At 74.6% G+C, this 55,426-nt stretch carries 55 protein-coding genes, 2 tRNA genes and 1 pseudogene (2 of these 58 running past the window's edge); 24 read left to right on the top strand and 34 right to left on the bottom strand.

Features of this window, described 5'->3' with window-relative positions; all coding sequences use genetic code 11:
- The 3 genes in view from ACI792_RS03270 to ACI792_RS03260 are tightly spaced (at most 38 nt apart) and all read left to right on the top strand, a layout consistent with a single transcriptional unit that may run on beyond the window.
- Nucleotides 1–1,935, top strand: partial view of a 3-hydroxyacyl-CoA dehydrogenase NAD-binding domain-containing protein gene (locus tag ACI792_RS03270; RefSeq protein ID WP_456601307.1) — the 3' portion only. Its footprint begins 231 nt before the window's first position; the window shows 1,935 of its 2,166 coding nt (coding positions 232–2,166); the start codon falls outside the window, past its left edge; its stop codon occupies nt 1,933–1,935.
- A 12-nt stretch (nt 1,936–1,947) separates the two neighbouring features.
- Nucleotides 1,948–2,580, top strand: coding sequence for a TetR/AcrR family transcriptional regulator (locus ACI792_RS03265; protein ID WP_456601306.1), 633 nt, complete (start codon nt 1,948–1,950; stop codon nt 2,578–2,580).
- A gap of 38 nt (nt 2,581–2,618) precedes the next feature.
- Nucleotides 2,619–3,311, top strand: a complete 693-nt coding sequence (locus tag ACI792_RS03260) for a trimeric intracellular cation channel family protein (RefSeq protein ID WP_456601305.1) — start codon at nt 2,619–2,621, stop codon at nt 3,309–3,311.
- A 37-nt stretch (nt 3,312–3,348) separates the two neighbouring features.
- Here ACI792_RS03260 and ACI792_RS03255 read toward each other — a convergent pair whose 3' ends face one another.
- The 3 genes from ACI792_RS03255 to ACI792_RS03245 form a co-directional block, all read right to left on the bottom strand.
- Nucleotides 3,349–4,860 (bottom strand): alanine/glycine:cation symporter family protein, encoded by a 1,512-nt coding sequence (locus ACI792_RS03255; RefSeq protein WP_456601304.1) that lies wholly within the window; start codon nt 4,858–4,860, stop codon nt 3,349–3,351.
- Nucleotides 4,860–5,297, bottom strand: a complete 438-nt coding sequence (locus ACI792_RS03250) for a universal stress protein (RefSeq protein WP_456582908.1) — start codon at nt 5,295–5,297, stop codon at nt 4,860–4,862. Before ACI792_RS03250 ends, ACI792_RS03255 begins: the two co-directional genes overlap by 1 nt.
- A gap of 91 nt (nt 5,298–5,388) precedes the next feature.
- A complete protein-coding gene (locus ACI792_RS03245; protein WP_456601303.1) occupies nt 5,389–6,618 on the bottom strand; it encodes an AI-2E family transporter in 1,230 nt (409 codons plus the stop codon).
- A 191-nt stretch (nt 6,619–6,809) separates the two neighbouring features.
- On the opposite strand from ACI792_RS03245, the gene ACI792_RS03240 reads away from it, so the two are divergent.
- Nucleotides 6,810–6,965 (top strand): hypothetical protein, encoded by a 156-nt coding sequence (locus tag ACI792_RS03240; RefSeq protein ID WP_236828110.1) that lies wholly within the window; start codon nt 6,810–6,812, stop codon nt 6,963–6,965.
- A 49-nt stretch (nt 6,966–7,014) separates the two neighbouring features.
- On the opposite strand, the gene ACI792_RS03235 is transcribed toward ACI792_RS03240, so the two are convergent.
- The gene (locus ACI792_RS03235) at nt 7,015–7,410 is read right to left on the bottom strand and encodes a MerR family transcriptional regulator (RefSeq protein WP_456601302.1); all 396 of its coding nucleotides are present in this window, start codon (nt 7,408–7,410) and stop codon (nt 7,015–7,017) included.
- Complete coding sequence (locus ACI792_RS03230; RefSeq protein ID WP_456601301.1) at nt 7,410–8,900, bottom strand: SulP family inorganic anion transporter; 1,491 nt, start codon at nt 8,898–8,900, stop codon at nt 7,410–7,412. The genes ACI792_RS03235 and ACI792_RS03230 overlap by 1 nt, the downstream gene beginning before the upstream one ends.
- Before the next feature lie 354 nt (nt 8,901–9,254).
- Between ACI792_RS03230 and ACI792_RS03225 the strand changes: the two genes are divergently transcribed.
- Nucleotides 9,255–9,971 (top strand): YcnI family copper-binding membrane protein, encoded by a 717-nt coding sequence (locus ACI792_RS03225; protein WP_456601300.1) that lies wholly within the window; start codon nt 9,255–9,257, stop codon nt 9,969–9,971.
- 11 nt (nt 9,972–9,982) lie between these two features.
- Here the strand turns inward: ACI792_RS03225 and ACI792_RS03220 are convergent, their stop codons facing one another.
- The 8 genes from ACI792_RS03220 to orn all read right to left on the bottom strand — a co-directional run bounded on the left by ACI792_RS03220 (nt 9,983) and on the right by orn (nt 15,725).
- Nucleotides 9,983–10,909 (bottom strand): MerR family transcriptional regulator, encoded by a 927-nt coding sequence (locus ACI792_RS03220; protein WP_456601299.1) that lies wholly within the window; start codon nt 10,907–10,909, stop codon nt 9,983–9,985.
- Nucleotides 10,910–11,028: 119 nt separating this feature from the next.
- Nucleotides 11,029–11,634, bottom strand: a complete 606-nt coding sequence (locus tag ACI792_RS03215) for a methyltransferase domain-containing protein (protein ID WP_456601298.1) — start codon at nt 11,632–11,634, stop codon at nt 11,029–11,031.
- A 91-nt stretch (nt 11,635–11,725) separates the two neighbouring features.
- A complete protein-coding gene (locus tag ACI792_RS03210) occupies nt 11,726–12,265 on the bottom strand; it encodes a MarR family winged helix-turn-helix transcriptional regulator (RefSeq protein ID WP_456601297.1) in 540 nt (179 codons plus the stop codon).
- 14 nt (nt 12,266–12,279) lie between these two features.
- Nucleotides 12,280–13,176: a dioxygenase family protein gene (locus tag ACI792_RS03205; RefSeq protein WP_456601296.1), complete on the bottom strand. Its 897-nt coding sequence runs from the start codon at nt 13,174–13,176 to the stop codon at nt 12,280–12,282.
- A gap of 45 nt (nt 13,177–13,221) precedes the next feature.
- Nucleotides 13,222–13,821: a nitroreductase family protein gene (locus ACI792_RS03200; protein ID WP_456601295.1), complete on the bottom strand. Its 600-nt coding sequence runs from the start codon at nt 13,819–13,821 to the stop codon at nt 13,222–13,224.
- Nucleotides 13,822–13,833: 12 nt separating this feature from the next.
- The gene (ribA, locus tag ACI792_RS03195; protein ID WP_456601294.1) at nt 13,834–14,475 is read right to left on the bottom strand and encodes a GTP cyclohydrolase II RibA; all 642 of its coding nucleotides are present in this window, start codon (nt 14,473–14,475) and stop codon (nt 13,834–13,836) included.
- A gap of 440 nt (nt 14,476–14,915) precedes the next feature.
- Nucleotides 14,916–14,991, bottom strand: a tRNA-His gene (locus tag ACI792_RS03190).
- An 86-nt stretch (nt 14,992–15,077) separates the two neighbouring features.
- Entirely contained in the window at nt 15,078–15,725 is a 648-nt protein-coding gene (gene orn, locus ACI792_RS03185; protein WP_456601293.1) for an oligoribonuclease, read from the bottom strand.
- 156 nt (nt 15,726–15,881) lie between these two features.
- On the opposite strand from orn, the gene ACI792_RS03180 reads away from it, so the two are divergent.
- Nucleotides 15,882–17,060, top strand: coding sequence for a hypothetical protein (locus ACI792_RS03180; protein ID WP_456601292.1), 1,179 nt, complete (start codon nt 15,882–15,884; stop codon nt 17,058–17,060).
- A gap of 133 nt (nt 17,061–17,193) precedes the next feature.
- Nucleotides 17,194–18,993 (top strand): hypothetical protein, encoded by a 1,800-nt coding sequence (locus ACI792_RS03175; RefSeq protein WP_456601291.1) that lies wholly within the window; start codon nt 17,194–17,196, stop codon nt 18,991–18,993.
- Nucleotides 18,994–19,071: 78 nt separating this feature from the next.
- Here ACI792_RS03175 and ACI792_RS03170 read toward each other — a convergent pair whose 3' ends face one another.
- A complete protein-coding gene (locus ACI792_RS03170) occupies nt 19,072–19,704 on the bottom strand; it encodes an SACE_7040 family transcriptional regulator (protein WP_456601290.1) in 633 nt (210 codons plus the stop codon).
- Nucleotides 19,705–19,796: 92 nt separating this feature from the next.
- On the opposite strand from ACI792_RS03170, the gene ACI792_RS03165 reads away from it, so the two are divergent.
- Genes ACI792_RS03165 through ACI792_RS03155 form a run of 3 tightly spaced genes read left to right on the top strand, consistent with a single transcriptional unit; the run spans nt 19,797 to nt 24,572 of the window.
- Nucleotides 19,797–21,410: a carboxyl transferase domain-containing protein gene (locus ACI792_RS03165; RefSeq protein ID WP_456601289.1), complete on the top strand. Its 1,614-nt coding sequence runs from the start codon at nt 19,797–19,799 to the stop codon at nt 21,408–21,410.
- Nucleotides 21,411–21,417: 7 nt separating this feature from the next.
- A complete protein-coding gene (locus tag ACI792_RS03160; RefSeq protein ID WP_456601288.1) occupies nt 21,418–23,418 on the top strand; it encodes an ATP-binding protein in 2,001 nt (666 codons plus the stop codon).
- The gene (locus tag ACI792_RS03155) at nt 23,418–24,572 is read left to right on the top strand and encodes an acyl-CoA dehydrogenase family protein (RefSeq protein WP_456601287.1); all 1,155 of its coding nucleotides are present in this window, start codon (nt 23,418–23,420) and stop codon (nt 24,570–24,572) included. The genes ACI792_RS03160 and ACI792_RS03155 overlap by 1 nt, the downstream gene beginning before the upstream one ends.
- A gap of 24 nt (nt 24,573–24,596) precedes the next feature.
- On the opposite strand, the pseudogene ACI792_RS03150 reads toward ACI792_RS03155, so the two are convergent.
- The 3 genes and pseudogenes from ACI792_RS03150 to ACI792_RS03140 form a co-directional block, all read right to left on the bottom strand.
- Nucleotides 24,597–26,200, bottom strand: a pseudogene (locus ACI792_RS03150) (DUF885 domain-containing protein).
- A gap of 118 nt (nt 26,201–26,318) precedes the next feature.
- A complete protein-coding gene (locus tag ACI792_RS03145) occupies nt 26,319–26,678 on the bottom strand; it encodes a LuxR family transcriptional regulator (RefSeq protein WP_456601286.1) in 360 nt (119 codons plus the stop codon).
- Nucleotides 26,679–26,705: 27 nt separating this feature from the next.
- A complete protein-coding gene (locus ACI792_RS03140) occupies nt 26,706–27,719 on the bottom strand; it encodes an NADPH:quinone reductase (protein ID WP_456601285.1) in 1,014 nt (337 codons plus the stop codon).
- Nucleotides 27,720–27,813: 94 nt separating this feature from the next.
- Between ACI792_RS03140 and ACI792_RS03135 the strand changes: the two genes are divergently transcribed.
- Both ACI792_RS03135 and ACI792_RS03130 read left to right on the top strand, forming a co-directional pair.
- Complete coding sequence (locus tag ACI792_RS03135; protein ID WP_456581486.1) at nt 27,814–28,059, top strand: type II toxin-antitoxin system Phd/YefM family antitoxin; 246 nt, start codon at nt 27,814–27,816, stop codon at nt 28,057–28,059.
- A complete protein-coding gene (locus tag ACI792_RS03130; protein WP_456601284.1) occupies nt 28,056–28,307 on the top strand; it encodes a Txe/YoeB family addiction module toxin in 252 nt (83 codons plus the stop codon). The genes ACI792_RS03135 and ACI792_RS03130 overlap by 4 nt, the downstream gene beginning before the upstream one ends.
- Nucleotides 28,308–28,325: 18 nt before the next feature.
- Here the strand turns inward: ACI792_RS03130 and ACI792_RS03125 are convergent, their stop codons facing one another.
- Nucleotides 28,326–28,742, bottom strand: a complete 417-nt coding sequence (locus ACI792_RS03125) for a hypothetical protein (protein WP_456601283.1) — start codon at nt 28,740–28,742, stop codon at nt 28,326–28,328.
- Between the two features lie 182 nt (nt 28,743–28,924).
- Between ACI792_RS03125 and ACI792_RS03120 the strand changes: the two genes are divergently transcribed.
- Nucleotides 28,925–29,386: a hypothetical protein gene (locus ACI792_RS03120; RefSeq protein WP_456601282.1), complete on the top strand. Its 462-nt coding sequence runs from the start codon at nt 28,925–28,927 to the stop codon at nt 29,384–29,386.
- Here the strand turns inward: ACI792_RS03120 and ACI792_RS03115 are convergent.
- Nucleotides 29,373–29,801, bottom strand: coding sequence for a cupin domain-containing protein (locus ACI792_RS03115; RefSeq protein ID WP_456581482.1), 429 nt, complete (start codon nt 29,799–29,801; stop codon nt 29,373–29,375). The two genes, ACI792_RS03120 and ACI792_RS03115, sit on opposite strands and share 14 nt — an antisense overlap.
- A gap of 52 nt (nt 29,802–29,853) precedes the next feature.
- Here ACI792_RS03115 and ACI792_RS03110 point away from each other — a divergent pair, with 52 nt between their 5' ends.
- Both ACI792_RS03110 and ACI792_RS03105 read left to right on the top strand, forming a co-directional pair.
- Nucleotides 29,854–30,678 carry an alpha/beta hydrolase gene (locus ACI792_RS03110; RefSeq protein ID WP_456601281.1) on the top strand — a complete coding sequence of 275 codons (825 nt, stop codon included), beginning with the start codon at nt 29,854–29,856 and terminating at the stop codon, nt 30,676–30,678.
- A gap of 290 nt (nt 30,679–30,968) precedes the next feature.
- Nucleotides 30,969–31,202, top strand: coding sequence for a hypothetical protein (locus ACI792_RS03105; protein ID WP_456601280.1), 234 nt, complete (start codon nt 30,969–30,971; stop codon nt 31,200–31,202).
- Between the two features lie 322 nt (nt 31,203–31,524).
- On the opposite strand, the gene ACI792_RS03100 is transcribed toward ACI792_RS03105, so the two are convergent.
- The 7 genes from ACI792_RS03100 to ACI792_RS03070 all read right to left on the bottom strand — a co-directional run bounded on the left by ACI792_RS03100 (nt 31,525) and on the right by ACI792_RS03070 (nt 39,342).
- Entirely contained in the window at nt 31,525–32,154 is a 630-nt protein-coding gene (locus ACI792_RS03100) for a LysE family translocator (protein ID WP_456601279.1), read from the bottom strand.
- A 253-nt stretch (nt 32,155–32,407) separates the two neighbouring features.
- Nucleotides 32,408–35,011 (bottom strand): bifunctional FO biosynthesis protein CofGH, encoded by a 2,604-nt coding sequence (locus tag ACI792_RS03095; protein WP_456601278.1) that lies wholly within the window; start codon nt 35,009–35,011, stop codon nt 32,408–32,410.
- Nucleotides 35,012–35,258: 247 nt separating this feature from the next.
- Entirely contained in the window at nt 35,259–36,104 is an 846-nt protein-coding gene (locus ACI792_RS03090) for an ABC transporter permease subunit (RefSeq protein ID WP_456581479.1), read from the bottom strand.
- A complete protein-coding gene (locus ACI792_RS03085; RefSeq protein WP_456601277.1) occupies nt 36,101–37,072 on the bottom strand; it encodes an ABC transporter ATP-binding protein in 972 nt (323 codons plus the stop codon). Before ACI792_RS03085 ends, ACI792_RS03090 begins: the two co-directional genes overlap by 4 nt.
- A gap of 19 nt (nt 37,073–37,091) precedes the next feature.
- Nucleotides 37,092–38,177, bottom strand: coding sequence for a hypothetical protein (locus tag ACI792_RS03080; protein ID WP_456601276.1), 1,086 nt, complete (start codon nt 38,175–38,177; stop codon nt 37,092–37,094).
- Nucleotides 38,161–38,676 carry a sigma-70 family RNA polymerase sigma factor gene (locus tag ACI792_RS03075; protein ID WP_456601275.1) on the bottom strand — a complete coding sequence of 172 codons (516 nt, stop codon included), beginning with the start codon at nt 38,674–38,676 and terminating at the stop codon, nt 38,161–38,163. The genes ACI792_RS03080 and ACI792_RS03075 overlap by 17 nt, the downstream gene beginning before the upstream one ends.
- Nucleotides 38,677–38,829: 153 nt before the next feature.
- Nucleotides 38,830–39,342 carry a flavin reductase family protein gene (locus ACI792_RS03070; RefSeq protein ID WP_456601274.1) on the bottom strand — a complete coding sequence of 171 codons (513 nt, stop codon included), beginning with the start codon at nt 39,340–39,342 and terminating at the stop codon, nt 38,830–38,832.
- A gap of 35 nt (nt 39,343–39,377) precedes the next feature.
- Between ACI792_RS03070 and ACI792_RS03065 the strand changes: the two genes are divergently transcribed.
- Together ACI792_RS03065 and ACI792_RS03060 are read left to right on the top strand one after the other, a co-directional pair.
- Entirely contained in the window at nt 39,378–40,799 is a 1,422-nt protein-coding gene (locus ACI792_RS03065; RefSeq protein WP_456601273.1) for a dihydrolipoyl dehydrogenase family protein, read from the top strand.
- Between the two features lie 132 nt (nt 40,800–40,931).
- Nucleotides 40,932–41,738 carry an SGNH/GDSL hydrolase family protein gene (locus ACI792_RS03060; RefSeq protein WP_456601272.1) on the top strand — a complete coding sequence of 269 codons (807 nt, stop codon included), beginning with the start codon at nt 40,932–40,934 and terminating at the stop codon, nt 41,736–41,738.
- Between the two features lie 86 nt (nt 41,739–41,824).
- Here the strand turns inward: ACI792_RS03060 and ACI792_RS03055 are convergent, their stop codons facing one another.
- A complete protein-coding gene (locus ACI792_RS03055) occupies nt 41,825–43,753 on the bottom strand; it encodes a putative bifunctional diguanylate cyclase/phosphodiesterase (protein ID WP_456601271.1) in 1,929 nt (642 codons plus the stop codon).
- 198 nt (nt 43,754–43,951) lie between these two features.
- On the opposite strand from ACI792_RS03055, the gene ACI792_RS03050 reads away from it, so the two are divergent.
- On the top strand, nt 43,952–44,992 hold the full coding sequence (locus tag ACI792_RS03050) for an LLM class flavin-dependent oxidoreductase (protein WP_456601270.1): 1,041 nt from the start codon (nt 43,952–43,954) through the stop codon (nt 44,990–44,992).
- 74 nt (nt 44,993–45,066) lie between these two features.
- Here the strand turns inward: ACI792_RS03050 and nadC are convergent, their stop codons facing one another.
- The 3 genes from nadC to nadA are packed head-to-tail and all read right to left on the bottom strand — an operon-like array spanning nt 45,067 to nt 48,658.
- Entirely contained in the window at nt 45,067–45,960 is an 894-nt protein-coding gene (gene nadC, locus ACI792_RS03045) for a carboxylating nicotinate-nucleotide diphosphorylase (RefSeq protein ID WP_456601269.1), read from the bottom strand.
- The gene (locus ACI792_RS03040; RefSeq protein ID WP_456601268.1) at nt 45,957–47,648 is read right to left on the bottom strand and encodes an L-aspartate oxidase; all 1,692 of its coding nucleotides are present in this window, start codon (nt 47,646–47,648) and stop codon (nt 45,957–45,959) included. Before ACI792_RS03040 ends, nadC begins: the two co-directional genes overlap by 4 nt.
- Nucleotides 47,645–48,658, bottom strand: coding sequence for a quinolinate synthase NadA (nadA, locus tag ACI792_RS03035; protein WP_456601267.1), 1,014 nt, complete (start codon nt 48,656–48,658; stop codon nt 47,645–47,647). Before nadA ends, ACI792_RS03040 begins: the two co-directional genes overlap by 4 nt.
- A 62-nt stretch (nt 48,659–48,720) precedes the next feature.
- On the opposite strand from nadA, the gene ACI792_RS03030 reads away from it, so the two are divergent.
- Nucleotides 48,721–49,434, top strand: coding sequence for an NUDIX hydrolase (locus ACI792_RS03030; RefSeq protein ID WP_456601266.1), 714 nt, complete (start codon nt 48,721–48,723; stop codon nt 49,432–49,434).
- A gap of 167 nt (nt 49,435–49,601) precedes the next feature.
- A complete protein-coding gene (locus ACI792_RS03025) occupies nt 49,602–49,757 on the top strand; it encodes a DUF6131 family protein (protein WP_456581466.1) in 156 nt (51 codons plus the stop codon).
- A 155-nt stretch (nt 49,758–49,912) separates the two neighbouring features.
- Here the strand turns inward: ACI792_RS03025 and ACI792_RS03020 are convergent, their stop codons facing one another.
- The 3 genes from ACI792_RS03020 to ACI792_RS03010 all read right to left on the bottom strand — a co-directional run bounded on the left by ACI792_RS03020 (nt 49,913) and on the right by ACI792_RS03010 (nt 51,172).
- Nucleotides 49,913–50,434, bottom strand: coding sequence for a DinB family protein (locus ACI792_RS03020; protein WP_456601265.1), 522 nt, complete (start codon nt 50,432–50,434; stop codon nt 49,913–49,915).
- Between the two features lie 163 nt (nt 50,435–50,597).
- Nucleotides 50,598–50,813, bottom strand: a complete 216-nt coding sequence (locus ACI792_RS03015) for a hypothetical protein (protein WP_456601264.1) — start codon at nt 50,811–50,813, stop codon at nt 50,598–50,600.
- A 286-nt stretch (nt 50,814–51,099) separates the two neighbouring features.
- Nucleotides 51,100–51,172: transfer RNA gene (locus ACI792_RS03010), tRNA-Arg, on the bottom strand.
- 188 nt (nt 51,173–51,360) lie between these two features.
- Here ACI792_RS03010 and ACI792_RS03005 point away from each other — a divergent pair.
- The 3 genes from ACI792_RS03005 to ACI792_RS02995 all read left to right on the top strand — a co-directional run bounded on the left by ACI792_RS03005 (nt 51,361) and on the right by ACI792_RS02995 (nt 54,515).
- Nucleotides 51,361–51,885 (top strand): single-stranded DNA-binding protein, encoded by a 525-nt coding sequence (locus ACI792_RS03005; RefSeq protein WP_456601263.1) that lies wholly within the window; start codon nt 51,361–51,363, stop codon nt 51,883–51,885.
- Nucleotides 51,886–51,985: 100 nt separating this feature from the next.
- Complete coding sequence (ettA, locus tag ACI792_RS03000; protein ID WP_456601262.1) at nt 51,986–53,656, top strand: energy-dependent translational throttle protein EttA; 1,671 nt, start codon at nt 51,986–51,988, stop codon at nt 53,654–53,656.
- Nucleotides 53,657–53,891: 235 nt separating this feature from the next.
- The gene (locus ACI792_RS02995) at nt 53,892–54,515 is read left to right on the top strand and encodes a maleylpyruvate isomerase family mycothiol-dependent enzyme (protein ID WP_456601261.1); all 624 of its coding nucleotides are present in this window, start codon (nt 53,892–53,894) and stop codon (nt 54,513–54,515) included.
- A gap of 31 nt (nt 54,516–54,546) precedes the next feature.
- Here ACI792_RS02995 and ACI792_RS02990 read toward each other — a convergent pair whose 3' ends face one another.
- Entirely contained in the window at nt 54,547–54,966 is a 420-nt protein-coding gene (locus ACI792_RS02990) for a protein-tyrosine phosphatase family protein (protein WP_456601260.1), read from the bottom strand.
- A gap of 71 nt (nt 54,967–55,037) precedes the next feature.
- Between ACI792_RS02990 and ACI792_RS02985 the strand changes: the two genes are divergently transcribed.
- A protein-coding gene (locus tag ACI792_RS02985) for an acyl-CoA thioesterase (protein WP_456601259.1) crosses the window boundary here: on the top strand, nt 55,038–55,426 show its 5' portion. It continues 25 nt past the right edge of the window; the window shows 389 of its 414 coding nt (coding positions 1–389); the start codon lies at nt 55,038–55,040; its stop codon lies off the right edge, out of view.

Here is a 55,426-nt window from a genome sequence, read left to right as displayed (position 1 = left end):
CCGGAGACCCGCGACCAGGTCCTCGCCCAGGTGACGCTGGTGAAGAGCCAGCTGCGCCGGCTGGAGACCCTCGGCGTCCCGGTCGCCGCAGCGATCAACGGCGCCGCGCTCGGTGGTGGCCTCGAGATCGCGCTGGCCTGCCACCACCGCGTCGTCCTGGACGACCCGAAGGTCACGCTCGGCTTCCCCGAGGTCACCCTCGGCCTGCTGCCCGGCGGCGGCGGGATCGTCCGCTCGGTCCGGCTGCTCGGCCTGACGACGGCGCTGCTGGAGCTGCTGCTGCAGGGTCGGCAGGTGCGGCCGGACAAGGCCGTGGCGCTGGGGCTGGTGCACGAGTCGGCGGCCGACCGCGACGAGCTGCTCGCCAAGGCGCGCGCCTGGGTGCTGGCGAACCCGGACGCCGCCCAGCCGTGGGACACCAAGGGCTACAAGGTGCCCGGCGGCACCCCGTCGTCGCCGTCGCTGGCCAGCACGCTGCCCGCGTTCCCGGCGAACCTGGCCAAGCAGCTCAAGGGGGCGCCGTACCCGGCTCCTTACGCGATCCTCTCGGCCGCGGTGGAGAGCCTGCAGGTCGACGTCGACACCGCGTTCACCGTCGAGGGGCGTTACTTCGTCGACCTGGTGGTCGGGCAGATCTCGATCAACATGATCCAGGCGCTGTGGTTCGACCTGAACCGCATCAACGGCGGCGGGTCGCGGCCGGCGGTCCAGGAGCGGTTCACCGTCGCCAAGGTCGGCGTGCTCGGCGCCGGGATGATGGGCGCCGGCATCGCGCACGCGTTCGCGAAGGTCGGCGTCGACGTCGTCCTCAAGGACGTGAGCGCCGAGGCCGCCGAGAAGGGCAGGGCCCACGTCGCCGGGCTGGTCGGCACGCAGGTGTCCCGCGGGCGCATGAGCCGGGAGAAGGCGGATGCCTTCCTCGCCCGCATCACCCCCACCGGCGACGCCGCCGACCTCGCCGGCTGCGACGTGGTCGTGGAGGCGGTGTTCGAGGACACCGCGCTGAAGCACCGGGTGCTCGCCGAGGCCGAGGCGCACGCCGCGAGCGGTGCGCTGCTGGCCTCCAACACCAGCACGCTCCCGATCACCGGCCTCGCCACCGGTGTGCAGCGGCAGTCCGACGTCGTGGGCATGCACTTCTTCTCGCCGGTGGACAAGATGCCGCTGGTCGAGCTGATCGTGGGGGAGCAGACGTCCGACGTCGCGCTCGCCCGCGCCTACGACGCCGTGCGGCAGATCGGCAAGACGCCGATCGTCGTCTCCGACAGCCGCGGCTTCTTCACCAGCCGGGTCTTCGGCACGCTGGTCATGGAGGGCGCCGCACTGCTGGCCGAGGGCGTCCCGCCGATGAGCGTGGAGCGGGCCGCGCTCCAGGCCGGCTTCCCGGCCGGGCCGCTGACCCTGCTCGACGAGGTCACCCTCACCCTGCCGCTGAAGATCCGTGACGAGGCGGCCAGGGCCGGCGCCACCGAGGACCACCCCGGCGTCGCGGTGCTGCGCACGCTGGTCGAGCACGGGCGGACCGGGAAGTCCTCGGGGCAGGGCTTCTTCGACTGGCAGCCGGAGAAGCGGGTCTGGCCCGGGCTCGCCGAGCTGTTCCCGGCCCGCGACCCGCAGGACCCGGCCGCGGTGCCCTTCACCGACGCGCAGGAGCGGCTGCTGTTCGCCATGGCGGTGGAGACGGCGCGCTGCCTCGAGGAGCAGGTGCTGCGGACCGTCGAGGACGCCAACATCGGCTCGATCATGGGGATCGGCTTCCCGCCGCTGTACGGCGGCGTGCTGCAGTACGTCGACCAGTACGCGGGCGGGGTCGCGGGCTTCGTGGCCCGGGCCGACGCGCTGGCCGACCGCTACGGCGAGCGGTTCCGCCCGACGGCGATCCTGCTGGAGCGGGCGGTGCCGGCCGGCAGCCTGCGGGCCGCCGCGGCGGTCTGAGACGACGCCGAGGTGACCGCTGCTCCGACGGCGCGCCGGACGCAGGCCGAGCGGCGGGCCAGCACCCGCGAGGCGCTCGTGCGCGCCACCGTGGGGGCGCTGGTCGAGCTGGGCTACGCACGCACCACCACCCAGGAGGTGCAGCGCCGGGCCGGCGTCTCCCGCGGCGCGCTGACCCACCAGTTCACCACCAAGGCCGAGCTCGTGCTGGCCGCGGTCGACCACCTCTACGAGGAGTTCAGCGCGAGCGTGCGCCAGGCCGCGGTCGACCTGCCGGCGGACCCGGCGGCGCGCGCCCGGCTGGGGGTGCAGCTGGTCTGGGAGAGGTTCCACGGGACCTTGTTCGTCGCGGCGATGGAGCTCTGGGGTGCCGCCCGGACCGATCCCGAGCTGCGCGCCGCGCTGCTCCCGCACGAGCGGCGGCTCGGGGCGCAGCTGCGGACGCTGGCCATGGAGGTGTTCGGTGAGCAGGTGGCGCGGCATCCGCAGGCCGAGGCGGTCTACCAGGTGCTGCTCACCTCGATGCGGGGCCAGGCGCTGACCTACGCGCTGCAGCCCGACGCCCCCCGCACCGGCCCGCACGTCGAGCACTGGCAGTCGATCGTGGAGGCCTTCACCGCCCGCGGGGACCGCCTGAGAAGCTGACACCCTCGACAGGTGCTGCTTCGGGGGGGCGCGGATCGATGGCCACGACGGCCCTGCTGGTGCTCGACCTGGTCGGCACCTTCGCCTTCGCCCTCAACGGCGCCCTCACCGCGCTGCGCACCACCCGGCTCGACATCGTCGGCGTGGTCACCCTGGGCATGATCACCGCGCTGGGGGGCGGGACCATCCGGGACGTCTTCCTGGACAGCCTGCCCCCGGCCACCTTCCTGGACTGGCGCTACCTCGCGGTCGCCGCCGGCGGTGGCCTGATCGCCTTCGTCGCGGGGCCCTACCTGGAGCGGCTCAACGGGGCGATCAACGTGCTCGACGCCGCCGGCCTGAGCCTGTTCGCGGTCACCGGCGCGCTGAAGGCCCTCGACCTCGGCTTCGGCCCCGCGCAGGCGGTGATCGTCGGCGCGATCACCGGCGTCGGCGGCGGCACGCTCCGCGACGTGCTGATCCGGCAGGTCCCCTCGGTGCTGACCAGCGGGCTCTACGCCGTGCCGGCGCTGGTCGGGGCGACGGCCGTGGTGGTGGCGGAGCTCCTCGGCACCCGCGGGCCGGTCGCCTCGGTCTGCGCCGCCGCGCTGTGCTTCACCATCCGGATGGTGGGGGTGCACTTCGACGTGCACGCGCCCTTCCCGCCGGTGCGCCGGCCGCGTCCGCGGGAGGGGCCGGCGTCCCGGGGGCGCCTGCGCCGGGCACCGGGCCGGCGACGATCCCGGTCCTGACCGGCGCCGGACCCGCCACCGGCCCGCGCGGCGCGGTTCAGGGTGTCCGCTCGGCCACCGGCAGGATCTCGCCGCTCTCCACGCGGGCGCGGTAGCCGTTGATCTCCCGCTTCACGACCCGGGCCAGGATGTAGAGCCCGATGATGTTCGGCAGCGACATCAGGAAGATCATGCTGTCGGAGAAGCCGATCACCGCGTCCAGGGTCGACGAGGCGCCGATGACCACGAAGAGGCAGAAGATCAGCTTCCACGTCCGGTCGACGATCATCGACTCGCCGAACAGGTAGGTCGCGGCCTTGAGGCCGTAGTAGCTCCAGGCCAGCATCGTCGAGTAGGCGAAGAGGATGACCGCGACGGCCAGCACGATGGGGAACCAGTCGACGACGGTCTCGAAGGCCGCCGACGTCGTCTCCACACCGGGGTCGCTCGCCTCGTCGGCGTAGGTGCCGGTGATGACGATGGCCAGCGCCGTCATCGTGCAGATGACCACGGTGTCGATGAACGGCTCGAGGACGGCGACGTGGCCCTCGGTGGCCGGGTGCTCCGTCTTGACCGCCGAGTGCGCGATCGCAGCCGAGCCCAGGCCCGCCTCGTTGCTGAACGCGGCCCGGCGGAACCCCTGGATGAGGACGCCGACGATGCCGCCGTAGCCGGCCTCGGGGCTGAACGCCTGGGAGACGATCGCCCACAGCGCCTCGGGGATCTGCCCCAGGTTGGCGAACAGCACGGTCAGGCAGGCGAGCACGTAGAAGACCGCCATGAACGGGACCAGCTTGTCGGTGACCCGGGCGATGCTGCGGATCCCGCCGATGATCACTGCGCCGACGAAGAGCGCGAGCACCAGGCCGAACACCGCGCCGGCGGCGCCGAACCCGAGCGGGCCGTCGTCGCCGCCGGTGACCGACTGCGCCTGCTGGAAGGCCTGGTTGGCCTGGAACATGTTGCCGCCGCCGACGGCCCCGCCGAGGGTGAAGATGCAGAACAGGATGGCGAGGACCTTGCCGAACGTGCCCAGCCCCGGACTCCTCTCCCGCAGCCCCTTGGTGAGGTAGTACATCGGGCCGCCGGAGACCCGCCCGTCCGGGTAGACGTTGCGGTACTTCACCCCGAGCGTGCACTCGACGCCCTTGGTGCACATGCCGAGCAGGCCCGCGACGATCATCCAGAGCGTGGCCCCCGGCCCGCCCAGGGAGATCGCCACGGCCACGCCGGCGATGTTGCCCAGGCCGACGGTGCCCGAGACCGCCGTCGCCAGGGCCTGGAAGTGGGTGACCTCACCGGCGTCGCGGGGGTCGTCGTACCGGCCGCGGATCAGCTGGATGGCGTGGCTGAAGGCGCGGAACTGGAAGCCGCGCAGGTAGATCGTGAAGAAGAGGCCGGCGATGACCAGCCAGACCACGATGAGCGGGAGCTCGACGCCCTCGTCGATGAACTCCAGCGGGACGGCGAAGAAGACGATCCCGGTGATCCACTCGGAGATCGGCGCGAAGAAGCCGTCGACCTGCTCGTCGAAGGTGGCGGCCAGGAGCGAGTCGGACGGCGAGGTCATCACGGCACCACCAGGACGGGGATGGGGGACAGCTGGATGAGGCTGCTCGGCGTCGAGCCGAACAGCAGGGTGCGCACCCGGCTCTGCCCCGTCCGGCCGACGGTGATCCAGGCGGCGTCGTGCTCGCGGGCCAGGCGCACCAGCGTCTCGGCGGGGTGCCCGTGCCGGACGACCCCCTCGATCGTCAGGTCGCCGGCCTCGGAGAGCCGGGCGACGACCGGGTTCAGGACGCGTTCGCGGGCGGCGGTGGCCTCCTGCTCCTTCTCCACGGGGCGGCGCTCGTTCTCCTCCGCGGTGGTGAAGGAGTAGGGCGACCACGGAACGACGCAGGCGACGACGAGCCGCAGGTGGTGACGGCGGGCGGCATCGGCCGCCGCGTCCGCGGCGCGACCGCTCGACTCGCTGCCGTCCAGGCCTACCAGGATGGATTCGGGCACGGGCCCACCTCCGGCGGAGAGGATGATCGGGCGACCGTAGCGGTGTTCGCACCGGTCGGCAGGTCGAGCGCGCCCCTCCGCCGGCCGGGGGTCAGGACGCCGGTGTCACGTGCCGCGCGGGCGGGCGGAGAGCCCCGTCGGTGGGGTCGCCGTCCTCGGTGACCCCGCCGCCGGCAGCCTCGCCGCCCGGAGCGTCGCCGTCGTCCGGCTGCCACTCCGACCGACGGCCGACCTGCCGCCGCCAGCCCTGCACGGCGGCCGCCAGCACCCCGGCCACCGGGACCGCGACGAAGAGGCCCAGCAGTCCGAAGGCCGAGGCGGCTCCGGTGGTCAGCAGCAGCACGACCAGCGGGTGGAAGCTGATCGCCCGGGACAGCAGCAGGGGGGCGAGCACGTTGCCCTCGATCTGCTGCACCAGGACGACGATCAGCAGCGCCCACAGCGCCGTGTCCCAGCCGTTGGTCACGCCGGCGACCGCGACCGCCACGGCGCCGGCGATGGTCGCGCCCACCAGGGGGACGTAGGCGAGCAGGAACGTCAGCGCCCCGATGGGGAGGGCGAGCGGGACGTCGAGCAGCCACAGCCCCAGCCCGATCAGCAGGCCGTCGATCAGCCCGGTGGCGGTCGAGGCGTAGAACCAGGCGCCGGCGGTGCGGAGCCCGGCGCGGAATGCTGCGTCGACCGGCGACCGGTGCTCGACGGGCAGTGCCCGGACGAACTGGCGCCACAGCGCGTCGCCGCTGGTCAGCGCGAAGATCGTGAAGAAGAGCGCGATCAGCAGGACCGTGGTCACGTTCCCCACCGCGTTCAGCCCCTGGGCGGCCGCGCTCCCGAGCCCCGACGCGGCTGTGCCCACCGAGGACTCCAGCTGCTCGAGCACCTGGTCGAGCCCGGCGTTGTTCATGTCCTCGGTCCGCGCCTGGACCCAGGCCGTCGTCTCGTTGATCGCGTCGGCGCTCGCCGCGACGAGGCCGGGCCAGGCCACGATCAGCTGCAGCACCAGGAAGGTGAGCACGCTGACGAAGAAGGCGAGGTAGCCGATGACGCAGAGGATCGCCGCGAGCACGGCAGGGACGCCGTGGCTCCGGAGCCAGCGGGCGATCGGCCAGAGCATGGCGACCTGGGCGAGGCCGAGCATCGCGGCGGCGGCGACGAACTGCACCTGGAGCAGCAGCCAGATGACGCCCAGCGCGGCCAGCCCGATGACCAGCAACCGCCCGGCGATCACCGCCTCCCGCTGGAAGAGCGCCGCCCGGCTGTCCGCGAGCTGTGGCGTCGCGGGGTGCGCCCCGGCGGCGCGGATCGGCGGCGGTTCGGTCATGCCCCACCCCCCTCCGCTGCGCGCGGGCCCGTGCCGGGGGCCTCGACGCGCCCATCCTGACGCCTCCGCCGGTCCGGCGGGGAAGCGCCTCGCATGGCGGTCCCCCCGAACGGGTAGCCGACCGGGGGTCACCAGCACGTCGGACGTGCGCGCGGTCGCGGGGCGGCTGCGCGCCGAGGGAGGAGGATCCCGTGCTCGGACTGATCGGGCTGCTGCTGGTCGTGTGGCTGGTGCTCGCCGTCGTCGGTGCGGTCGTGGAGGGGCTGTTCTGGCTCCTCGTCATCGGCGTGGTGCTGTTCCTGGCCACCGCCGCCTGGGGGTGGACCAAGCGCAACACCAGGGTCTGACCGCCGCGGCGGCCGGTTCCGCGGGGACCGGCCGCCCGGCGGGCGGGCCTCAGCCCCGGGCGTGGAGCTGGTCGGCGAGGCCGGCGGCGAAGCCCTCGGCGACGGCGAGCTGCTCGCGCAGCGCGGTGACCCGGGCGGTGGCCGCCTCGTGGAACATGCGCAGCCGGTCCAGCAGCTGCGCCCGGTCGCCGGTGCCGGCATCCAGGTCGGCGAGCAGGCCGAGCAGCTCGCGCATCTCCTCGAGCGCGAACCCCAGCGGCTTCATCCGCTTGATCACCTCGAGGCGCGCGACGTCCCCGTCGCTGTAGAGGCGGAAGCCGCCCTCGGTGCGGGCGGTGGGGACGACCAGCCCCTCCTCCTCGTACCAGCGGATGGTGCGCAGGCTCAGCCCGGTCCGCTCCGCGACCTGGCCGATCTGGAGCAGCCCGGCGCGTGCCGCCTGCATCAGTGCGCCCCGGCGAGCCGGCCGGTGTGCCGCTCGAAGCGGTCGGCCGAGTGCCCGTTGAGGCCGACGATCTCGACCGTCTTGCCGCGGGTGGCGTACTTGTGCGTGATCGCGTCGAGCACCGCCACGGTGGAGGCATCCCAGACGTGCGCGTTCGACAGGTCGACCACGACGTCCTCCGGGTCGCCGTTGTAGTCGAACTGGGAGACGAGGTCGTTGCTCGAGGCGAAGAACAGCGCGCCGTGCACCGAGTACACGCGGGTGCCGCCGTCGGGGTCCAGGACGCTGGTCACCTCGACGAGGTGCGCGACGCGGCGGGCGAACAGCACGCACGCGGTGAGGACGCCGACCCCGACGCCGATCGCGAGGTTGTGGGTGAGCAGCGTGCCGGCGACGGTCACCAGCATCACCGTGGTCTCGCTGCGGGGCATGCGGTGGAGGGTGCGCAGGCTGTGCCAGTCGAAGGTGGCGATCGACACGAAGATCATCACCGCGACGAGCGCGGCCATCGGGATGATCGCGACGACGTCGCCGAGGGCGACCACGAGGACCAGCAGGAAGGCGCCGGACAGGAAGGTCGACAGCCGGGTGCGGGCACCGGACTTCACGTTGATCATCGTCTGGCCGATCATCGCGCAGCCGCCCATGCCGCCGAAGAAGCCGGAGGCGACGTTGGCCACGCCCTGGCCCCAGGACTCGCGGGTCTTGTCCGAGTGGGTGTCGGTGAGGTCGTCGACGAGCTTGGCGGTCATCAGCGACTCCATCAGCCCGACCAGGGCCACGCCCAGCGCGAACGGCGCGATGATCGTCAGGGTCTCCCAGGTGAAGGGGACGGCCGGGATGCCGAGGAAGGGCAGGCTGTCCGGCAGCTCGCCCTGGTCGCCGACGTCGGGCAGCGCCCAGCCGGCGGCCACCGTCAGCCCGGTGAGCACGACGATCGAGATCAGCGGCGAGGGGACGGCGGCGGTGAGCCGGGGCAGCAGGAAGATCATCGCCAGCCCCGCGGCGACCAGCGGGTAGACCAGCCAGGGGACGTCGACCAGGTGCGGCAGCTGCGCGGTGAAGATGAGGATCGCCAGCGCGTTGACGAAGCCGACCATCACGCTGCGCGGGATGAAGCGCATCAACCGGGCGACGCCGGCCGCGGCGAGCAGCACCTGGAAGACGCCGCCGAGGACGACCGCGGCGAACAGGTACTCGACGCCGTGCTCGAGGGCCAGCGGCGCGACGACGAGCGCGATCGCGCCGGTGGCCGCGGTGATCATCGCCGGGCGGCCGCCGGTGAACGCGATCACCACGGCCATCACGAACGAGGAGAACAGCCCGACCCGCGGGTCGACGCCCGCCAGGATGGAGAAGCTGATCGCCTCCGGGATGAGGGCCAGGGCGACCACGAGGCCGGCGAGGACCTCGGTGCGGGCGGTGCTCGGGGAGAGCCACGCCGGCCGGCGGAACCGGGGCGTGGACGGGGCAGCGAGGGCTGAGGACATGGATCCGTCTCGGTCGTGCGCCGTCGGGGCGCGGGGTGCGGCACCGCGGCGGTGCGGGGTCGTGGGTGAGGTGCGCCGGTGCACCTGCGGGGCGGCGCGCCGGCGCGGGGCAGGGGCGCCGCCGGGGGCCAGGGCGTCGGTGCCGGCGACCGCGGCGCCGGGCTCACCGAGAGTGTGCCGGTCACCCGTCCCTCACGTCAGGGTCTGGCCGGTGAGTCGTTCGTCACCGTGGTGGGGGAGTGGTCGTCGTCACGCACGCCCGGCGCGGGAACTCCGCCGGGGGCTGGAGCGACTACTGGACCACCGCACGGCCCGGCAGCCCGCCGGGCCGGCGGCAGACGAAGGAGCCCGCCCGTGCCCGTCCGTCCTCTCCGCGCGCTCGCCGCGACCTCTCTCGCCACGGTGGTGGTCCTCGCCGCCGGTGCCGGCACGGCCTCGGCGCACGTCCGGGTGTCCTCGGGCGATGCCGCCCCCGGCGGCTTCGGGGAGTTGACCTTCCGGGTGCCGAACGAGAGCGACACGGCTTCGACGGTCTCCCTGCGGGTCCAGATCCCCGCTGCGACCCCGCTCGCCTCGGTCAGCGTGAAGCCGGTGCCCGGGTGGACGGCGACGACCACCACCGGGCCGGTCGACCCGCCGGTCGAGGTGCACGGGAGCGAGGTGACCGAGGCGGTCAGCGAGATCACCTGGACCGCCGCCCCGGGGGCCGGGATCGCGCCCGGGCAGTACCAGAGCTTCTCCATCAGCGCCGGTCCGATCCCCGAGGTGGACGAGCTCACCTTCCCGGCGATCCAGACCTACGACGACGGCACGGAGCAGGCTTGGATCGAGCCGACCGTGGAGGGGCAGGACGAGCCGGAGAGCCCGGCTCCCGTGCTGATGCTGAGCGGTGCGGCCGACCACGGCGGGGGTGCCGCCGAGGCGTCGACGGACGTGGACGAGGCATCCGCAGCGCAGACCTCCGACGGCTCGGGGCTGGCGATGACCGCCCTCGTCGTCGGCGGGCTCGGCCTGCTCGCCGGCGTCGCCGCCCTGGTGCTGGCGCTGGGCTCCCGGCGCCGCGCCGGCTGATACCTGGACGGTCAGCCGGCGGCGGCCGGTCGTCGGCCGGCCCGCCAGGCCCCCTCGAGCGCCGCCACGGCCTCGGCGAGGCCCGGCAGCGCGACGGCCGGGCGGATGTCGGTGCCGGCCCATCCCGAGCCACCGACCAGGACGCGCACCGTCCGGTGCGCGCCGGCGATCTCCGGCAGGACGCGGACCGCCTCGTCGTCCGGCCGGCTGAGCCAGATCAGCACGGCAGCCGCCCGGGTGCGGCGAGCAGCGGTCACCAGCGCGACCGGTGGCGTCCGGGGGCCGAGCAGCCGGGAGGGCACGCCGCGCTCGACCAGCGCCGCCCGGACGGCGTGCAGCGGCAGCACGTGCTCCTCCTGCGGCCCGCCGGCGAGCAGCACCGGGTGGTCGGCCGGTGGTTCCGGCAGCCCGGCGGTGTGCCGGACCAGCGCCGACGAGACGGCCTGGCTGAAGAGGTGCTCGATCTCGACGCCGGTGCCGGTGGCCTCCCAGTGCGCCCCGGCGGCGACCAGCACCGGCCGGACGACGTCGTCCCAGGCGCGCAGCGTGCCCAGGTCGCGCAGCGCGGCGACGATGGCGTCCTCGGCACGCATCTCGTCGAGCCGGGCAGCGGCCCGAGCCAGCCCCCGGGCCTCGCGGCCGGCTCCCGGTACGGCCAGCACGCTGCCGCCCGCTCCCGACCTGCGCCGGCCGGGGCCGACGTCCGCCGCGCTGCTGTCGAGGCCCCGGGCGGTGGCCGCGGCGACGGCCGGGTCGGTGCCGGACAGGACGGCCCGGTGCACGGCCTCGAGGAGGCCGACGTCACCGGGGGTGTAACGGCGGTGGCCCCCTGCCGAACGGGCCGAGGCGACGAGCCCGTACCGGGTGCCCCACATGCGGACGGCCGACGGCGAGACGCCGAGGCGCGCGGCCACCTCGCCGACCGACAGCAGCTCCATCGGCAGATCGTCACACGAGCCGGGCAGCTCCGTGTCCCGGCGCTCGGCCGGGGGAGACCCTCACCGGCCGCAGCCGCTGCCGGGCCCGGGCGTCCCGTCGGGGACGGGCCGACCAGCGCTCAGCGGGCCGCGTGGGCGACCTGCCACACGGCACCCCGGTGGGCGACGGTGGCCCGCATCCCGTGCTCGGCGAGGAGGGCGAGCATCTCCGCCGGCGGGTGCGCGAACGTGCGGAACCGGCGGCCGCCCCAGTCGAGCAGCCGGTTCTGCACCGCGACGAACGCCCGGGAGACGGCGTTGCGCGGCGGGAAGCTGAAGACGAGCTGCGCGCGGGCGTGGCCGGCGGCGGCGGCGAGGAGCGCCGGGTGGTCGGGGTAGCAGCACACGACGCGGTGCAGGACGACGATGTCCGCCGGCCGGGCTGCCGCCGGGTCGGCGGCGATGTCGGCCAGGCGGCGGTCCACGCGCCCGGTGAGCCCGGCCTCGTCGAGCAGCCGGGCTGCTTCGGCCTCGTAGCCCGGGGAGAGCTCGAGGTTCGTGGCCGAGGCGGCGCCGCGGCGGAGCAGCTCGATGTGGATCTCGCCGACGCCGCCACCGATCTCCAGCACGGTCGCGTCCCGGAGACCGCGCTGCTCGAGCAGGTCCACCATCCGGCGGGCCGTGGCGTCCAGGCCCTTCCTCCGGTAGCGGGCGGCCCGTCGCCTGGCGAACCGCTCGTCGAACACCCCGTCGCACCCTCGGGGATCGCAGCAGCCGGCCACGGCGGCAGTGTCCCACCGTCGCCTGCCGCGGTGGGCCGTTCGCGGGACGGGCCGGTCAGACGGATGACGACCCGTGGCCGCGCGGGTCGGCCGTCCCGGGGGTGAGCAGCCTGAGCGCTATTGACCCCAGCTGGGCGACCTCGGCCGAGGTGAGCCTGTCGAAGACCAGCCGGCGGACCTCGGCGACGTGGCCCGGGGCGACCTTCTCCAGCAGTGACATCCCGGGGTCGGTGAGCGTGGCGTACTGGATCCGCCGGTTCGTGGGACACGGCCAGCGGCTCACCCAGCCCTGCTCCTCCATCGCGGCGACGGCGTGGCTGAGGCGTGACGGGCTGGTCGCGGTCTGCCGGGCGAGCTCGCCCATGCTGAGCGTCCGCTCCGGCTGGGCGGAGAGGATGGCCAGGACCTGGTAGTAGGCGTGCTTCATCCCGGCGTCCTGGCGGAGCTGCCGGTCCAACGCCTGCGGCAGGAGCTGGAGGACCTGGACCAGGGCCAGCCAGGTGGCCATCTCCTCGTCCTCCAGCCAGCGCGCCGGCACCTCCCCCGCGTCGGCGGCCGGGTCCGGGTGCAGCGGGTCGTCGGTGGGGCGGGCCATCAGGACTCCCGACGTCAGAGGATGTGGAAGGACCGCTTGGACAGCCCCAGGAAGTACCCGTCGACGGCGGTGGTGACCGGTGCGGTGGGGGCGGTCGCGGCGCCCAGGGTGACGAACAGCGGGGTGAAGTGCTCGACGGTCGGGTGGGCGTAGCGCAGACCGGGAGCCCGCATGCGGAACTGCGCGAGCTCCTCGACGTCACCGCGGTCCAGGGCGTCGGCCACCCACGCATCGAAATCGGCCGACCAGCCGGGGACGGCGTCCGGCCGCGACCAGTCCATGTACTGCAGGCCGTGGGTCATGAAGCCGGAGCCGATGACCAGCACCCCCTCCGCCCGCAGGGCCCGCAGTCGTTCGCCGAGGGCGAGCAGTGCGGTCGTGTCGTGCGTCGGCAGGCTCAGCTGGAGGACCGGGATGTCGGCGGCCGGGTACATCACCTTCAGCGGCACCCACGCGCCGTGGTCCAGTCCGCGGTTGCGGTGCTCGTGGACGTGCTGGGTGTCCGGCAGGACCGACAGCACCTGGCGGGCCAGCGCGGAGGCGTCGGGAGTGTCGTACCGCATCCGGCGGTACATGGGGTGGAACCCGCCGAAGTCGTAGACCAGCTCGGTAGGGGCCGTGCTGGTGATCCCCAGGCCGTCGGACTCCCAGTGCGCGCTGACGATGAGGATCGCCCTCGGGCGCGGGAGTTCGCGGGCCCAGTCGTGCAGCTGCCGCATCCACCGGCCGTCCTCGAAGGTCGGAGGCGCGCCGTGGCTGATGTAGAGCGCCGGCAGCGGGCCGTCGTCCGGTCTCCATCCGCGGTGCGGCCCGGCAGCCGCGTCGTGCCGCAGGTGAGCCGCGAACGGGTGACGGGTGTCGATCAGCGCGTCGGCTGCGGCTGTGCTGGTCAGGGTGGTGCCGGTGCTCATGCTGGTCTCCGGGAGGGGTGCGGTCTCGAGGGTTCCGGGCTGCGGTCAGACCTGCGCGTGCGCCGGCGCCGGGGCGACGGCGAGCTGCAGAGTCTCCAGGGGCAGCCGCGTCCGGGCAGCCGTCTCGCGGCCGGCGAACGGCTCGGCCAACCGGGCCGTCGCGTCCTGGCGGCCGATGGCCAGCACGACGAGCGGTGTGACGCCGGGAGGCAGCAGGGCCCGGAGGCGGGCGGCGTCGAAGCCGCCCATCTGGTGGACGGCCAGTCCCTCGGACTGCGCCTGGATCGACAGGTGCGCCACGGCCTGACCGGTGTCGTAGCGGGCCCACGGCCGCTCGGCGCCGTCGGTGCCCTCCTCCGTCGCGGCGACCACGACGAGGGCGGAAGCGGCGTGCGCCCATACCCGGTTGCCGCCGGCGAGGGCCTCGAGGACGGCGCCGTGCTCGACGGTTCCCCGCAGAGCGACGGCGAATCGCCACGGCTGGGTGTTGGACGCGCTCGGCGCCCAGCGGGCTGCCTCGAGCAGCGCGGTCACCTGCTCCGCACCGAGCTCGTGCCGCGGGTCGAGGGCCCGGGGGCTCCAGCGCTCCGCCAGCAGCGGGTGCAGCGGGACGGAGGTGTCGGCGGTCTTCGTGGACGGGTTCACGGTGTGCTCCGGTCAGCCGACGAGCGGCAGGTCGAGGGTGTGCGCGGTGCGGTCGCGCTTGGCGGTCAGGTAGCGGGTGTTCGACTCGGTCAGGTGGAGCCCGGTGCGCACCTGCTCGGTGACGGCGATGCCGTGCAGCCGCAACTGGTCGGCCTTGTCGGGGTTGTTGGACAGCAGGCGGATCCGCTCGGCACCCAGCGGTCGCAGCATCTGGGCGGCGACCGCGTAGTCGCGCTCGTCCTCGCCGCGGCCCAGCGCGACGTTGGCGGCGTAGGTGTCCAGCCCGGCGTCCTGCAGGGCGTAGGCGTCGAGCTTGGCGTACAGGCCGATCCCTCGACCCTCCTGGCGCAGGTACAGCAGGAAGCCGCCCGCGTCGGTGATCCGCTCGATCGCCTCCCGCAGTTGCGGGCCGCAGTCGCACCGCTCGCTGCCGAAGACCTCGCCGGTCAGGCACTCGCTGTGCGGCCGGACCAGCGGCGCGGGCCGTCCGGCCGCGGCGTCTTCGAGGGCCCGCCGCCAGTCACCCAGACCGAGCAGGAGGTGCTCCCCGCCGTCGGCCAGGCCGTCGAAGGTGGACACGTCCGCCGTCGTCGCATCTCCGTCGGGGAACCGCAGCGGCACGGTCACCGTCGTCCGGACGGTCGCGTCGGTCACCGATCGGGCTCCGGCGCGCGGCGCCGGCCCGTGCGCCGCCATGGTGGGGAGGGGCATCAGAACGTCCATTCACTTGAAACTTCAAGTGACCATAGCGGCAAACAGTTGAGAGTTCAAGAGTTCGTCCGCGCCTTGCGATGTCTCTGCGGTAGGGGGGTGGTCGAACGCCCGGCTACCCGTGACTCCGCCGTCGACCGCAACGGTGAGGAGGCGGACCGGTCGGCCGCGCCGAATCCCGGCTGCACCGAGCAGCCCCAGCCGTCGCGGTGCCCGCTGTCCCGGGTCGAGGGATCTCCACCACGCCCGAGGAGCCGAGCTGGTGTGAGGTGAGCCCGGGGCGGCTCGAGAGAAGCGGTGGTGGAGCGGCACAGCCACACCACCACCGGGGCCCGGAACGGACGGAGGCCCTGGTCAGCGAGCTGACCAGGGCCTCCACCGCGTGGGGTGAGTGACGGGGCTCGAACCCGCGACACCCAGGATCACAACCTGGTGCTCTACCAGCTGAGCTACACCCACCGCGATTCCGCCGGACGCACGCGGCCGGGGGAACGCGACAACGATACCGGAGGCCGCCACGCGACCCGCCGGGGGAGTCGCGGGCGTCAGGTGGTGGCGGCGTCCCCGGCGGTCAGCAGCTCGGCGAAGGAGCCGACCACCTGGTCGGCGGCCTGCTTCGCCTGGTCGCCGCTCGGGCCGGGCGCGGGGACGAAGAGGGTCCGCCGGTAGTAGGCGAGCTCGCGCACCGATTCGATGATGTCGGCCAGTGCGCGGTGGGCGAGGCCCTTGGGCGGCTGGGCGAAGTAGACGCGGGGGAACCAGCGGCGCGCCAGCTCCTTGACCGAGGAGACGTCGACCATCCGGTAGTGCAGGTGGTCGTCGAGCTCGGGCATGTCGCGGGCGAGGAAGCCGCGGTCGGTGCCGATGGAGTTGCCGCAGAGCGGGGCGGTGCGCCGCTCGGGGACGAACCGCTTCACGTAGGCGAGGATCTGCTGCTCGGCCTCGGCCACGGTCAGCGTCGCCGCCCGGACGGCGTCGGTCAGCCCCGACTTCGCGTGCATCTCGGCCACGAACTCGGTCATGCCGTCGAGGTCGGCGTCCTCGGCGGAGATGATGAGATCCAGGCCCGGGTCCAGGACGTTGAGCTCGGAGTCGGTGACCAGCACCGCGACCTCGATCAGCTTGTCCTTGGTGAGGTCCAGCCCGGTCATCTCGCAGTCGATCCAGACCAGGTGCCCTGCGCTCTCCGCCACGTCGCCCGACAGTACGCACCGCTCGCCACGGCCGCCCCGATCACCCCTCGTGTCCAGGCGCATCCCAGCTGCTGCGGCGGCTCGCCTGGAAGGGCTCGGATTCGGTGCCGTTCACGGCTAGGGTCGCCCGAACGCCCGCCGTCAGGAAGCCCTCCCGTGTCCTCTGCACCCGCCCCCGTCGTCGCTGCCGTGCCCGAGGCGCCGGGCACGCTCCGCGCCGGCCTGGCCCACCCGACCGCCCTGGTGCGGTGGCTGTGGGCGGCCTACATGACCCCCGGCCGGCCCGGGCGGCCGACCGACCAGACCGAGCTGCGCTGGATCTACACCGCCTGGCTGGCGGCGTTCCTGCTGAAGATGCTCGGCTCCTCCTGGGACGTCTCCTGGCACTTCAAGTGGCTGCGCGACGACCTCGCGCCGCCGCACCTGCTCAACACCGTGGGCACCGCGGTCGTCGTCGCGCTGGTGCTCTTCCACAGCTACAGCGGCTACGGCGTGGACCGCTGGGCGCTGCGGCTGATGCAGGCCGGCACGGCCACGTTCCTGGTCGCGATCCCGATCGACCTCGTCAACCACCGGGTCAACGGGCTGGACATCACCAGCTGGAGCCCGAGCCACGCGCTGCTCTACCTCGGGACGGCGATCATGCTGGCCGGCGCGCTCCGCGGCTGGTGGCTGTACGCCGCGCCGGGGCGCCTCCGCGACCTGGTCTCGCTGGGGCTGTGGCTGTTCTTCGTGGAGAACGTGCTCTTCCCCAACCAGCACCAGGAGTACGGCGTCCTGTCGTTGGAGGCATACGACGCCGGGCGGACGACGGCCGAGCCGTCGCTGCTGGACTTCGCGGCCTCGCAGGGGCAGTCGCCGGCGATGTTCATGCTGCCGGTGCCGTCGTGGGTGCACCCGGCGTGGCTGATCTGCGCCGGCCTGCTGGCGCTGGTGCTGGCCCGCCGCATCGTGGGGATGCGCTGGACGGCGACGCTGGTCGCCGTCGTCTACCTCGGCTACCGAGGCGTCATGTGGCTCGGGCTGGTGGCGCTGGACTTCCCGCCGTCGGTGCTGCCGGTGGTGCTCGTCGTGGGCGCGGTGCTGATCGACGTCGCCGTGGACCGTCGGGTCCCCGGCTGGCTGGCGGGCCCGGTGGCCACCGCGGCGGTGTACGCCGTCGCCTGGCCGATGGAGTCCCTCGGGCTGCTCCCGCCGTGGAACTGGTGGTCGGTGCTGCCGGTGGCCGTCGGGTTCGCCGCGCTGTGGGCGGTGGTCGACGCGCTGGCCACCAGCGCCTGGCTGGCGCGCTGGCGCGTCCCCGACCAGCCCGCCGCCCCGGCCCTCGCCAGCTGACCGGGCCAGGGCTCCCAGCGCCGCGGAGCCGTCGCACCGATGACGTAGCGTCGGTCCCGGCTGCCCGCGGCGGCGGCCGGCGGCCCGCGCCGGCGGCGCCCCGACCGCAGAACCCGAACGCCCGGAGGACGACGTGCTGGTCCTGACCCCGGCGCCGCTCGAGACGGCGGCCGAGCGGGCCTTCTTCGGCGAGCTCACGCGGTGGGACGCCGGTGCCTCGGTCCGCGCCGCCGTGGTCGCGTCACTGCCCCTGGTGGACGAGCCGCTCGGTCGCCGCCGGTCCGACGCGGTGCTGCTGGTCCCCGAGGGGCTCGCCGTCATCCGCGTCGTCGAGGTTCAGCGGCAGTCCGGGACCGTGACGGCGAAGCCGGAGGGTCCCTGGACGATCGCCGGCGCCACCGGCCCCGAGCAGGTGCTGCACCTGGCCGGCGGCGGCTCCTCGCCGCTGGACGGGCTGATGGCCGCCGGCATGGACACCGCGATGAAGCTGCGCCGCGCCGGGCTGGAGCCGGGGCGGATCGCCCGCCTCACCGTCCTGGTCGGCGAGATCGCCGGGCTGGTGCCGGCCGACGGTGACCTGGGCGAGGGCGACCTGGTGGCCACGCTGGATCCCCGCTCCCTGCTGCTGGCCCTCGCGCGCGCCGCGCGGCACGCCGGCGTCGACAACCCCCGGCTCTGGACCACCGCCGACGTGCGGGCGGCCCTGGAGGCGCTGCAGCTGCCGGGCCGGGGGCCCACGGTCGAGGAGCTGAACGGCGAGGCCTTCCCGTACTCGCCCTACGTCCTCCGCCGTCCGCAGCTGCTGACCCCGGCGGCGATGGCCGCCTCCCCCATGGTCGCCGCGCCGGGCACCGACGCGCCCGGAGCGCGCGCCGGCGGGGGCGCCGCGACCTACGACGGGGCCCCGTTCAGCGCCACGGCCGTGGCCCGTGCGGTCGCCGCCTCGGTCGCCTCCGCCCACGCCGCCGCGGTGGCGGCCGCGGCGCCCGGGAAGGTCGTGCCCGGGCCGGCCGGGCCGCGCGACACCGTCGAGGTGGGCGGTGCGCCGGCCCCGCCGCGCACCGGCACCCACGCCGACGACGGCGCCGACGCCGCCCCCGGCGAGGCGGACCGCGAGGGGGGTGACCCGGCGGCGCCGCGAGGCCCGCGCACCGCCGTCCTCCCGGTCGCACCGCCGGCCGCGCAGCCGCCCGTCCAGCCGGCCACCCCGCCACCCACCGGGCAGCCGGCGGAGAAGCCCGCCCGGCCGCCGCTGTCCGGGGCCTGGGGCGCCACCGCCACCGCCTCCGGCCGGGCCGAGGAGCGGGGATCCGGCAGCGGCCGGCGGGTCGCCGCGCTGGTCGCGGCCGCGGCGGCGCTGGTGGTCGCCTGCGTCCTCGGTGCCGGGCTGCTGCTGGGGGGCGACCCGCCCGTGGAAGGCGCCGCGGGCGGCGGCGGGGTCCCGGCCGACGACGCGGTCGCGACCGGCCCCGTACCGGGGGAGGTGCGCGAGGTGGACGGCACCACCTACACCGTGCAGGCCGTGCAGGTCGACGACACCTGCGCCGCGCACGCCTACGGGGAGGTGGCCGGGTTCTTCGCCGCGAGCGACTGCGTCGGGCTCTCCCGGGCGCTCTACTCGACGGAGGTGGAGGGCGCCCCGGTGGTCGTCTCGGTGTCGCGGGTGGCCATGCCCGACGACGCCGCCGCCCGCGAGCTCCGCGCCCTCACCGACCGCGACGGCAGCGGCAACGTCAGCGATCTGCTCCGCGAGGGGGTCACCTACGCCGGTGGTCCGGCGAGGCTGCGGTCGGCGCAGTACGCCAGCGCCGTCTCGGGGTCCACGGTCACCGTCGTCGAGAGCGCGTGGGCCGGCGCGGCCGCCGGCAGCGACGCCGCGGTGGACCAGGTCGCCTCCGACGGTCTCGCGCTCCCGGTGCCGCCGCTCGGGTGACGGCCCCGAACGGCCCGGAACGGCCTGGTCCGAGGCTCGCCGCGAGCGGGCGAGCGGTGCGGGGGACCGGCGCCCATCTCACGGGGTCGCGGTCGCGGCCGCCCAGGCCATCGCGCGGAGCAGCTCGGTCATCGTGGGCCGGTCGAGCCGGCCGGCGCTGTGCGGGGTGGAGTTGATCAGCCCGAAGACGGCGTGCGCGCGGGCGCGGCAGGCCGCCGCCGGCGCCTCCGGGTGCACCCGGGCCAGCACGGCCACCCACACCTCGACGTAGCGGCGCTGCAGTCGCCGCACCTGGGCGGCCTCGGCCTCGGGCAGGGAGGTGAGGTCCCGGTCGTGGACCACGATCAGGGCCGGGTTGTCGAGTGCGAATTCGACCTGGAAGCCGATCAGCGCGCGCAGCTGGTCGGCGGGATCGCCGCCCGCGGCCGCCACCCGCTCCCGCCCGCCGTCGGCCAGCCGGGCGCTGATGCGCAGCAGCATCTCGGCGAGCATCGCGTCCTTGCTGGCGAAGTGCCGGTAGATCGCCGGCCCGGTCACCCCGACCGCCGCACCGACGTCGTCCACCCCCACCGCGCGGGAGCCGCGCTCGGCGAACAGCCGTGCGGCGGCCTGCAGGATCTGCTCCCGCCGGGAGGGTCGGGCGGCGTCGGCGTGCAGCGCGCTGTCCTGGGCGGGGGAGCCCTGCTCCAGCCCCGTGCCGGCCGACGTCATGCGACGGATGCTAACCCCGCGGGTGAACGTCCGTTAACCCCTCGATGGGGAGGGGTGGACCGCGACGGTGAACCGTGGTTAACCTCTGCGGCGTGGATGCACCGGTGCTCTCCCACGCCTCCCCGGCCGACCCGGCAGGCGCCGCCCGCAACGCCGCGGCGCACGCGGAGCTCGTCGCCGACCTGGCCGGCCAGTTGCGCGCCGTGGCCCTCGGCGGCGGTGAGCGGGCGCGCGAGCGGCACACCGCCCGCGGCAAGCTCCTGCCCCGCGAGCGGGTCGATGCACTGCTGGACCCGGGCAGCCCCTTCCTCGAGCTCTCGCCGCTGGCCGCGCACGGGCTCTACGACGGCGAGGCGCCGGCCGCCGGGATCATCACGGGCATCGGCCGCATCTCCGGGCGGGAGTGCGTCGTCGTCGCCAACGACGCCACCGTCAAGGGTGGCACCTACTACCCGATGACGGTGAAGAAGCACCTGCGCGCGCAGGAGGTGGCGCTGCAGAACCGGCTGCCCTGCATCTACCTGGTCGACTCCGGGGGCGCCTTCCTCCCGATGCAGGACGAGGTCTTCCCCGACCGCGAGCACTTCGGCCGGATCTTCTTCAACCAGGCGAACCTCTCCAAGGCCGGGATCGCCCAGATCGCCGCCGTCCTGGGGTCCTGCACCGCCGGTGGTGCCTACGTGCCGGCGATGAGCGACGAGGCGGTGATCGTCCGTGAGCAGGGCACGATCTTCCTCGGTGGCCCGCCCCTGGTGAAGGCCGCGACCGGCGAGGTCGTCACCGCCGAGGACCTGGGCGGGGGAGACCTGCACAGCCGGGTCAGCGGGGTCACCGACCACCTGGCCGACGACGACGCGCACGCCCTGCAGATCGTCCGCCAGATCGTCTCCACGCTCGGCCCGCGCGAGGCCCGCCCGTGGGACGTCGAGCCAGTCGAGGAGCCCGTGCACCCCCCGGAATCGGTCTACGAGGTCGTGCCGCCGGATCCGCGCACGCCCTACGACGTCCGGGAGGTCATCGCCCGGCTGGTCGACGGCTCCCGGTTCGCCGAGTTCAAGCCCCTCTACGGGCAGACGCTGGTCACCGGCTTCGCGCGGCTGCACGGCCACCCGGTCGGCATCATCGCCAACAACGGCGTGCTCTTCGCCGAGTCCGCGCTCAAGGGCGCGCACTTCATCGAGCTGTGCGACCGCCGGAAGATCCCGCTGCTGTTCCTGCAGAACATCACCGGCTTCATGGTCGGCCGCGACTACGAGGCCGGCGGCATCGCCAAGCACGGCGCCAAGATGGTCACCGCGGTCGCCTGCGCCCGGGTACCGAAGCTGACCGTGGTCATCGGGGGCTCGTTCGGCGCGGGGAACTACTCGATGTGCGGCCGGGCGTACTCGCCCCGGTTCCTCTTCACCTGGCCCAACTCGCGCATCTCGGTGATGGGCGGGGAGCAGGCCGCCTCGGTGCTGGCGACCGTCCGCCGCGACGGGATCGAGGCGCGCGGCGGGGAGTGGCCGGCCGAGGAGGAGGAGGCGTTCAAGGCGCCGATCCGCGACCGGTACGAGTCGCAGGGGCACCCGTACTACGCCACCGCCCGGCTCTGGGACGACGGCGTCATCGATCCCGCGCAGACCCGCACCGTGCTGGGCCTGGCTCTCGCCGCCTGCGCCAACGCGCCGCTCGAGGACGTCGGCTACGGCGTCTTCCGGATGTGAGGGACTGATGTTCGACACCGTCCTGGTCGCCAACCGCGGCGAGATCGCCGTCCGCGTCATCAGCACGCTGCGCGCGATGGGCGTCCGCTCGGTCGCCGTGCACAGCGAGGCCGACGCCGGCGCGCTGCACACCCGCCTCGCCGACGTCGCCGTCCCCATCGGGCCGGCGCCGGCCGCGCAGAGCTACCTCTCCATCGAGCGGGTGCTCGAGGCCGCCGCGCGCACCGGCGCGCAGGCGATCCACCCCGGCTACGGCTTCCTGTCGGAGAACGTCGACTTCGCCCGCGCCTGCGAGGAGGCGGGGATCGTCTTCATCGGCCCGCCGGTGGGCGCGATCGAGGCGATGGCCGACAAGATCCGCGCCAAGCAGACGGTGATGGCCGCCGGGGTGCCGGTCGTCCCCGGCCGCACCGAGCCCGGCATGAGCGACGCCGAGGTCGCCGACGCCGCCGTCGCCGTGGGCTTCCCGGTGCTGCTCAAGCCCAGCGCCGGCGGGGGCGGCAAGGGCATGCGGGTGGTGCGCTCGAAGGACGAGTTGCCGGACGCGATCGCCGGCGCGCGGCGCGAGGCGAGCGGCTCCTTCGGCGACGACACGCTGCTCGTGGAGCGCTACGTCGGCAACTCCCGACACATCGAGGTCCAGGTGCTGGGGGACGCCCACGGCACGGTCATCCACCTCGGCGAGCGCGAGTGCAGCCTGCAGCGGCGGCACCAGAAGGTGATCGAGGAGGCGCCGTCCCCCTTGCTCGACACGGCGATGCGCGCCTCGATGGGCCGCGCCGCCGTCGAGGCGGCGAAGGCCGTCGGCTACACCGGGGCGGGCACGGTCGAGTTCATCGTCGACGCCGACCGGCCGCGCGACTTCTTCTTCCTGGAGATGAACACCCGGCTGCAGGTCGAGCACCCGGTCACCGAGATGGTCACCGGGCTGGACCTGGTGGAGCTCCAGCTGCGCGTGGCCGCGGGCGAACCCCTGCCGATCGACCAGAGCGACGTCTCCCTCGACGGGCACGCCATCGAGGCCCGGCTCTACGCCGAGGACCCCGCCCGCGGTTTCCTGCCCCAGGCCGGCACCGTGCTCGGCCTCGTGGAGCCGACGGGCCCGGGCATCCGCGTCGACAGCTCCCTGGCCGTCGGCGGTCGGGTCGGCACCGACTACGACCCGATGCTCGCCAAGATCATCGCCTGGGCCCCCGACCGGGAGACCGCACGCGCGCGCCTGGTGGGGGCGCTCGGGCACACCGCCGTCCTCGGCGTGACCACCAACGCCGCCTTCCTGCGGGCGCTGCTCGACGACGCCGACGTCGTGGCCGGGGCGCTCGACACCGGGCTCATCGAGCGGCGCGGCGAGGAGCTGACCGCCGTCGGTGAGCCGTCTGCGCACGTCTACGCGGCCGCGGCGCTCGCCCTGCTGGTCGAGTCCGAGCCGGCCGGCCCCGTCGTGGACCGCTGGGACGTGCCCGACGGCTGGCGGCTGGGCGAGCCGGCGTGGACGGTGCGGCGCCTCCAGGTGGCGGGTGCGGATCCGCTGACCGTCCGCGTGCGCGGCCGGTCTGCGGACGCCGAGGTGGCCGTGGGCGACGCGGCGCCGGAGCCGGCCCGGGCCGTCCGCGACGGCGACAGGCTGGCGGTGACGTTCGCCGGGCGCTCGTCGTCCTACGCGCTGGTGCACCACGGCGGTCAGGTGTGGCTGGCCGCCGAGGGCCGGGTCACCGCGCTGCGGGAGCACGAGCGGCTGGCGTCGACCGCCGGGCAGGCCGGGGGTGACGGCGCCGTGACCTCCCCCATGCCGGGGACGGTGACGGTGGTGCGGGCGTCCGTCGGCGACGAGGTGGAGGCGGGCACCCCGCTGCTCGTCGTCGAGGCGATGAAGATGGAGCACGTGCTCACCGCCCCGGTCGCGGGGACGGTGGCCGAGCTCGCAGTGACGGCGGGCCAGACGGTCGCGCTGGACGAGCGGCTGGCGCTGGTGACCCCGGCGGCCGGGCCCGAGCAGCAGGAGAACTGATGTTGGACTACCGGCTCAGCGACGAGACCGAGACGCTGCGGAAGACCGTGCAGGAGTTCGCTCGGGAGGTCATCGCCCCGCAGATCGGGGAGTTCTACGAGCGCGACGAGTTCCCCACGGAGATCGTGCGGCAGATGGGCGAGCTGGGGCTGTTCGGCCTGCCCTTCCCCGAGGAGTACGGCGGCGCCGGGGGCACCTACTTCGACCTGTGCGTGGCGCTCGAGGAGCTGGCGCGGGTGGACAGCTCGATGGCGATCACCGTCGAGGCCGGCGTCTCGCTGGGCGCCATGCCGATCTACCGGTTCGGCACCGAGGAGCAGAAGCGGGAGTGGCTGCCCCGGCTGTGCACCGGGGAGGCGCTGGGCGCGTTCGGGCTCACCGAGCCCGGTGGCGGGTCGGACGCCGGGGCGACGCGCACCACCGCGCGCCTGGAGGACGGGCACTGGGTGATCAACGGCTCCAAGGCGTTCATCACCAACTCCGGCACCGATCTGACGGCGCTGGTCACCGTCACCGCCGTGACGGGTACCAAGCCGGACGGCAAGAAGGAGATCTCGGCGATCATCGTGCCGTCGGGGACGCCGGGCTTCACCGTCGGCCAGCGGTACTCGAAGGTCGGCTGGAATGCCTCGGACACCCGCGAGCTCTCCTTCGACGACTGCCGCGTGCCCGAGGAGAACCTGGTGGGGGAGCGGGGCCGCGGCTACGCGCAGTTCCTCTCCATCCTCGACGAGGGCCGGATCGCCATCTCCGCGCTGTCGGTCGGGCTGGCGCAGGGCTGCGTCGACGAGTCGGTGAAGTACGCAGCCCAGCGGGAGGCCTTCGGCCAGCCCATCGGCCGCAACCAGGCGGTGCAGTTCATGATCGCCGACATGGAGGTGCGGGCCTCCACCGCGCGGCTGGCCTACTACCGGGCGGCGGAGAAGATGCTGCGCGGCGAGCCGTTCAAGCGCGAGGCCTCGATCGCCAAGCTCTACAGCTCCGAGGTCGCGATGGACAACGCCCGCTACGCCACCCAGGTGCACGGCGGGTACGGGTTCATGAACGAGTTCCCGGTCGGCCGCTTCTACCGCGACGCGAAGATCCTCGAGATCGGTGAGGGCACCAGCGAGGTGCAGCGGATGCTGATCGCCCGCGACCTCGGCGTCGGCTGAGCGCGCGCGGGTCGACCTGCCGCGTCAGCGCCGGGCGAGCTCCGCGGCCAGGGGGTCGAGGCCGAGCTGGCCCAGCGCCAGGACGTCGCGGTGCCACTGCGCCAGGTCGAAGGCGTCGCCCGCGCGCCGCCGGGCCTCCTCGCGGCAGGTCAGGAACACCCGCTCACCCACCTTGTAGACCGGCGCCTGCCCGGGCCAGCCGAGGTAGCGGTGCAGCTCGTCCACGCGCATGGCGTCCTCCATGCTCACGTGCCGGCGCAGGAAGGCCAGCGCCACGTCGTAGTCCCAGCGCGGGCCTGCCGCCGCCCCTGCGGGGATCGGCAGGTCCAGGTGCACCCCGATGTCGAGCACGACGCGCGCGGCCCGCAGCTCCTGGGCGTCGAGCATGCCGAGCCGGTCGCCCGGGTCCTCGAGGAAGCCCAGCTCCCCCATCAGCCGCTCGGCGTAGAGCGCCCACCCCTCGGCGTTCCCCGAGCAGGAGCAGAGCACCGCTGCCACCGGTTGAGCCGCTCGGCGTCGTGCACGGCCTGCCCGATCTGCAGGTGGTGGCCCGGCACGCCCTCGTGGAAGACGGTCGTGGTCTCCCGCCAGGTCGTCATCTCCTCGACGCCCTCGGGCAGCGACCACCACATCCGGCCCGGGCGGCTGAAGTCCTCGCTGGGGGCGGTGTAGTAGACGCCCTCGCCCGCGGTCGGGGTCAGCCGGCCCTCGATGCGGCGCACGGGCTGCGGGATGTCGAAGTGCACGCCGTCGAGCGCGGCCACCGCCCGGTCGGCGGTCTCCTGCAGCCAGGCCTGCAGCGCCTCGCGGCCCCGGATGATCCGCGCCGGGTCGGCGTCCAGCGCCGCCATCGCGCCGGCCACGCCCTCACCAGGCGCGATCACCTCGGCGACCCGCTCCTTCTCGGCGACGATGCGGGCGAGCTCCGCCCAGCCCCAGTCGTAGGTCTCGTCGAGGTCCAGCCGAGCGCCGGTGTGGAAGCGCGACTCGACGAGGTAGCGGTCGCGGCCCACGCCGTCGGCCGACGGCGCCAGCGGCAGCAGCACCCGCTCGAGGTGCCCGGCGAACCCGAGCAGGGCGCCCGACGCCCGCTCGGCGCCGTCGGCCAGGTCGCGGCCCAGTGCGCTGCGCGGCTCGACAGGCGCCTCGCGGGCCAGCCGGGTGAAGAAGCCGGGGCGCTCGGGTGTGCCGGCCCACTGCCGCGCCCGCTCCGCGGCCAGCCGGATCTGCCGGGCGGTGGAGACGCGGCCGCGGTCGGCGGCGTCGTCCAGGCCGCGGGCGTAGCCGAGCAGCGCCGTCGGCATCGCCGCGAGCCGGACCGCCACGGCGGACCAGTCCTCGTCGCACTCGGTGGGCATGAGGTCGAAGACTTCGCGGAAGTTCTGCAGCGGGCTGTCGACGGTGTTCAGGTCGGCCTGCGCGTAGCCGGCGTCGTAGCGGTCGAGCTCCGCGCCGAGCCGCTCGAGCATGGCGCTGCGCGCGATCTCGTCCCGGCGGTCGACCGGCTCGAGCGCCTCGGCCTGCGCGCGGGTGCGGCGCAGCAGCTCGGCGTGGGCGGCGTGGCCGTCGCTGCTGAGGTCGGGCCACCGGTCGTCGTGCCCGCGGACCCCGATGTAGGTGGCGACCACCGGCTGCGCCGCCGCGTATCTCTCGACGAAGCCGTCGGCGAGCTGGTCCAGCGGCGACGGCGGGCGCGCGGAGGAGGCGGTCACCCGCTGACGCTATCCCGGTGACTGCTCTCGGCCGTCAGTGCGCGGCGGGCGCGCGCTGCGGGACCGCGACGCTGAGCAGGACGACGGAGTCCTCGTCGGCGTGCAGGCTGTGCCGGCGGGCCAGGATCGGCGCCACGTCCGAGCCGCTCAGCTCGTCGGTGTGCTCGCCGGCCAAGAGCCGCACCCGCCCGCGGAGGACCAGCAGGCTCGCGAGGCCGGGGCTCTCGTGCTCGGCCAGCTCGGCTCCGCCGCGGAGCGCGATGACCGTCTGGCGCAGCCCGTCGACCGGGTGCGGCAGGGCGCGTGCCGCGCGGCCGGCGTGCTCGGAGCGCGCCCGGTCGAGCAGCTCGTCGGCGAGCGCGCTCAGGTCGGTCGTCGTCGCGGGATCACTCATGGCCCGAGGCTAGGCACAGCGCCGCGCTCAGGCGGTGACGTCGATCAGCACCTTGCCGACGGCCCCGTCCTGCACCGCCCGGTGCGCGGCGGCGGTCTCGGCGAGCGGGTGGACGTGCAGCGGCAAGCCGGCGTCCTCCCCGACCCGGATCGCGCCCTCGGCGACCGCGGTGGCGACGTCCTCGATGCCGAGGACCTTCGCCCGCTCCGGCTCGGTGTAGACGAGCACGAACTGCCAGCGGGCGTTGGGCGTCATCTGGGCGCGCACCGGCACGGTCACCTCCGCGCCGCCGTCGTCGGCGTACATCGCGACCGCCCCGTGCATCCCGATGACCTGCGCATCGACGGCGGCGTTGACCGCTGCCGAGACCTCGACGATCGCGTCCACACCCTTCGGCGCGAGCTTCCGCACCTCGGCGACGACGTCCTGCTGCTTGTAGTCGACGACGTGATCGGCGCCGGCCGCGGCGGCCAGCCGCGCCTTGCGGGGGCTGCTCACCGTGGCGATGACCGTCGCGTCGGCCCACCGGGCGAGCTGGATGGCGGCGTTGCCCACCGCGCCCGCGCCGCCCTGCACCAGCACCGTGTGCCCGGTGAGGGCACCGGCGCCCAGCCGGTCGGGCAGCGACTCTCCCACGGTGAGGCAGCGGTGCGCCGTGAGGAACGGGATGCCGAGGGCGGCGCCGAGCTCGAAGGGGGTGTTCTCGCCCAGGAGGACGACGTGCCGCGCCGGGACGACGGTGTACTCCGCGGCGGTGCCCCACGGCCGCTGCCAGGCGGCCTCCCAGATCCACACCCGCTGGCCGAGCATCGCCGGCTCCACGCCCTGGCCGACGGCGTCGACGGTGCCCGAGCCGTCCTGGTTGGGCACCTGCCCGTCCGGGCCAGGCTGCGCGTTCGTGCGCGACTTCCAGTCAGTGGGGTTGACGCCGGAGAAGGCGACGCGGACGCGCACCTCACCGGGGCCGGGCTCGGGCACCGGGCGGTCGATCAGTTTCAGGACGTCGGGGCCACCGGGCTGGGTGTAGGAGATCGCGCGCATCGGGGTCCGCTACCCGGTCCCGTCCGAGGCACACCGACGCGCATAGGCACGGGGAGTGGTACGGTTTCTCGTACCACGTGCCGATGGAGGGTCCATGTCCGTCACCGCCAGCGAAGCCCGTCAGCGGCTGTTCCCGCTGATCGAGGAGGTCAACGCCGACCAGGTCGCCGTCGAGATCGTCTCGAAGCGCGGAACGGCATTCCTCGTCTCCGCCGACGAGTACCACTCGCTCAAGGAGACCGTGCACCTCCTGCAGTCACCCAGGAACGCCGAGCGCCTTCGCGAGAGCCTGGCGGAGGCGGCCGACGGGAAGGCTGAGCCGCACCAGCTGGTCGAGTGAGGATCGTCTTCACGACCCATGGCTGGGACGACTACACGAGCTGGACGGGCGACCGGAAGACGCTGGGCCGGATCAACCGTCTCATCACCGAGGCCGCCCGGGACCCTGCTGCAGGAGCGGGCAAGCCTGAGCGCCTCCGTGGGGACCTCTCCGGCTGCTGGTCGCGCCGCATCGACCAGGAACACCGCATGGTCTGCACCGTCCGCGGTGACGACCTCGTGATCCTGCAGGCGCGGTACCACTACTGACCGGGCCCATCGGCCCGATCAGCCGGGCGGGGCGTCGTCGTCGGTGGGCCACTCCGGGATCGGCAGGCCGGAGGCGGTCAGCAGCCGCTCGACGGTCTGCTCGACCACCTCGTCGGTGGGCGGCACGCCGCCCGGCGAGGCCATGAGGCCCCGCACCGCCGCCGGCTCCAGCTCCGTGCCCACCGCGTCCCGCACCCACCGGGCGAACCCCTCGGCCTCGGCGTCGACGTCCACGGGCGCCGAGGCGTCGGGCTCGTCGAAGTAGATCCGCGGCTCGTAGCCGAGGAAGAAGCGGCCGCCGGAGGCGTCGGCGGCGCGGTAGTCCACGGTCGCGATGTCGCTGTCGTGCACGTCGACCATCAGGAACGGCACCGCGGTCGGCCGCCCCGTGCGCCAGCGTCCTTCGCTGTAGACGAGCGTGCCGAAGTAGCCCATGGACGGAGGCTACCGACGCCCGGGGCCGGCAGCCCCGGGCGCCCGAGCCGGAGCCGCACTGCCGCGCTGGCAGCCCCGGTGTCGGAACCCGCGCCGGCGACCGGCCCGTCGTGCGGCTCCCCCCACTACCCTCCGGCGATCCGGGTGGCGCTCCTGCGGGAGCCGGGGGCGAGGAGCCAGACGTGGACGGACGGCGGATGCTCAGGGCGCTCGTCGTCGGGATCGCGGCGGCGGTGCTCGGCGGAGTGGTCGGGGCCGTGCTGACGCGGGGGCTGATGCGGCTGGTCGCGCTCGTGGCCGGAGGCGACCCGGCCTTCAGCTGGACCGGTCTGGCGTTCATCGCGGTCTTCTACATCGTGTTCCTGGCTCCGGGCGCCGTCGCGCTGGCCTGGGGCCGGTCCCGTTGGTCCCAGGCCGTGCTGGCCCTCGGCGCCGTCGCCATCCCGGTCCAGGCGGCGGGCATCGCGCAGAGCGACCTCGAAGGCGTCGGTCCGCTCGGTGCCGGGCAGTGGACCGCGCTCACCGCGCTGTTCGTGGCGATGGCAGTCGTGTACGCGCTCCAGGCGGTGCTCGTCTACCGGCTGGCACGCTCAGGCGCGGCTGATCGAGGGCGTGAGCCGGCGGCGCGGCTCACAGCTGCGTGAGCGACCCCGGCGGCAGGTTCACCACGATCGCCTCCTGGCTGCTGCGGGCCAGGACCACGACCGCCTCCTCCTGCCCGGGGTTCTCCTCGCGGTGCGGGGTCCACGGCGGCACGAACACGTAGTCGCCCGGCTCGGGGGTGAGTCGGACCTCCTCGCCGTCCCGGGCGAAGACGAACACCGGCCGGCCGGAGACCACGTAGATGCCGGTCTCGGAGTCGCCGTGGTGGTGGTTGGCCGAGGCGGTGCCGGGCGCGACGTGGGCCTCACCCATCCAGACCTTCTCCGCACCGACGCTCTTCCCGGACACCGCCTCCTTGCGGGTCATGCCGCTGCTCTGCCCCGTGTCGGTCGAGAGCTCCGCCGCGCGGACGTGGCGCAGCGGGGCGTGCCAGTGGTCGGTGCCGTCGAGTGCCATGGACGGACGCTAGCGCTGGTCGGCCGTGCGCGGCAGGCGGGACCATCAGGGGATGCTGCGCAGGGTGCTCACGGGTGCGGCCGTCGTCGTCCTGCTGTGCACTCTCCTGGTGACCCTGCTGTGGGCGTTCCAGCGCCGCCTGGTCTACCTGCCCGACGCCGGACCGCTCCCGCCGGCGGGGCAGGCGGTGCCGGGCGCGCGGGACGTCGTGCTCGAGACCGACGACGGCCTGCGGCTGGGCGCCTGGTTCGTCCCGGGCCGGACGCCGGATGCCCCCGGGGTCCTGGTCACCAACGGCAACGGCGGCCACCGCGGCATGCGGGCGCCGCTGGCGCGGGAGCTGGCGGACGAGGGGCTCGCCGTCCTGCTCTTCGACTACCGCGGCTACGGCGGGAACCCGGGCAGCCCGAGCGAGGAGGGGCTGGCGCTGGACGCGGAGGCGGCGCGGGAGTTCCTGATCGGGGACGGCGGGGTGCCGGCCGACCGGCTCGTCTACTTCGGGGAGAGCCTCGGCGCGGCGGTCGCGACCGGGCTGGCGGTGGAGCACCCGCCGGCCGGGCTGGTGCTCCGCTCCCCGTTCGTGGACCTCGCCGCCGTGGGGAGCGAGCACTACCCGTTCCTGCCGGTGCGGGCGCTGCTGCGCGACCGCTACCCGGTGGCCGAGCAGGTCCGCCGGATCGAGGTGCCCACCACGGTGGTGTACGGCAGCGCCGACTCGATCGTCCCGCCGGCGCAGAGCCGGGCGGTGGCCGACGCCGCCGCTTCGCTGCACCGTGTGGTGGAGGTCCCGGGTGCCGACCACAACGACCTCGTCCTGCTCGCGGGGGAGGAGGTTGTCGCGGCGGTGGTGGAGCTCGCCGCCCTCGACGCGGGGTGAGTACGCCTCATGTGGGTGGTGGCATCGGGCAGCCTGTCCGTCGTGAAACTCGCCCAGAAGGCGGCTCCAGGGACACCAGCACGCGTGTCCTGACACCTGCGCCGGAGCGCGACCGCGAGGTGCACCTCTGCTCGACGGGCCCGCTCCTTCGCTCCGACAACTCGTGGGCATCAGAACGTTTCAAGGCTGCACGAGCGGAGCACATGTCCGGTGCGGTCCGTACCGAACGACGCTCTGCCCCCGCGCGATGGTGGCTGCCGCCCCTCACCCCTGACCCGCGTGGAGGACCCATGGCCAAGAGCACCCGTTCGAGCATCCAGACAGCCCAACAGCCCGCCTCGCCGCCAAGCCAGCCCAGTCCAACGCAAAGTGGATGGATCTTGGTTGCGATCGTCGCCATCCTGGCATCCCTGATGGCAGTGACGCTGTGGATCACCCGAGATGTCAATCAGGCGACACAGATGGTCGCGCCGATGGCCGTGATCCTCGTCCTTCTGGGGATCGGCCGGTCGACCCGGCACTGATCGCTCGACGCTGACGCCCGCCCGGGAGGCCTCCCGGGCGGGCGTCAGTCTTCCGTCGTCGAGACATGGGGTCCCAGTCGGACCCGCGACAGTCGCTCAGTCATCGGGTTCCTCCTCCACATCGACACCGGTGGGCGTCGTCCGGAGGGCCCTCTGCCGGAAGGGCAGCGATCAAGATCACAACTTGCATCTGCCGTGTCGAGACTCGTCGTCACGAGGAGGGCGGCAGCCGTGGCACCTGTTCGAAGGCTTTGTCCGGCTGTCCCTGAGCGGCCCACTCGGGGGCAGTTGATCGACCTGCTTGACCGTCTCGATGAGCCGTTCAGCGGTCGGTGAGCGCCACCCGGACGCCCAGACCGATGAGCACAGTTCCTGTGACGCGCTCGATCGCGACACGTACGCGGTCCCGGGACAGCAGCCGACCGAGAGCGCCGACGGCGAGCGAGAACGTCCGCCACCAGAGCACGGCCACGCCCAGGAAGACGGCTGCCAGCACGCCGGTGGTGAACGCCGGCTCTCCGGGAGACACGAACTGCGGGATGAGCGTCAGGAAGATGAGTGCGATCTTGGGGTTGAGCAGGTTGGTGATGAGGCCCTGCCGGAAGGCCGCCTTCCGCCCCAGCACCGTCGGCGCGGGCGCCTCGGTGGGCGTGGAGGCTGCCGGGTGCTTGCGCGAGTGCCACAGGGCCATGACGCCCAAGTAGACCAAGTACGCGGCGCCGACGAACTTGATGACCATGAAGGCCGTGGCCGACGCGGCGAGGATCGCGGCCAGGCCGATCGCGGATGCCGTGGCGTACGCGGCGATGCCCGTGCAGCAGCCCAGTCCTGTCCACCACGCCATCCGGACGCCGCCCCGTACTCCGTTGCGTAGGACGAGGGCCATGTCCGGTCCGGGGGTCAGCGTGAGAACCGCGACTACGGCGAGGAAGGGCAGGAGCTGAGCTGGCACCGAGCCACTGTAGGCAGCGCCCCGGTTCCCTTGGCTGTGGCGCTTCCAGGCGATGGCAGGGAGATTGCGAGATCTGTCTCCGAAGCCGCCTCCAGGGCCAACGTTGCCGGATGCGCTGCTGGTGCTCCTGTTGCAGGTGTATTCGCCTGACCCAGGACGGGCCGCTCAGAGACACAGCTGATTGCCACAGGCGTTCCCGCGGGCGGTCGCATCTGCGGAGTCAGTCCGGCCTGTCCATCCTCATGTGCCGTACTCAACGCGGGGCGATCGAGAGGGTCAGCCGGGCGCGGCCCTCCTCGGAGCGGGCGGTGGCGATCCGCTCGGCCGACGGCGTGCCGTACTCGGTGGTGCGCTGGCGGGCGGGGCGGCCGATCGCGGCGGCCATCGCCTCGAGCTCGGCGATGGTCTTCAGCGACCCGTTCTCGCTGCCGGCCATGCGGCTGATCGTCTCCTCCATCAGCGTGCCGCCGAGGTCGTTGGCCCCGCCCTGCAGCACCGCCTGGGTGCCGGTGTCGCCGAGCTTCACCCACGAGGTCTGGATGTTGCCGATCCGCCCGTGCAGCAGCAGCCGCGCGACGGCGTGCACCGCCCGGTTCTCGCGCACGGTCGGCCCGGGGCGGGCGACCCCGGCCAGGTAGATGGGGGAGTTGTGGTGGACGAACGGCAGCAGCACGAACTCGGTGAAGCCGCCGGTGCGGTCCTGCAGGGCGGCCAGGGTGCGCAGGTGGGCGACCCAGTGGGCCGGGGTGTCGACGTGGCCGTACATCATCGTCGACGTCGTCGGGATGCCGACCTCGTGCGCGGTGCCGATGATCTCCAGCCAGGTCGCCGTCGGCAGCTTGCCCTTGGTGAGCACCCAGCGGACGTCGTCGTCGAGGATCTCCGCGGCCGTGCCGGGGATCGAGTCGAGGCCGGCCTCCTTGAGCCCGGTGAGGAACTCGCGGAACGGGAGCCCGGTGCGGGCGGCGCCGTTGACGATCTCCATGGGGCTGAACGCGTGCAGGTGGATGCCGGGCTGGCGCTGCTTCACCTCCCGTGCGAGGTCGAGGTACGCGGTGCCGGGCAGGTCGGGGTGGATGCCGCCCTGCATGCAGATCTCGGTCGCCCCGGCCGCCCACGCCTCGTCGACCCGGTCGCCCACCTGGCTCATCGAGAGCGTGTAGGCGTCGGCGTCGGTGCGCCGCTGGGCGAACGCGCAGAACCGGCAGCCGGTGTAGCAGACGTTGGTGAAGTTGATGTTCCGGTTGACGACGTAGGTGACGTCGTCGCCGTTGACGTCGGCCCGGACCGCATCGGCCAGCGCGCAGAGGTTCTCGAGGTCCGTGCCGTCGGCACCCAGCAGCGCCAGGTACTCCGCGTCGGAGAGCCCCGCCGGGTCCTGCTCGGCGTGCAGCAGCGCCGCCAGCACCTCGCGGTCGCCGGCGGACAGCGCGGTGGACCGCCCGTCGCGGGCCGACGTCGTCCGGTCGCGGAGCTCGGACCAGTCGCCGTAGACGGCGTCGAAGTCGCTGCGCCGGTCGGCCGTCCGCCCGACGGTGTCGACCTCGACGTGCAGGTCGACCCGGCCCGAGGAGGTCCACGCCTCGTCCGGCTCCTGCCAGGGCAGCCCGACCGGGATGCGCCCCTCGACCGCCAGCCCGTCGGGGCCGGCGAGCGCGGTGACGTGCGGGCGCACCCGCGGGTCCAGCCACGGCTCGGGCTGCAGGACGTAGGGGGGCTGGGCGGCCAGCCGCTCGCGCAGCTCGAACCCCGCGTAGTCGGAGAGCTTGGCCAGCTCCTCCAGGTTCGGCCACGGCCGCTCGGGGTTGACGTGGTCCGGGGTCAGCGGCGAGACGCCGCCCCAGTCGTCCACCCCGGCGCGGAGCAGCAGCCCGAGCTCGGTTGGGTCGCTCAGGTTCGGCGGCGCCTGCACCCGCGCCTTCGGGCCCAGCAGCAGCCGGGTGACGGCGACGGCGGCCACGTACTCCTGCAGATCCAGGTCCTCGTGGGCCTGCATGGCGGTGCGGGGCTTGGCGCGGAAGTTCTGGACGATGACCTCCTGCACGTGGCCGTGCCGCTGCGCGGTGGCGCGGATCTGCAGGACGGCGTCGACCCGCTCGGCGTAGTCCTCGCCGATGCCCAGCAGCACGCCGGTGGTGAAGGGGACGGCGGAGCGCCCGGCGTCCTCCAGCACGCGGAGCCGGAGCGCGGGCTCCTTGTCGGGGCTGCCGAAGTGCGGGCCGCCGGGCTGGGACCACAGCCGGGTCGCCGTCGTCTCCAGCATCATCCCCATGGACGCGGCCACCGGCTTCAGCCGCTGGATCTCCTCCCACGAGAGGACCCCGGGGTTGAGGTGGGGCAGCAGCCCGGTCTCCTCCAGCACCCGGATCGCCATCGCGCGCAGGTAGCCCAGCGTCGAGTCGAAGCCGTGCGCCTCGAGCCACTCGCGGGCGACCGGCCAGCGGTCCTCGGGGCGGTCGCCGAGGGTGAACAGCGCCTCCTTGCACCCCAGCGCGGCGCCGTCGCGGGCGATCTGCAGCACCTCGTCGGGGGAGAGGTAGGGCGGCTTGCCCTGCGCCCGCAGCTGCCCGGGCGTCGTCACGAAGGTGCAGTAGTGGCAGCGGTCGCGGCAGAGGTGGGTGAGCGGGATGAACACCTTGCGGCTGTAGGTCACGACGCCCGGCCGCCCGGCGCTCGCCAGCCCCGCGTCGCGGACGCGGCCGGCGGCGGTCAGCAGCCGGTCCAGCGGCTCGCCGTCGCCCAGGCCACGGGCGTGCAGCAGGGTCTCCGCCTCGGTCGCGTCCAGCGAGACGCCCCGTTCGGCGCGGACCAGGGCGCGGCGGACGGCGGACTCGGATGGTGCAGGCAGAGCGCTCATAGCGGGTCCGACGCTAGCCCGCGGAGCTGACGACCGGGCTCCCCGCCCCGTCGACGTGGCCGCGACTGCGCGGACATCGGGCTGTCGGCGGCCGCGGAGACCGCGTCTTCCGCGCCTCGGCGGCCCGGGCCCGACCGGCGCAGGGAAGGGCGGTGGAAGCTCGCTCTCTGCCCCGTCCCGGTGGGCAGAGAGCGAGCATGGCCGGACCCCCGGCCGTCCAGGCCCGGAGCCAGCGCACCGCGGCGGCTCAGATGTCGCGGCGCTGGAACGAGAGCGCGGTGAGCCCCCAGACCACGGCCACCCAGACGGCGGCCCAGAGCAGGTAGACCGGGGTCGGGGCGGCGTCGCTCAGGAAGGGGAAGCCGCCCTCGGGCCCCATCTGGATCAGCGCGCCCGGGTCCTGGAAGGCGTTCATCGCGCCCCGCCACAGGCCGTCGGTGGGCAGCAGCACCCGCGACACGGTGCCCACCCGCTCGACGCCCTCGTTGCCCAGCGCGCCGCCGATCCCGCCGACCACGCCGGCCACCCAGGTCGCCCCGAAGAGACCCACCGCGACGATGCCCGACGCCATCGGGGAGATGACGCTGGAGAGCAGCAGGGCCAGGGTGAGCAGCACGACGGTCTCGGCCGCCAGCAGCGCGAGCCCGGCGGCGGGCGAGGGCGGCCAGTAGCCGACCACCCCGCGCACCACGAGCAGCTGGGCCAGCCCCGCCAGGACGACGTAACCGCAGCCGAACGCCAGCAGGCCCAGCCACTTGCCCAGCAGCACCGAGGACCGGCGCACCGGGCGGGCGAGCACCGCCAGCGCCTGGCCCGACTCAACCTCCCCGGCGAGCGTGGGGCCGGCCAGGAACGCGGTGCCGATCGCGGCGACCAGGCTGAAGCCGAACATGATCAGGTTGAGCAGCAGCGACGCCACGAGGCGGGCCTCGCCACTGGTGAGCGTGCCGAGCTCGGTGTCCAGGCCGATCAGCCGCGAGAAGCCCCAGCCACTGAGCGCCAGCAGCACCACGGTGAGGGCCAGCAGCGCCCAGACGACCTTGCGCCGGGCGGCCTCGCGCAGGGTGAGCCCCGCGATGGTCAGCGCGATCACGGGGCCGCCTCCTCGTGGCGGAGGACGGCGAGCAGCCGCTCCTCGAGGCTGATCCGCACCGGCTCGACGGCGTGCACGCGTACGCCCAGGCCGACGAGGTCGCGCACCAGGTCGGGCACGGTGACGCCGTCGTCCTCCGACCCCAGCGCCACGGTGAACCAGTCGCCGCTGCGCGCCAGCGAGCCGGCCGCCCGCAGCCGCTCCTCGACCCGCTGGTCGACGTCGCCGAGGCGGAGCCGCACCTCCCGCTGACCGAGCAGCTCGGCGAGCGTCCCGGACGCGGCCACCTTGCCCTCGTCCAGGATGACCACCCGGTCGCACACCCGCTCGACCTCGCCGATCAGGTGCGAGTTGAGCAGGACGGCGACGCCGCGGGCCTTCAGGGAGAGCACGAGGTCGCGGACGTCGACCCGGCCGATCGGGTCCAGCGCGCTGGTCGGCTCGTCCAGGACCACCAGCTCGGGCCGGGCGACCAGCGCGACGGCGAGCCCGAGCCGCTGCTGCATGCCCTTGGAGAAGCCGCCGACGCGGTCACCGGTCCGCTCGCCCAGGCCGACCGTCGCCAGGCACTCCCGGCGCTCCGCGGGCGGGACGTCGGTGCGGGACAGCTTGACGTGCAGGTCCAGCACCTCGGCCGCGGTCAGCCACGGCTGGTAGCGGAACAGCTCGGGCAGGTAGCCGACGGCGCTGCGGGAGCGGGGGTCGGCGGACTCCCGGCCGAGCAGCAGCACCTCGCCGGCGTCCGGCCGCACGAGGCCGAGCAGCATCTTGATGACGCTGGTCTTCCCGGCGCCGTTGGGGCCGAGCAGCCCGACCACCTCGCCGCGACCGACGGTGAACGAGACGTCGTCCACGGCGGTCCGGCGTCCGTACCGCTTGCGCAGCCCGGAGCACCAGACCGCCGGGGACGGCGGCAGGTCGGTGAGCGTCGCGCCCGCCGTCCCCGCCGCCGTCGACCCGGAGCTCATGCCGGCGACCGTAGCGGCGTCAGCCGAGCTCACGGGCGACCGACAGCAGCTCGTCGGCGGAGAGCGTCCCGGCGACGCCGGTCATCACGCCGTCCTCGACCCACACCACGCCGGCGAACAGGCCGTTGCGGCTGGTCAGCACGGTCGCCTCGACACCGTCGACGTCCGCGGTGGAGGAGGTGACCAGCTCGGCCGGCACCGGCAGGGGCAGCGTCGCGCCGTCCGCGGAGAGGTCGCGGAGCTGTTCGGCGAGCCCGGCGGGCAGCCCCGGCAGCGACAGGAGGTAGTCGCGCACCGTCTCGAACGGCACCCCGGAGGACTCCACGCGCGGCGCACCGACCCGGGCCACGACCAGCGTCGGCACGCCGGTCGGCTGCGCCCACATGGCCGCGACGCCCGGCCCGGCCTGCAGGCGCAGCGAGCTGCCGTCGAGCCCGGCGGGCACCGGCGGCAGGTCCTCGCCCTCGGCGGCCGCCGCCTGCGCGGCCTTCTCGGCGGAGAAGGTGAAGGTGGCCTCGAGGACGTCCGCGGCCTGGTAGGTCGGGTCGCCGGTCACGCCCTCGGGCAGCTCGGCGACCTCGGGGACGTCCAGCCCGGTCCGCTCGCGCGCCGCCTCGGCGTCGGCCACCTGCTCGGGCTCCGGCGCGCGGACGACCTGCAGGTCGCCGTAGGCGGAGAGGTCGGGCACCTGCACGAGCTCGGTGGCGCTGACCTCCACCGGCTCGACCTGCTCGGTCGAGAAGATCGGCAGCCAGTCGTTGGCCGCGGCGACGCCGGCGCCGGTGAACAGCACCACCGCGCCCAGCGCGGCGACGGCAGGCCGGCGCACCGCGGTCCGCCAGCCACCGCGCCGCGCCACCGCCGGGCGGGCGGCCTCCGGCGCGGTGTCGGCGGCGGCCGCGGCCGAGAAGCGGGCCCAGGCGGCGTCGGTGTCGACGGCGACCGGCGGCCCCAGCGCGGAGCCGACCAGGTGGGCTTCGCTGCGGGCGCGCTCGAAGGCGGGGCGGCAGGTCGCGCAGGCGGCGACGTGGGTGCGGTCGGCGTCGGTCACGCCGGCCGGCTCGTCGACGAGACGGCGCAGGACGCCCTCACTCGGGTGACGCATGGCGGTTCAGCTCCTTGAGCAGCACGGATTCGGCGCGGCGCACGGTGGTGCCCACGCTCCCGGGGGACATGTCGAGGGCGGCGGCGACCTCGGCGTAGCTGAGGCCGCTGTGCCGCAGGACGAGCGCGGCCGCCTGCTTGTGCGGCAGCCGCCCGAGCGCCGCCCGCACGGAGCTGCGCTCCTCGCGGGTGATGACGTCCTCGGCGACGTCGGGGACGACGGTCGGGCCGCCGTCGCCTGCGATCTCCTCGCGGGCGCTGCGACGGCGGCCCGAGCGGAGCACGTTCAGCGCGGTGTGGGTCGCGGCGACGGCCAGCCAGCCGCCGGCCTCGTCGGCCGGCACGGTGGACCGACCGAAGGAGAGGAAGACCTCCTGGGCGACGTCCTCGGCCTGGTCCCGCGAGCCGAGCACCCGGGTGGCCACCGCGACGACCCGCGCGTAGTGGTCGCGGAAGACCTCCTCGAGGTCGGCCCGGACGCCGACCCGTGACCGTGGCATGCGCACGCCCCGATCAGTGCGGGGCCGGGCCGCGCCGCGCACCCCGGGCAGGGAGAGGGCCGCGGTGGCCGACGGCCGTATCAGGTCCACACCCGTACAGCACCGCCGGCGCCCGGGATGTGACAGCCGACGGCGAGTACTGCACCGCCGGTCTCACGGCCGCGCCGGCGACCGGCCCGGGGCGTCCAGGTACCGGCCGCGGTGGCGCAGCAGCGGGCGGGCGGTCGTGTCCTGCACCGCGGCGTCGTCGACGGCGAGCAGGGCCAGCACGTGGTCCCCGGCCTCGACCAGCCGCTCCAGTCGGCAGTCCAGCGCGGCCAGCCCGCCGGTCAGCACGATCGCCCCGCTGCCGGCCGCCCGCGTCCAAGGCACCGACTCCAGCAGGTGGCGGGCGCTGGGCCGGCCGGCGGAGGCGAACCGCGAGGCGACGATCGCGTGCTCGGCGGCGAGGACGGTCAGCGCGCAGGCCCCGACCGCCTCCAGCACCTCGGCCGGGTAGCCCTCGGCGCTCAGGCCGACGGCGACCAGCGGAGGGGAGGCGGAGACGCTCATGACCGAGCTGACCGTCGTCCCCACGTCGTCGATGTCGTCCCGCACGGTGAGCAGGCAGACGCCGGCGGCGTGCTGGGCCAGGGCGGCGGCGAACGCCGCGGGGTCGACCGGCATGGCGGCCAGTCCAGCACACCCCCCAGGATGGGCCGGTGACCGAAGCCGAGCGCACGTACGACGTCGTGGTCCTGGGAGCGGGGTCGACCGGGGAGAACGTCGCCGACGTCGTGGTGCGGGGCGGGCTGTCGGCGGTGCTCGTGGAGCCCGAGCTGGTGGGCGGCGAGTGCTCCTACTGGGCCTGCATGCCGAGCAAGACGCTGCTGCGCGGTACCGAGGTGCTCGCCGAGGCGCGGGCCGTGGACGGCGCGGCGCAGGCGGTCACCGGGGAGCAGGACGTGGCAGCCACCCTCGCCCGCCGCGACTCGTTCACCTCGCACTGGGACGACTCCGGCCAGGTGGAGTGGGTGCACGGCGCCGGCATCGACCTGCTGCGTGGCAGCGGCCGGCTCGACGGCGAGCGGACCGTCGTCGTCACCGCCGAGGACGGGACGACGACCCGGCTGACCGCGCGGCACGCCGTCGCCGTCTGCACCGGGTCGAAGGCCGCCCTACCGCCCGTCGACGGGCTGGCCGAGGTCGAGCCGTGGGGGCCGCGCGAGGCGACCAGCGCCAAGGGGGCGCCGGCCCGGCTGCTGGTGCTCGGCGGCGGCTACGTCGGCTGCGAGATGGCGACGGCGTGGCAGGCGCTCGGCTCCCGGGTGACGCTGCTCCAGCGCGGGGACCGGCTGCTGCCGGGGCTGGAGCCGCAGGCCGGCGACGCCGTCGCGGCGTCGCTGCGGGACTCGGGCGTCGACGTGCGGCTGGACACGGAGGTCACCGCCGCCCGGCGGGACGGCACCGAGGTGGTGCTGACGACGGCGGACGGCGAGGTGCGCGGCGACGAGGTGCTGGTCGCCACGGGCCGCTCCGCCCGCACCGCCGACATCGGGGCGGAGACGGCGGGCCTGGAGCCGGGGGAGTACCTCCCGGTCGACGCGACGCTGCGGGTCGAGGGCATCCCGTGGCTCTACGGGGTGGGCGACGTCAACGGGCGCCGTCAGCTCACCCACATGGGCAAGTACGAGGCGCGTCAGGCCGGCGCGGCGATCGTCGCCCGGGCACGTGGTGAGCAGCTCGACACCTCGCCGTGGTCCCCGTTCGTCGCGACCGCGGACGACGTCGCGACGCCCTCGGTCGTGTTCACCTCGCCGCAGGTCGCCGCCGTCGGGCGCACCGCCGCGGAGGCCGCGGATGCCGGGTTGCGGCACCGCGTCGTCGAGTACCCGATCGGCAAGGTCTCCGGTGCCGCGGTCTTCGCCGACGGGTACACCGGTACGGCGATCGCGGTGGTGGACACCGAGCGGGAGGTGCTGCTGGGGGTGACCTTCGTCGGCCCCGCGGTCGCCGAGCTGCTGCACGCGGCGACGATCGCGGTGGTCGGGGAGGTGCCGATCGCGCGGCTGTGGCACGCCGTCCCCGCCTATCCGACGATCAGCGAGATCTGGCTGCGGCTGCTGGAGACCTACCGCGGCTGACCCCCCTCACCCCAGGCCCGTGGCCGCCGCCCCGTCCGCGTACGGCTGGGGTCGCGACCGCGGCGCACGGGCGGGCCCTCGCGGGACCTGACCCCGGCGACGGCCGCGCGGAGGTCCGTGCTGGAGTGGGCCGTGCAGTTCGACCGCTCCGCGCGTTCCCCCTGGCGCCGCTACATCGCTCTCGGCGACTCGTTCACGGAGGGGCTGAGCGACCCCGACCCCGAGCGCCCCGGCGAGTTCCGCGGCTGGGCCGACCGGCTGGCCGAGCACCTCGCGGCCGCCGCGCCCGGCGCCGACGTCGAGTACGCGAACCTGGCGATCCGCGGGCGGCTCCTGGCCCAGGTGCTCGCCGAGCAGGTGCCGGTGGCCCTGGAGGCGCAGCCGGACCTGGTCAGCCTGGTCGCCGGCGGGAACGACCTCATGCGCCCGGGCGCCGACCCCGACGAACTGGCCGCGCAGCTGGAGTCCGCGGTCGTCCGCTTCCGCGCCGCGGGGGCCGACGTGCTGCTGGCCACCACCGCCGACACCCGGAACACGCCGATCCTGCGCCGGCTGCGGGGGCGGATCGCCGTCTTCGACGCCAACCTGTGGTCGATCGCCGCGCGGCACGGCGCCGCCGTCCTGGACCAGTGGGGCGCGGCGTGGATCCAGGACTTCCGGCTGTGGGACTCCGACCGCATCCACCTCACGGGCGAGGGGCACCGGCGGATGGCGCTCGCCGCCGCCGCGGCGCTGGGGCTGCCCGGTGCCGACGGCGAGGACTGGCGCACCCCGCTCCCGCCGCAGCCGCCCCGCGAGCTGCGGGCGGCGCTGGCCGAGGAAGCCGCGTGGGTGCGCGGCTTCGTGGCGCCGTGGGTCGGCCGGCGGCTGCGCGGCCGCTCCTCCGGCGATGGCAGGGTCGCCAAGCGCCCCGTGCCCCTGGCTCTCCCTCGGGGGTGACGCGCTGGAACGGGTGACGTGCTGGAACGGCCCTCCTGCAGGGCCCCGCCGCGAGCGTGCGAGCAGTGGGGGGCAGGAGAGTCCTTCTACTGGTCGGGGTCGGCGAGGTCGTCGAAGAGCGAGCCGGCGCCGAACCGGCCGGTGTCGACCCGGTCGTGCCCCTCGGGCGTCGACGGCGGCCGCTGGCGGGGGAGCCCGAGGGGCGTGGGCGGCTCCGGCAGCAGCTCACCGGCGACGTCCTCGGCCGGGGCCTGGGTGACCTCGCCGATGAGCACCTCCGCCGGGCTGGGCAGGGGCGCGGGGCGGCCGAAGGCGTAGCCCTGGGCCATGGCGCAGCCGTGGTCGAGCAGCCAGGCGGCCTGGTCGAGGTCCTCGATGCCCTCGGCGATGACCTGCAGCCCCATGCCGCGCCCGAGCTGCAGCAGCCCGTGCACCAGCGCGGCGGTGGAGGGCTGGGTGACGACGTCGGCGACGAAGGACCGGTCGATCTTCACGGTGTGGATGGGGAGCCGGTGCAGCGCGGTGATCGCCGAGTACCCGGTGCCGAAGTCGTCGAGCGCGAGGGTCACGCCCTGGTCGGTGACGACGGCGACCGAGTGCAGCGTGGCCTCGGCGGCGAAGAGCGCCGTGGACTCGGTGATCTCCAGCTCCAGGCGCTGCGGCGGCAGCCCCGACTCCTCGAGCGCCGCGGCGACCAGTTCGCTGAAGCCGTCCTCGGCCAGGTGCCGGGCGGAGATGTTGACGTGCACCCGGAGGTCGTCGGCCCACGTGGCGGCGTCCAGGCACGCGCGGCGCAGCACCCAGGCGCCGAGCTTGGAGGTGAGCCGGTTGTTCTCGGCGACGTCCAGGAAGACGCCGGGCGGCAGCAGCCCGCGGGTCGGGTGCTGCCAGCGGATGAGCGCCTCGTAGCCCAGCAGCGTCTCGTCGGCCAGGTGCACGATCGGCTGGTAGAAGAGCCGCAGCTCGTCGTTGTCGAGCGCGTGGCGGAGCTCGGTCTCCAGCTGGAGCGCGTCCACGTCGCTGCGCGAGAGCGCCCCCTCGTGCACCTCGATGCGGGCGCGCTGGCCGTCGGCCTTGGCCTTGCTGAGCGCGCTCTGCGCCTGGCGGAGCAGGTCGTCGGGGGTCATGTCGGCGCCGAGGGTGAGCCCGACGCTCGCCGAGAGGGTGATCTCCCGGCCGTTCACCAGGAAGGGCTCGTCGAGCACGCCCAGCAGCCGGCCGGCCAGCGCGCGCAGCCCGTCCAGGTCCTCGACGTCCTCGGCGACCACCAGGAACTCGTCGGCGCCCAGGCGCACGGCGGTGTCCTCGACGCGGGTGCTCCACCGGAGCCGGTCCGCGAACTGGCTGAGCAGCAGGTCGCCGGCCTCGTGGCCGAGGGCGTCGTTGACCGCCTGGAAGCGGTCGATGTTGAGGTGCACCAGGCCGACCTGCAGGCCCCGGCGGCGGGAGAGGGCGACGGCGTGGCGCAGCCTGTCGGTGAGCGCGCGGCGGTTGGGCAGCCCGGTGAGCGGGTCCATGAACGCGCGGCGGACGGCGTCCTCCTCGGCGCGGCGGCGGTCGGTGACGTCGACCAGCGACAGGACGACGAACTGCGGCGTCCCGTTGTTCTGCCGCACCACCTCGTGGGACTGCACCACCCACAGCTCCGTGCCGTCGGAGCGGCGCAGCCGGCGCTCGCCGTCCAGCAGCAGGTTCGGGTCGAGCGCCGGCTCGTCCGGCGCCGGCTCCAGGCCGAGGTCGCCCACCGGTGGGTCGTCGGGGTGGGCCAGCAGGTCGACGTGCCGGCCGGCCAGGCTCTCGGCGGTGCGGCCGGTGAGGGCGCACATCCGCGGATTGGCCACCAGCACGTGACCGTCGAGGTCGACCAGGGCCTTGGCGATCGGTGCGCTGAGGAACAGGGCCTGGAACAGCTGGCCCCGGTCGGCGAGCAGCGTGTCGATCGCCCGCAAGCGCTGCCCGGCGCCACCGCCGGGCGTGCCCGGGGAGCGGGGCATCTCGGGTGCGGGGAGGCTCACCGGCACAGCGTCACGCATCGCAGGCGAGAAGTGACGGAAGCCGTTCACGGAGAGTCGTGATCGCCCCGTCACACTCCGTCGCACCGGGTCACACCCGTCCCACCGGTCGCGCGCGTTCCGCGGACCTGCCATGCGCGGTGGGAATCCGGGCCGCCCCCCTCGCGCTGCTGGGGCAGACATCGACGAAAGGACCCAGTCGTGGACAAGCGGATCGGCTTCCTGTCCTTCGGCCACTGGCAGCCCATCCCGGGCTCGCAGGTGCGCACCGGGCGGGACGCCCTCGTGCAGAGCGTGGAGCTCGCGGTGGCCGCCGAGGAGCTGGGGCTCGACGGGGCCTACGTGCGGGTGCACCACTTCGCCCGGCAGCTCTCCTCGCCGTTCCCGCTGCTGGCCGCGATGGCGGCCCGCACCCGGCGGATCGAGCTCGGCACCGGCGTGATCGACATGCGCTACGAGAACCCGCTCTACATGGCCGAGGAGGCGGCGGCGACCGACCTGCTCGCCGACGGGCGGCTGCAGCTGGGCGTGAGCCGTGGGTCGCCGGAGACGGCGCTGCGCGGCTCGGAGGCGTTCGGCTACGTGCCCGGCGAGGGCAGCAGCGACGCCGAGCTGGCGCGGCAGAAGACGGCGCTGTTCCTGGCGGCGGCCTCCGGGCAGCCGGTGGTCGACGCCGACCCGCGCATGACCGGCGGGGCGTCCGGTCGGCTGGCGGTGCAGCCGCAGTCGCCGGGGCTGGCCGAACGCATCTGGTGGGGCTCGGGCACCCGGGCCACGGCGGAGTGGACGGCGCGGCAGGGGCTGAACCTGATGAGCTCCACGCTGCTGGTGGAGGACACCGGCGTGCCGTTCGACGAGCTGCAGGCCGAGCAGATCGCGCGCTACCGCGCCGCCTGGGCCGAGGCGGGGTGGGAGCGGGAGCCGCGCGTGTCGGTGAGCCGGAGCGTGCTCCCGATCAACAGCGACCTCGACCGGCAGTACTTCGGCAGCGGCCGGGACGGCGAGGACCAGGTGGGCATCCTCGAGGGGGTGCGGGCGCGCTTCGGCAAGAGCTACACCGGTGAGCCCGACGTCCTCGCCGAGGAGCTGGCCAAGGACGCCGCCGTCCGGGAGGCCGACAGCCTGCTGCTCACCGTGCCCAACATGCTGGGTGTCGAGTACAACGCGCACCTGCTGCGGACGATCGTCGAGCACGTCGCCCCCGCGATCGGCTGGGTGCACCCGGACCAGCGCGCCGCCTGAGAAAGGACCCCGTCCTCCCCGCCCTTCGCAGGCTCGGGGCGGTCCCCTGGACGGGGCCGCTGGCGGCGGGCGGGTCAGCGGAGGTCGAAGCCCAGGTCGAGCACCGGCGCGCTGTGGGTGAGCGCGCCGACCGCCAGGTAGTCGACACCGGTCGCCGCGACCTCGGCGGCCCGCTCCAGCGAGAGGCCGCCGCTGGCCTCCAGCCGCACGCCGGTCCCGCGCACCAGCTCGACGGCGGCGCGGGTGTCGGCGAGGGGGAAGTTGTCGAGCAGCACCAGCTCGACGCCGGCCGCGACCGCCTCGCGCACCTGGTCGAGGGTGTCGCACTCGACCTCGAGCGGGATGCCCGGCGCCGCCCCCCGCACCGCCTCCACGGCCGCGGTGATGCCACCGGCCGCGGCGACGTGGTTGTCCTTGACCAGCGCGGCGTCGCCGAGCGCCATGCGGTGGTTGACCCCGCCGCCGCAGCGCACGGCGTACTTCTCCAGCGCCCGCAGGCCCGGGATCGTCTTGCGGGTGTCGCGGATCGCCGCGTCCGTGCCCGCGACGGCGTCCACCCAGCGCCGGGTCAGGGTGGCGACGCCGGAGAGATGCCCGACGAGGTTCAGCGCCGTCCGCTCCGCCGTGAGCAGTGACCGGGTGGGCCCGGCGGCGGTGAGCACGGGCGCGTTCGTGCGGGCGGCCATGCCGTCGGCCGCGTGCAGCGTCACCTCGACGTCGTCACCGCCCACGATGGCGAACACCGCGGCGGCCACCGGGACGCCGGCCAGCACGCCCGGCGAGCGGGGCACCACGTCGCCGGTGGCGCGGGCGCCGGCGGGGACGGTGGCGGTGGTGGTGACGTCGGGGCCGAGCGCGAGGTCCTCGTCGAGGGCGCGGCGGATCACCCGCTCGACGGCCTCGGGCTCCAGGCCGCCGTCGCGGAGGACGTCGGCGAGCTCCGGTCGGAGCGGGTGCCACCCGGTCATGCCACTCCCTGGGTCTGGTCGGCCGCGGTCAGCGGCACGGTGCGGGTGTGCAGGTGGCCGGCGCCGTCGATGCGGTGGGCCAGCCGCACCTGCCACTCGGGCCGGGTGCCGGGGGCGTCGGCCCGCCGGTGGCAGCCGCGGCTCTCCGGGCGGGCGAGCGCAGCCGTGGCCAGCAGCGTCGCGACGGTGTGCGCCGCCGTCGCCTCGACCGCGGCCAGGTCCAGCTCGTCGGTGCGGGGGGTCGCGGCGAGCACTCCGGCCAGCTCGGTGAGGCCGGCGGCGGTGCGCAGCACGCCGGCGTGCCGGCTGGTGGCGACGCCGATCGCCGCGCGCGCGGTGGGGTCGACGGCGCCAGCGGCGAGGGTCCGGGCGGCGACGGGCTCGGCCGGATCGCCGCCGGGCAGCGTCGCGTCCAGCAGCGCGGCGCAGCGGCGGGCGGCGACCAGCCCCTCGGTGATCGAGTTGGACGCCAGCCGGTTGGCCCCGTGCACGCCGGTGCAGGCGACCTCGCCGACGGCGGACAACCCGGGGACGCCGGTGCGCCCGTCCAGGTCGGCGAGCACCCCGCCGCAGGTGTAGTGCGCGCCGGGTGCCACCGGCACGGGCTGGGTGACCGGGTCGACGCCGGCCTCCCGGCAGGCGCGGAGGATGCCGGGGAAGCGGCGCTCGAGGAACTCCGCGCCCAGGTGGGTCGCGTCCAGGAGGACGTGGTCCTCGCCGCTCGCGGCCAGGTGCGCGGCGATGGTGGCGGAGACGACGTCGCGCGGGGCGAGGTCGGCCAGCGGGTGCGCGCCGGCCATGACCCGCCGTCCGGCGCGGTCGACCAGGACCGCGCCCTCACCGCGCACGGCCTCGGAGACGAGCACCTGCTGCCCCGAGGCGCCCGGCCCCTGCCAGAGCACGGTCGGGTGGAACTGCACCATCTCGACGTCGGCGACCTCGGCGCCGGCACGCAGTGCGAGCGCCAGCCCGTCGCCGGTCGTGCCGGCGGGGCTGGTGGCGGCGGCGTACGCCTGGCCGTAGCCGCCGGTCGCCAGGACGACGGCGTGCGCGCGCAGGTCCCCGGCGTCGGTCAGGGCGCCGCCGGCGCAGACCCGCGCGACCCGCAGGCCCACGACCGTCCCGTCGGCGGCGCGCAGCGCGTCCAGGGCGAGGGTGTGCTCGAGGACCTCGACGCCGGCCGCGCCCAGCGCATCCACCAGCGTGCGGGTGACCTCGGCGCCGCTGGCGTCACCGCCGGCGTGCACGATCCGGTCGCGGCTGTGCCCTCCCTCGCGGGTCAGCGCCGGGCGGCCGTCGCGGCTCAGGTCGAGCCGCGCGCCGAGGTCCATCAGCAGCGCGATCGCGGCCGGCGCCTCCGCGACGAGCGTGGCCACGGCGGCCGGGTCGCAGAGCCCGGCGCCCGCGGTCAGGGTGTCCGCCAGGTGCAGCGCGGCGTCGTCGTCGGCACCGAGGACGGCGGCCAGGCCGCCCTGGGCCCACCGGGTGCTCCCGTCGCCGAGCGCGCCCTTCGTGACGACGGTGACCCGCCGCCCGGCGTCGGCCAGCGCGAGCGCGGTCATCAGCCCGGCTGCGCCGCTGCCCACGACGACGGCGTCGGTGACGGCGGTCCAGCCGGCCTCCGGCAGCGGGAGCGCGGGGACGACGGCGGGGGCGACCGGCGCGGTGCGGCGGGGCCCCACGGTCACTCGCCGACCAGCGAGGGGGTGCCGAGGGCGATCATCGCCTCGACCGCCGACCGGGCGCGGGCGGCGACCTCGGGGTCGACGGTGACCTCGTCGCGGCCCTCGCGCAGGGCGCGCAGCAGCTTCTCCGGCGTCGACATCTTCATGTAAGGGCACTCCGCGCGCGGGTTCACCGCCTCGAAGGCGGCAGCGGGGTTGGCCTGGCGGAGCTGGTGCAGCATGCCGATCTCGGTGGCGACGAGCACCCGCTTCGCCGTCGTCCGCCGGGCCTGGTCGAGCATCGCGCCGGTGGAGAGGACGTGCACCCGGTCCGAGGGCAGGTCGCCCTGGCCGACCATCCACAGCGCGCTGGTGGCGCAGCCGCACTCGGGGTGCACGAGCACCTCGGCGTCGGGGGCGTCCTCGATGCTCTGCCGCAGATCGGTGGGGGAGATGCCGGCGTGCACGTGGCACTCACCCATCCAGATGCGCATGTTCCGCCGCCCGGTGACCCGCTGGACGTGGGCGCCGAGGAACTGGTCGGGGAGGAACAGCACCTCCCGGTCGGCGGGGATCGACTCGACCACCTCGACCGCGTTGGAGGAGGTGCAGCAGATGTCGGTCTCGGCCTTCACCTCGGCGGTGGTGTTGACGTAGGAGACGACGGCGGCGCCGGGGTGCTCCGCCTTCCACGCGCGCAGCTGATCGGCGGTGATCGTGTCGGCCAGCGAGCAGCCGGCGGCGGCGTCGGGCACGAGGACTGTCTTCTCCGGGCTGAGGATCTTCGCCGTCTCGGCCATGAAGTGGACGCCGGCGAAGACGATCGTGCCGGCGGTGCTGGCCGCGGCGATGCGGGAGAGCGCGAGCGAGTCGCCCACGTGGTCGGCGACGTCCTGGATCTGCGCGGCCTGGTAGTTGTGCGCCAGGACGACGGCGTCCCGCTCGGCGGCCAGCCGGCGCACCTCGTCGCGCCAGTCCTGCCACTGCTCCGGCGTCCACTGCGCGCTGGTGGGGGCGGAGAGCGTTGCGGTCACCGGGACCTCCGGAGGAGTGGGTTTCGTACTGTGAGGCGAAAACCTGTGCCCGGAAACCTAGCATGGATTCCGTGACGTCCGTGTGGTCCTCGCCCGAGCGGCCGGCCTTCCCGCACCAGGCCCTCGCGGTGGTGCTGCAGGTCCGGTCCGCCCGGCTGCACGTGATGCTCTGGCGGCGCGCCAAGGAGCCCTTCGCCGGGGCGTGGGCGCTCCCGGGCGGGCCGCTCCTGGCCGACGAGACCCTCGGCGCCTCCGTGGGCCGGCAGCTGGCCTCGAAGGTCGAGGTCGCCCAGCTCGCGCACCTGGAGCAGCTCGAGACCCGCAGCGATCCGCACCGCGATCCGCGCAGCCGGACCGTGGCGACCGCCTACCTGGGCCTGGTCCCGGGTGACCTGGACCCGGTGCTGCCCGAGGACACCGCCTGGCACCCGGTCGACGCGCTGCCGGAGACCGCGTTCGACCACGGCTCGATCGTCGGGTCGGGGCTGGAGCGGCTGCGCGCGAAGCTCTCGTACACGAACGTCGCCTTCGCGCTGGCCCCGCCGACGTTCTCGATCGCCGAGCTGCGCGAGGTCTACGTCGCCGCGCTCGGCTACGAGGTGACCGCCACCAACCTGCAGCGTGTCCTGCTGCGGCGCGGCGTGCTGGAGGCGACCGGTGAGCTGGCGGCGCCCGGCCGCGCGGGCGGCCGGCCGGCAGCGCTCTACCGCTTCGTCACCACGACCCTCGAGGTGACCGACCCCTTCGCCGTCCTGAAGCCCCCGGTCGCGCGCTGACGGCACCGCGGCCGAGCGCTTGCCTGTGCCACAGCGCGTCCGACGGCGGCAGAGCCGTGATCACGAACGGGTGAACCTCGGGCGGGCCGGTTTGGTGGGGACGCCGAGGTGGCTATTCGCCGCCTCGACTGCAGACCGCAGACTGCAGGAACCGAACGGAGACGCGCGTGCTCATCCTTGGCCTGATCCTGCTCTTGCTCGGCTTCGTCCTGGACATCTCGATCCTCTGGACCATCGGGATCATCCTCCTCGTCGTGGGAGCCGTCCTCTACGTCCTCGGCGCCACCGGACGTGCGGTCGGAGGGCGGAAACACTACTTCTGACCTCCGCGGTGCAGGGCTCCCCATGGAGACCCGTACCGGCGACACGGCGGGACGGCGAACCCCCGGCTGCACCGAGCGGCCGGGGGTTCGCCGTCGTCCGGGCGCCCGGCGCTCCGCCGCCGACCGCGCGGCCGCCCTCGGTCATCGCGGCCGGGTCACTCGCCGGTGGCCCCGTCCAGGGCCTCCCGGATCAGGTCCGCGTGGCCGTTGTGCCGGGCGTACTCCTCGACCAGGTGCAGGAGGATCCAGCGCAGCGAGAAGGTGTCGTCGCGGCCCCACGGCCGGTCCTCGGTGTCCAGGGGCAGCCGGCGGGCGACCTCGCCGACAGCGTCGGCCGCTGCCCGCCAGGTCGTCCATGCCGCGGCCACGTCGTCGGCGGTGACGGTGGCCGGGTCGACGCCGAACTGCTCCTCGTGGTCCCGGACCACCCCGGGCCAGAGGTCGAGGGGCAGCCCGCCGAAGCCGACGAGCCAGCCGGTCTCCACCGCCGCGAGGTGGCGCACCATGCCCAGCAGCGTGAGCCCCGACGTGGGTACGGCGCGCGTGGCCAGTTGCTGCGGGGTGAGGTCGGCGCACTTCCACTGCAGCGTCTGCCGGTGGAACTCCAGGAAGCTCGTCAGCAGCGTCGCCTCGTCACCGGTCAGCGGTGGCTCGGTGCGGTGGTCGGCAGGTGTCATCGGGACCTCTCCTAGGGGGTCGAGGCGCGGGTGGGCCCGTCGCCGCGCATCCTGCGGCACGGGGGCGACGACCCGGGTGCTGGTCGCCTCGGCGGTCAGCCACCCACGGGCCCTGAGCGCGCACCGCTCGCCCGGCGGCGGAACCACGCCGAGCTCAGGACGGTCACCGTTCGACCACGTCGGTCCTCGCGGTGCGCCGCTGCTTCCGCACCAGGAAGGTGGCCAGGCCCAGGTTCGCGACGGCCAGCAGGACGAAGAGCACCGTCGCGAACGTGCCGCCGGACGTGCCCCACCCGCCGACGGCGAGCACCGCCCACATCGTGCCGAGGACGAAGTACAACGTCGGGCTCGGGCTCGGGCGTCTGGCGGATCTGTCCACGTGCTTTTCGTAGGTCACGCACCGCGCGAGGGCAAGGGGTCGCCAGCGATCGGCGGACCGGCTCGCCTCGCCCCGGCAGAGCCGAGTGACGCCGAGGGGCAGGGCGTCACGCGGGCACCGGCCCCATCCCGAACGGGTGGACGTGGCTCCGGGGATGACCTGTGCAGCCGCAGACGGCGGCGGCGACCAGGCATCGCCCTGCCCGGGGCGGGGCACAGGGATCAACCCGATCCGGACCGCCGGTGGAACGAGCCCCTGGGCCGCCCGCGACAGGGAGGCTCGACGGCGCGCCCGGCAGGACTCGAACCTGCGGCCAAGTGCTTAGAAGGCACCTGCTCTATCCGCTGAGCTACGGGCGCTCGGACGCCGATCATCGCACCGCCCGCCGAGGTGGTGACGGCGGTGGGCGCCGGCGTCGTCCACAGGGGGGAGCCGAGTCCACAGTTCCCGGGACGACCTCCCCGTCGCCGGGCACTGCGGCCAGGGTCGACGGCACACCGGCAGCGCGCCGGTCGCGCCGTCCGGCGCAGCACCCCCGAGGAGCACCGTGAACGACACCATCGTCACCGTCGTCGGCAACGTCGCCGACGACCCGCGCCGCAAGGTCACGCAGAACGGCGCGGTGACCAACTTCCGCATGGCCTCCACCGCGCGCCGGTTCGACGCCGGCCTCGGGCAGTACGTCGACTCCGGCACCTTCTGGATCGACGTCGAGTGCTGGAACGGCCTCAGCGGCAACGTCGCCGGGTCGATCAGCAAGGGCGACCCGGTGATCGTCCAGGGCGCCCTGACCACGCACAGCTGGGAGTCGGACAACGGACCGCGGAGCAAGCCGCAGATCCGGGCGTACGCCGTCGGCCCGAACCTCGCCAAGGGCATGGCGGTGTTCAAGCGCGACCGGTCCGGTCGGGCGCCCGATGCGGCCGCGGGGAACACCCCCGGCTCCCCCGCCGAGCCCGGCCACGACACCGAGCCCGACGCCCCCGTGGCCGGGTGGGACTACGTGGGGGAGGGTGCGGCGTTGTCCTCCGTGGACGGCCCCGATCCCTCGCAGGAGCCCGCGCACGCCTAGTTGCCCGGGCTGGGAGGATCGGAGGCGAGAACGTACGGGGTGGGGTCGCGACCCGCGGCCCCGCCCCCGCTCGCGAGACGACGGAAGGCTCGAAAAGCCAGTGGCTCAGTACATCTACACGATGGTCCGCGCGCGCAAGGCGCACGGCGACAAGGTGATCCTCGACAACGTCACCCTGTCGTTCCTGCCCGGCGCGAAGATCGGCGTCGTCGGCCCCAACGGCGCCGGCAAGTCGACCGTGCTGCAGATCATGGCCGGTCTGCAGCAGCCCTCCAACGGTGACGCGACGCTCGCGCCCGGCGCGACGGTCGGCATCCTGCTGCAGGAGCCGCCGCTGAACGAGGAGCTCGACGTCCGCGGCAACGTGGAGGAGGCGGTGAAGCCGCTCCGCGACGCACTGCGCCGCTTCGAGGAGGTCAGCGCGGCGATGGGCGAGCCCGACGCCGACTTCGACGCGCTGATGGCCGAGCAGGGCGAGCTCATGGAGGTCATCGAGAACGCCGACGGCTGGGAGCTCGACGCCCGCATCGAGCAGGCGATGGATGCGCTGCGCTGCCCGCCCGGCGACGCCGACGTGACCGTTCTCTCCGGTGGTGAGCGCCGCCGCGTCGCGCTGTGCCGCCTGCTGCTCGAGGCGCCCGACCTGCTGCTGCTCGACGAGCCGACCAACCACCTCGACGCCGAGAGCGTCGCGTGGCTGGAGCAGCACCTGGAGAAGTACGCCGGCACCGTCGTCGCCGTCACCCACGACCGGTACTTCCTCGACAACGTGGCCCAGTGGATCCTCGAGCTCGACCGCGGCCGCGCCTACCCCTACGAGGGCAACTACTCGACCTACCTCGAGACGAAGGCCGCCCGCCTCCAGGTCGAGGGCGCCAAGGACGCCAAGCGCCAGAAGCGCCTCAAGGAGGAGCTGGAGTGGGTCCGCTCCGGCGCCAAGGCCCGCCAGGCCAAGAGCAAGGCCCGCCTGGCCCGCTACGAGGAGATGGCCGCGGAGGCCGAGAAGTTCCGCAAGCTGGACTTCGAGGAGATCCAGATCCCGCCGGGCCCGCGCCTGGGCAGCGTCGTCGTCGAGACCAAGAACCTGACCAAGGGCTTCGGCGACCGGGTGCTCATCGACGACCTCTCCTTCACGCTGCCCCGCAACGGCATCGTCGGCGTCGTCGGCCCGAACGGGGTCGGCAAGACCACGCTGTTCAAGATGCTGGTCGGCGAGGAAAAGCCGGACGACGGCGAGATCAAGGTCGGCGAGACCGTCCAGCTCTCCTACGTCGAGCAGAGCCGCGGTGGGATCGACCCGAAGAAGACGCTGTGGGAGGTCGTCTCCGACGGTCTCGACCACATCAAGGTCGGCAACGTCGAGATGCCCTCGCGCGCCTACGTCGCCGCGTTCGGCTTCAAGGGCCCGGACCAGCAGAAGCCGGCGGGCGTGCTCTCCGGTGGTGAGCGCAACCGGCTGAACCTCGCGCTGACCCTGAAGCAGGGCGGCAACCTGCTGCTGCTCGACGAGCCCACCAACGACCTCGACACCGAGACGCTCACCAGCCTCGAGGGCGCGCTGCTGGAGTTCCCCGGCTGCGCCGTCGTCGTCAGCCACGACCGGTGGTTCCTCGACCGCGTGGCGACGCACATCCTCGCCTACGAGGGCGACTCGAAGTGGTTCTGGTTCGAGGGCAACTTCGCCGACTACGAGAAGAACAAGGTGGAGCGGCTCGGCCCCGACGCGGCTCGACCGCACCGCGCCACCTACCGCAAGCTCAGCCGCGACTGAAGAAGGACTCCTTCGCCCCCCACCGCTCGCAGGCTCGCGGCGGGGCCCTGCGAAGGAGCCGTTCCCTCGCCTCCCCTACGGCCGGTCCGGAGCACCTGCTCCGGGCCGGCCGTCGGCGTCTCCGGCCGGGATCGGGTCGACCGGTCCGGCGACCCCTGGTCCGGCGGGCCCGGCTTCCCTAGGGTCGCGCCACCTCGTCGTGCAGCGGCACGACCGCGACCGCACCGGAGCGCGCATGAGCCTGATGAGCATGGCCCGCGCCGAACGCGAGGACCTGCGCGCCCTCCTGACCGGCCTCACCGCCGAGCAGTGGGCCGCCCCCTCGCTGTGCGAGGGCTGGTCGGTGCGGGACGTGGTGGCGCACGTGCTCAGCTACGACGAGCTCGGTCCGCGCGAACTGGCCCGGCGGTTCACCCGCGGCCGGTTCACGGTGGACCGCACGAACGCCGTGGGGCTGAGCGAGTACGGGACGCGGACCCCCGCCGAGCTCCTCGCGCTCCTCGACGACCACCTCACGCCCGCCGGGCTGACCGCCGGGCTGGGCGGAGCGATCGCGCTGACCGACGGGATGATCCACCAGCAGGACATCCGGCGCCCCCTCGGCCTGCCCCGGCAGATCCCGGCCGAACGACTCGTGCCGGCGCTGCGCACCGCGCTGTTCTCCCCGACCCTGCTGGGCGCGGTCCGCGTGCGCGGGGTGCGGCTGGTGGCCACCGATCTGGACTGGGCCTTCGGGCGCGGTCCGGAGGTCGGCGGCACGGGAGAGGCGCTGCTCATGGCGGTGGCCGGCCGCCGGGGCGTCGTCGAGGAGCTCTCCGGACCCGGCCGGGAGCGGCTGGCCCGGCGCCTCCCCGGATGACGCCCGGCCCTGGTGCCCGGCCGCCGGCGGGTCAGCCGAAACGTTCGACGAAGCGGCGCTGCCACGGCGTCTCCACCGCGCGGCGCCGGTACCCGCGGCGGACGTACTCCACGGCCTCCCCAGGTGGGACGCCGTCCAGGACGGCGAGGCAGGCCAGGGCCGTCCCGGTGCGCCCGGTGCCGCCCCGGCAGGCGACCTCGACCCGCCCCTCGGCGGCGCGGTCCAGCGCCGCCTCCAACGAGGTCCGCAGCTCGGCCGGGTCGGCCGGCAGCCCGAAGTCCCGCCAGCGCACCCAGCGGCTCTCCCACGGGACGACCGGTGGGCGGCCGACCAGGTAGACGCCGAAGGTCGGCTCCGGGCCGCGCGGGACCCGGCGCAGCCCCCGTCCCCGCACCCGCCGCCCCGACGGGAGCACCAGCACCCCCGGCTCGTCCGCGGCCCAGGACCCCACGCGGCCACGCTAGCCCGGGCGGACCACCGCCCCGGCGCCGCGCAGAGACGGGCGTAGGGCAGGGTGGCGGTGTGAGGCACACCGTGCACGTCCCCATGCGCTGGTCGGACATGGATGCCTACCAGCACATCAACAACGTCGCCTTCCTCGGCTACTTCGAGATGGCCCGCGTCAACCTCTTCTTCGAGCAGCCGACCCACGACGAGCGGACCGGCCTGCGGCGCGGGCTCGTCGTCGCCTCCCACGAGATCGCCTACAAGCGGTCGGTCGTCTACGACCGGGATCCGCTGGAGGTGCAGGTGTGGGTCGCCGGCGTGCGCGCGGCCGCCTTCACCTGCCACTACGAGCTCTTCGACCACGGGCAGCTCGCCGTCACCGGCAGCACCCTGCTCGTGCCGTTCGACTTCGGGCTGAACCGGCCGCGCCGCCTGACCGCGGAGGAGAAGGAGTTCCTGGCCCG

Source organism: Blastococcus sp. SYSU DS0669, assembly GCF_054050895.1.
Note: the sequence above shows the minus strand (reverse complement) of the source record. Positions and strands in the feature narration are given on the sequence as shown.

Coding starts and splice junctions, on each gene's coding strand:
- ACI792_RS03145 (WP_456601286.1), bottom strand. CDS start 26,678: ATGAGTGATCCCGCGACGACGACCGACCTGAGCGCGCTCGCCGACGAG.
- ACI792_RS03030 (WP_456601266.1), top strand. CDS start 48,721: ATGGATTCCGTGACGTCCGTGTGGTCCTCGCCCGAGCGGCCGGCCTTC.
- ACI792_RS03070 (WP_456601274.1), bottom strand. CDS start 39,342: ATGCCGGTCGACCCCGCGGCGTTCGCCGCCGCCCTGGCCCAGCACGCC.
- ACI792_RS03125 (WP_456601283.1), bottom strand. CDS start 28,742: ATGGGCTACTTCGGCACGCTCGTCTACAGCGAAGGACGCTGGCGCACG.
- ACI792_RS03160 (WP_456601288.1), top strand. CDS start 21,418: ATGTTCGACACCGTCCTGGTCGCCAACCGCGGCGAGATCGCCGTCCGC.
- ACI792_RS03095 (WP_456601278.1), bottom strand. CDS start 35,011: ATGAGCGCTCTGCCTGCACCATCCGAGTCCGCCGTCCGCCGCGCCCTG.
- ACI792_RS03260 (WP_456601305.1), top strand. CDS start 2,619: ATGGCCACGACGGCCCTGCTGGTGCTCGACCTGGTCGGCACCTTCGCC.
- ACI792_RS03110 (WP_456601281.1), top strand. CDS start 29,854: ATGCTGCGCAGGGTGCTCACGGGTGCGGCCGTCGTCGTCCTGCTGTGC.
- ACI792_RS03115 (WP_456581482.1), bottom strand. CDS start 29,801: ATGGCACTCGACGGCACCGACCACTGGCACGCCCCGCTGCGCCACGTC.
- ACI792_RS03075 (WP_456601275.1), bottom strand. CDS start 38,676: ATGCCACGGTCACGGGTCGGCGTCCGGGCCGACCTCGAGGAGGTCTTC.
- ACI792_RS03230 (WP_456601301.1), bottom strand. CDS start 8,900: ATGTCCTCAGCCCTCGCTGCCCCGTCCACGCCCCGGTTCCGCCGGCCG.
- ACI792_RS03170 (WP_456601290.1), bottom strand. CDS start 19,704: ATGACGTCGGCCGGCACGGGGCTGGAGCAGGGCTCCCCCGCCCAGGAC.
- nadC (WP_456601269.1), bottom strand. CDS start 45,960: ATGACCGGGTGGCACCCGCTCCGACCGGAGCTCGCCGACGTCCTCCGC.
- ACI792_RS03140 (WP_456601285.1), bottom strand. CDS start 27,719: ATGCGCGCGATCTCCTACACCCAGCCCGGTGGCCCCGACGTCCTGAAA.
- ACI792_RS03085 (WP_456601277.1), bottom strand. CDS start 37,072: ATGAGCTCCGGGTCGACGGCGGCGGGGACGGCGGGCGCGACGCTCACC.
- ACI792_RS03020 (WP_456601265.1), bottom strand. CDS start 50,434: ATGACACCTGCCGACCACCGCACCGAGCCACCGCTGACCGGTGACGAG.
- ACI792_RS03155 (WP_456601287.1), top strand. CDS start 23,418: ATGTTGGACTACCGGCTCAGCGACGAGACCGAGACGCTGCGGAAGACC.
- ACI792_RS03105 (WP_456601280.1), top strand. CDS start 30,969: ATGGCCAAGAGCACCCGTTCGAGCATCCAGACAGCCCAACAGCCCGCC.
- ACI792_RS03255 (WP_456601304.1), bottom strand. CDS start 4,860: ATGACCTCGCCGTCCGACTCGCTCCTGGCCGCCACCTTCGACGAGCAG.
- ACI792_RS03235 (WP_456601302.1), bottom strand. CDS start 7,410: ATGCAGGCGGCACGCGCCGGGCTGCTCCAGATCGGCCAGGTCGCGGAG.
- ACI792_RS03135 (WP_456581486.1), top strand. CDS start 27,814: ATGTCCGTCACCGCCAGCGAAGCCCGTCAGCGGCTGTTCCCGCTGATC.
- ACI792_RS03220 (WP_456601299.1), bottom strand. CDS start 10,909: ATGGAGCTGCTGTCGGTCGGCGAGGTGGCCGCGCGCCTCGGCGTCTCG.
- ACI792_RS03205 (WP_456601296.1), bottom strand. CDS start 13,176: ATGAGCACCGGCACCACCCTGACCAGCACAGCCGCAGCCGACGCGCTG.
- ACI792_RS03210 (WP_456601297.1), bottom strand. CDS start 12,265: ATGGCCCGCCCCACCGACGACCCGCTGCACCCGGACCCGGCCGCCGAC.
- ACI792_RS03080 (WP_456601276.1), bottom strand. CDS start 38,177: ATGCGTCACCCGAGTGAGGGCGTCCTGCGCCGTCTCGTCGACGAGCCG.
- ACI792_RS03245 (WP_456601303.1), bottom strand. CDS start 6,618: ATGACCGAACCGCCGCCGATCCGCGCCGCCGGGGCGCACCCCGCGACG.
- ACI792_RS02995 (WP_456601261.1), top strand. CDS start 53,892: ATGAGCCTGATGAGCATGGCCCGCGCCGAACGCGAGGACCTGCGCGCC.